This is a genomic window from Streptococcus agalactiae ATCC 13813, assembly GCF_000186445.1.
GTDB classification, from domain to species: domain Bacteria; phylum Bacillota; class Bacilli; order Lactobacillales; family Streptococcaceae; genus Streptococcus; species Streptococcus agalactiae.
The window spans coordinates 2,021,527-2,064,189 of the sequence record NZ_GL636070.1; the positions used below are offsets into that span (position 1 = coordinate 2,021,527).

The window sequence follows — 42,663 nt, forward strand, 5'->3', positions numbered from 1 at the left end:
TTTATTAAGAGAAATTCTTTCATCAAAAGCTTTTAATATATTTACAATTTGTGACTGTACCTCAAAAGAGGGAATATCCAACTCTAAGGCGTTTAAAATTGCGGTTGTAAGGCTAGGTACTGCACTACCTACATTCATACTTGCTAGATTAAACATTTTTAACTTATAAAATAGAAATTCAGGCATTAAAATATTTTCGTCTATCTCAGTATAAAATAAAGTATCTACTGTCCAAAATGGCTTATTGGCAAAGAATAAATTTCCTAACGAACCTTTTCGTGGAATTAAAACAGATTTTTTATCATAAAGTGCGGTATCTACATATCTCATTATGCCACCTGAACCATAGACTGGGATATTCCCATCATCTAATTTTTTGTGGTCTTTACCATATCTTATCTTGGCAACTTCACCTAGCTTATATCTCAAATCCAATCTCCTCCAATCGTTGTTTGATTTCTTCTTCTAGGACATGAGACTGTTTAAACAGTTCAGACAGTTCTGTGGTTAAGCGTTCCATCTTCTCTTCAAAGGGTTCGCTATCTTCTTCCTTGTCTTCAATTCCAATATAACGTCCTGGTGTTAAGATATAGTCCTGCTCAGCAATAGCCTTGGTCTCAACGACAGCACAAAAGCCTTTTTCATTTTCCAATGTTCCTTCTTGGAAGGCTTCAAATGTCTTAGCAATCTTTTGGATGTCATCGTCCGTAAAATCTCTATGTTTACGGTCAACCATGTGACCTAGATTTCTGGCATCGATAAAGACCGTTTTTCCTTTTTGCTTTTTATTCTTAGAAATAAACCAGAGGCAGGCTGGAATAGTCACGCTGTAAAAGAGTTGGGCAGGGAGTGCTACAATACCCTCAACTAAATCATCCTCGATAATTGCTTTTCGGATGTCTCCCTCGCCACTCTGTGTTGATGACAGCGACCCATTTGCCAAAACAAGACCAATTTTCCCATTAGGAGCCAAGTGGTGGATCATGTGTTGTATCCACGCATAGTTGGCATTACTATCCGGAGGTGTACCATATTTCCAGCGAACATCATCTACTAATTTATCCGCTCCCCACTTCTTTAAATTAAAGGGAGGATTTGCCATAATATAGTCTGCCTTAAGTGTTGGGTGTAAATCATCGATAAAGGTATCTGCTTGATGAGGCCCAAAGTTAGGTTCGATACCACGAATAGCCATATTGATTTTAGCCATTTTCCATGTATCAGCATTTGCCTCCTGACCGTAAATGGAAAGATTGTTAATGTTCCCACTATGGTTTTCAACAAAAGTCTCCGACTGCACAAACATACCACCAGAGCCACAGGCTGGATCATACACACGACCATTAAAAGGTTTTAAGATTTCAACAATAGTTTTAACGATACTTGTTGGCGTGTAGAATTCCCCACCATTCTTACCTTCATAGGCAGCAAATTGTTCCAAACAGTATTCATAAGTCCGACCCAATAAATCTTTTTCATTACCATGAGCAAACATGTTGATATTAGTAAAAATATCAACCACTTCCCCTAAAACTCGTTTATCCAAATCAGGAGTAGCATAAACTTTTGGCAGAACTCCCACCAAAGATTTATTTTCCGATTCAATCTCACGCATGGCATCATCAAGAATAATACCAATCTCTGGAGAATGTGCATTTTCTGCAATGTAATCCCAGCGTGATTTTTGAGGAACAAAAAATATATTTTCTGAAACATACTCATCACGATCTTCTTCAAAACCTTCATCTTCTTTGAGGAGATAATTATATTTAATCGTAAATGAATCAGAAACATACTTTAAGAAAATCAAGCCAATGATAACTTTTCGATAATCAGCTGCTGAAATATGTCCTCGTAGCGAATCCGCAGCATCCCACAATTCTTTTTCAAAACCAATATTGGCACTTGTATTTGTCTTTACCATTATCTACTCCTGAACCGTTTTGTTTTCTATATTATACCATTTTCAAACCCTTATCTCGAACTATTTCTCAAGGGGTTTGGGGATTCTCCCCAAAATAAAAAGTAAACATCAGCTCAAAAGTGTCAGTCTGACCTTTGCTGATGTTTGTTTTTTACGATAGTGTGTATACACTATCTGAGCTCGCAAAGTCCTTTTGACATTTTAGGGCTATTGCCGTACTTAATACGGTGCCTCACATTGTCCGTACAAGGATTTTTTAGAATTACATGCTAAAAAACGCTGACCACCATCAGCGTTTTTGTTGTTTTATTTAAAACTATTCTATCAAAATGACTGAACGACTATCACTTCTTAGCTATTCGTTGCTTGTCTTCCTTCACTTGTTTCTCTACAAATTCTACAAGTTCCTCCATCAACTGACCTAATTCCATCAAATCATGTTGGGAAATTTTTCCAAACTGTGTTGCGCTTTTAGCGATGCCATTAATTGTTCTACCAACAGATAGTAACCTGTCAGTCAGCAGCTGATATTCTGGAAAACTAACTAGCCAAGTTTCAAAATCAGGTTTTAATAATTGCTTTCTAGCAAAAAGAGAAAAGTTTGAGAAACCATCTTGCTTCATTCGCTCTAACAGTTTTTGATTTTCTTCTTCAGATAAAAAGACTTGTTTAATAACGTTTCTAATTCTCCTTTTAACCATTAAGCTCCCTTAGATAATAATTTTCTTTTCTTCTGCTTGTAGTAATGAGTTAACTGCTTTTCATAATTTGAAACTAGCCTTCTGCTATAGTCCATAGCTCTGTAGGCTTGACTATCTTGAGACTGCTCTGCAATTTTAGATAATTGCCTTAAATTATTTTGAATACGTCTTAGAGAATAAATCAATTCATCAAACTGAGATTCATCAAATTGAATAAAGAGTGACGTTTCCTTAAAAAGCATCCGACGAGCGTAATTAGAGAATGTTTGTAAGCCTGTATCATTTACTAGTTGATTAAGTACTTCATTCTGCAATTCCGTCACATAAAACTTCTTTAAGATATTTCTGACACGTTCAGACATGGCGGATCATCCTTAAATACTTATCTGCCTGTTTAGTGTCATAGCATTTCAACTGCTCTACTAGTTCAAGATAGTCAGTTAATATTCTTTCTTCTAAATCAGGAAAATCATTCTCTGAGGTCTGACAAATGATTTCAAGCTGATTGGTGATTTCTCTAATCGAAAAACTGTAGTCCTCTGACTCCCCTTCATAGTCCCTCTTGAGAGCCTGATAGCGGTCGTACTCATCTTGTGACTTAAACCCAGCCACTAACATATTTTCTAATTGATAATATACTGTCATCACTAGTTATCCTCCTAATCTTTCCATATATCCATAGCCGCTATGAAATCTTCAGATACTTCCACATTTGAAATTTCTAATGGACGGTAGTCTTTTTCAGACACTATCACTTGGTCAGCAGTTATAAAACCCCTAGCTTCCCAATTCATTAGTATCCCTTTGACATAACTCATATTTTGTTTCTTTGGCTCAAGCTCAGCTGTTTTATGAATAGCTAACTGCAATAAAGAATCATTAACGGTTAGTCCGTCTAGTAATACTTTTTCATGTTGGGTTAATTCTCGATGCCATAGCGTTTCCATTAACCAGATGTCATCAGTCCGTCGTGATGAGATTGGATCACTATCTAATCCTATCTTATCTTGACTTAACTTATCTTTACCTATCCTATCTTTACTTATCTTATCTTTAATTATATTGCGGTTCCCATCTGGATCCAGACTGGTTCCAACTTGGAGCCGAGTATTTTGAAGATAATTAATCAAGCGTGGTCCTAGATTTAGACACTCCAACAACTGATTATCCTTCAGATAATCTATAAGAAGTTGACGATGACTACTCGGTATGTAACGATCTGCTTTGATGGTATTCTGCTCAAAGAAATCCTTGATAAAGTAAACCATTTCATTGTTTAACAATAGTAAATACTGCTTAAGAGTTAATAAATTCAAACTGTCCTCATTAGCGTTGATCATTCGCATAACAGGAAAAGCTTCAACAATACCATCATCATCTGCATTGACTACCAAGTGACAGTAAAGTGCCTGCGCTTCAAGTGGTAGGCGTAAAAATCGTTGTGTCTGCACTACCGTTTTACTCAACATTCGTCTATTACCCATCCTTTACCTCATCTTTCATATTGCTTCAACCAACGTGTAACCGCTCGTTTATCGTACAGAGTCACCCCATCAATGACCATTGTAGGCATTCCTTCTCGTGTCCATTTTTGAAGGGTTGTCGTTGATACATCAAGCCACCTAGAAAGAGCTGCCATCCGAACCATAGGTTTGTATAGTTCTTTATCTTCTAGCGCTCTTTCAATAGCTGTAGAGACCATTTCATCATAATGTGCCCTTAACTGTTTTTCCAAAACTTTGGGAAGTTGAACAACTAAAGTCGCTTCTTCAGACATATTATTACCTCGTTTCCATTTCTCAATTAAATAAACTCCGAATTTGTTTGTTATTCATTTTGAATTATATATTCTTTTAGAATTTTTATCAACTATTTTTATTCAAAAAGAATTAAATGTGTTATAATACTCTCAAGGAGGTATTTATGACCAATCATATTGCAAAACTGATAGAAGAGAGCGGCAAAAAACTGACTGAGATTAGTTCTGCTACAAATATCGCTTATCCAACCTTATCAGGATACAATCAAGGCATTCGTCAACCGAAAAAAGGAAATGCTCAAAAATTAGCTGACTATTTCGGCGTATCCATGGCTTACATCTTAGGACTTGATGATAACAAACAAGCACCATCAACTATGAACATTATTACGGACAGTTTTAAAATTTCCGAGATTAGTTCTGTAACACCTTTTAAAAGCGATATGGAAAAGCTGAAGAAAGGAATTGAACTAGGAGAAATCCATCTGTCTATGCCCTTAAATGACGGCTTCTCAGACGATTTTAGGCGCATTTTAGCTCGCTATTTGGTTAATAATGAAGAAGAATTCATGAAAACCTTCACCAAACACATGAATAGTTTAAAACGAGAATCAGAAATTTGGCAAACCTGGATTCAGACCGAAGAATACCGAATTAGACAAGAAGATCGACATAAAAAATAAACTAACAGTTCTCAAATACATAAGCTCCGAAAACTTAGAAACGGAGAACTGTTATGTCTGTACACAAGTACCAATCTACAAAAGGAATCACCTATTTTGTTAAAGTTTACCTTGGTCTAAACGACTACGGTAAGAAAAAATATTATACTAAACGAGGGTTCAAGACGCGTAAAGCTGCCAAAGCTCATGAAACTGCTGTTAATCATCAGTTGAATAGTGGAACTTTTGTCCATATTACTGCTCAAACAACCTACACTTACCAAGAGCTTTATCAAAGGTGGTATGAAGCTTATAAAGATACTGTTGAAGCAACTACTGCAGTCAAAACTGCCGACCTCTATCGCCTACATATTCTTCCTGTTTTTGGAGAAAAGAAAATTTCAAAAATCAGTCCTTTAGACTGTCAAACCTTCATCACTGACAAAGCCAAGACATTCAAAAACATGAAGCAAATCAAATCTTATACTTCTAAAATATTTGAATTTGCCATTAATATGAATTATATTGAACGAAATCCCATGAGCAAGGTTATTATGCCTAAACTCAAAAAAACTGTCAGTGAGAACTATTGGACAGTTGACGAGTTGCATCATTTTTTGACAATCATTTTAGAAAATGAACCTTATAAACATTATGCACTATTTCGATTACTAGCATACAGCGGGTTACGAAAAGGAGAGCTCTACGCCCTTAAATGGGAAGATTTTGATTCTGAGAATCAACTATTAACAGTTAGCAAAAGTTTAGGAAGAATAGATGGCCATGCCATTGAAAAAGGAACTAAAAATATATTCTCTGTGCGCTCTATCTATCTTGATGATGAAACCTGTTCTATCCTCAACAAATGGAAACAGGAAACTAGCAGAGAAAAGTGGCAATTATCAGTACAGCCTCTTTCTCTCGACAAAGAATTTATGTTTACATACTACAACCGAGATGGTGAGGTAGAACCCTTACACGCTGACTATATCAACAATATTCTAAAACGTATTATACGTAAGCATAATCTTAAAAAGATTAGCCCACATGGGTTTAGACACACTCACGCAACCTTGATGATTGAAATGGGAATTGACCCAGTCAATACTGCTAAACGCTTAGGCCATGCAAGCAGCCAGATGACTTTAGACACTTATAGCCATACTACAAAAGCTGGTGAAAAACAGTCAATTACAAAATTTGCAGAGTATCTTAATAAGGCTAAATGAACTAGATTTATTGCTCAGCCTCATATTGACCAAAAACCAAGTCTCGAAAGATTACCAAAAGGATTACCAAAGCACTTTTTTCATCAAAAAAGCACCTTGCGAAAACTTCGCAAAGTGCTCTGAAACGTTGATATAACTGAATATTAACGTTTTGAGAATTGTGATGCCTTGCGGGCTTTTTTAAGACCTGGTTTTTTACGTTCAACCATACGTGCGTCACGTGTAAGAAGTCCAGCACGTTTCAATGAATCGCGGAAATCTGGGTCAACTTCTAAAAGTGCACGTGAGATACCATGACGGATCGCACCTGATTGACCTGCATATCCACCACCTACAACGTTAACAAAAACATCGTATGAACCTTGAGTTGAAGTAACTGCGAAAGGTTGGTTGATAACAAGACGAAGGTCTGCGTGTGGGATGTACTCTTCTACATCTTTTTTATTGATTGTAATTTTACCAGTACCTGGAACCAAACGAACGCGTGCAACAGCGTTTTTACGGCGACCAGTACCTGCATATTGTGCTTGTGCCATTATATAATGCTCCTTTCCTCTTAGATAAGTCCTGAGATATCAAGTACTTCTGGTTGTTGTGCAGCATGTGTATGCTCACCGCCAACAAATACTTTCAATTTCATACCTTGTGCACGTCCAAGAGTGTTATGTGGAAGCATGCCTTTAACTGATTTTTCAATCAAACGAACAGCATTTTTAGAACGAAGTTCACCTGCTGAGATTTGTTTCAAACCACCTGGATACATTGAGTGAGTGTAGTAGATTTTATCTGATGCTTTTTTACCAGTTAATTTAACTTTTTCAGCATTGATAACAATCACAAAGTCACCTGTATCAGTGTGTGGTGTGAAAGTTGGTTTGTTTTTTCCGCGAAGTACGCTAGCAACTACTGCAGAAAGACGTCCAAGAGGTACATCTGTTGCGTCAACAACGTACCATTTGCGTTCAACTTGGCCTGGTTTAGCCATGAAAGTTGTTTTGTTCATGATTTCTCCTATACGAATTCGTTTTTGTTTACAGGTGTGGATGTTCCGGTCCACGAGAGTATTTGAAAGGTTCCGGGGCCTTACAAATGGGGTAAACAATACCGCTTATAATCATATCAAAATAAGGTAGCATTCGTCAAGTTATTTCTTTTATTTTATCAATTTTCATCCCAAAATAAATCATCTACAGTTTTATTCAAAGCTTGACACAATTTAATCGCTTAATTATAGTCTCCTTTTTCAATGGCGGCTATTGTCTGACATGATACACCGACCTTTTCAGCTAGAGACTGTTGTAATAAATCCATACTAGCTCTAGCTGTCTTTAAGCGTAAATTTTTCATATTACTATCTGTCCTTATACTTATGGTAGTACACTGAAATTCCCATAGCTATCAATGATATTCCTATAACTGCTAAAATTGCATCATCTCCCCTTGAAAAATAAGTAGCAATATCAACCTTCCTAGTAAAAGCATCAATAAAATAGTTATTCCTATGAGGGCAAATGCGCCAGCAACAAAAACATTTTCCAAAAACTTTCATCAACAAACGGAGAGACGCTTTTTAGATTAGAAGTCGTAACAAAATAGAAATACCACTAAATAAAGTTAATATTATTATAAAATCAGGTGACACACTCCCCCTTATTAGCTTTCCAAAAACACTTTCAAGCCATGAGATAAAAACCATCGTCTAAAAACATTTTTGATAACTTTGTAAAACCAATTGTTGTTGTCGTTCATCATATTGAGGATAGTTCTTATTTTATTTTTCATAATAGGTCTCCTACTATTTTATAGTTTCATAGCATCATATAAAATACATTTTATAAAATGTATACTAAAAGAACATAACGTACTGTTATGCCCTTTGATTTGTTATCGGTTTTCTTCCCCTAAAGAGAATAGAGCTAAAGCACCTGAGCCCACATGAGCTGAAATGACTGGCCCTAATGGACGAATAATAACTTCTTCAATACGCTCATCTGCTAATAACTGTTCTTTCATAACTTGAGCTGAATCTTTCTCTCCACTATAGGCAATAATTAAAGTGCTATAAGATAGTGTTTTTGTTGCCTGAGTCACAATCTCTTTAATACCTTTTTTACGGCCCCTTGTCTTGGCAAATGGTACTAATTTACCCTCACTATCTAACTTAAGTAATGGTTTAATCTTAGCAACACTTCCAATGATAGCTGCACCTTTTGATAAGCGACCACTACGCATTAAATGGTTGAGATCGTCAACTAAAAAGTATGTGTTTAATTTAGGGAGAAGTGATTCAATTTTTTGTTTCACTTCTTCTAAAGACTTACCTTCTTGTCGCTCTTTAGTTGCTAACATTGCTAAGACACCCTCACCACATGAAGCTGCCATTGTATCCACAATCTCAATTTGAGCATCAGGATATTTGTCTAAGACCATCTCACGCGCAATAGTTGCACTCTGGTAAGTTCCTGATAAATGTGAAGATAGCGCTAAATATAACAAGGAATGGTCATTTTCTGCATAGGTTGAAAAAACTTCTTCAAACTGACCAACGTTAATTTGGCTTGTTGTAGGCTTTGCTCCCTCTTGCATACGCTCCAACAAGAAGTCACTAGTAATTTTTTCGTCTCCGACTGTCTCATAAGTCTTTCCATCAAGTTCAATGGTTAAACCTATAATATCGACATTGTGCTCTTGAGCCCACTTTTCATCTAAATCCGATGTCGAATCCGTTAGTATTTTAAAAGTCATTGTTACCTCAATCTATTATTTTTATTTGATAATCAAAGTAGTTCCAATATTATATCAAAAAAATTGTTGGCTGGCTAATAAAGTGTTAGGTTTTACATACCATCTAAAAAATCCTTGAGTTTTCCTAGTTGTTCATCATTCCACGGCCTTAACTTTGGCGTACTCAAATCGATTTGACTGGACATCTTATCCAAATCTGATTTTACTGTCGCTACACGCTGTTCCAATTCTCTAGCCGAGACACGTAAAGCACCCTGAGAAAATATAGTCCATTGTTCATTTAAATCACTGGTAGCAACGGAGACTAAATTTAACACAGATTGATTAAGTTCTGCCGCTGCTCGTTCAATATAGCTATCCGCAGTTTCGTCCTCCTCAGTAAAGATAACGGATATTTTGTATTGGTCATAACGTTGACGTACACCAGGAACATACTGGGCATCAAATACACAAATAATATCAATGTGTTCGAAATGTGCGTAATGATTTAGCTTGCTAAGTAATACTTCCCTTGCTTCTTCTAAACGATTGCTTTTAAAAAGCTGTCGAGTATCTTTCCAAAAAGCAATCATATTGTAGCCATCAACGAGTAAGATAGAATGTTTTTTCATAGGCGGTTTCTAAATACTTCATACATCAAAATAGCCGCTGCGACACTGGCATTTAAACTCTGAACATGACCATTCATAGGAATTGTAATCATTTCATCTACTTGCTTTTTGATATTATGAGAAATACCTTTTCCTTCATTACCAATAACTAGGGCTAATTTACCTTTGGTATTCCACTTATGCGATGGTGTCCCATTCATATCAGTACCAAATATCCAGAAGTCCTTATCTTTTAAAGTATCCAAAGTTTGACTGAGATTAGTTACCCTTGCGATAGGAACATGTTCAACAGCTCCTGTAGATGTCTTTGAAACCACTGGGGTCACTCCAACAGAACGATGTTTGGGGATGATAATACCTGTTACATTGGTTGCATCAGCTGTGCGTAGAATAGAACCTAGGTTATGAGGGTCGGTCAGACCATCAAGGATTAAAATTAGAGGATTTTCTTCATTCTCTGCCTTTGTCATTATCTCTGATAAATCCGCATAGGCAAATTCCGAAACTTTTAGAACGAATCCTTGGTGAACTCCACCATTTGTCATGTCTGATAAGGTTTTTTTAGGAGTCCAGGAAATGGATACTTTTTTTTCAGTCGCTAGTGCTTTGACTTTATCAACGTTCTTTCCTCTTAAGTCATCTTGTAAGTATAATTTATTACCAGTATTAGCTCTTAAACTCTCTGTCACAGCATGTAAGCCATAGACAAGGTCACTTGATTCTTCTTTAAATTGTTTATCTTTCATAGTCATATTATATCATGAATGCTATAGCATAAAGCTTTTTATAGCAATATTTTACCAACAAATCCTAATGTCTCTATAAAAAAGAGAGGATATAGCCTCTCTTTTTGTTTATTTTTCAATGGTTTCAATACACCACTGTATTAGAGTTTCCAAGCGCTTTATCTGACCAGTCATATCCAAGTACCCCATAAGAGCCTCAAAACCTGTAGACATGCGATAGGTAATAATATCAGCATTTTTAGCTTTTGTATGACTATTCGCATTACGTCCTCGTTTATAAATTAACTGCTCTTCATCAGTTAAAATATTTTCTTCTAACATGGTATTAATTAACAATGCTTGGGCATTAGCAGAAACATATTGCGTTGCTTTCCGATGTAACTGATTAGGTTTGGTAAAACCCTGCATAATTAAATGGCGTCGGATATACAAAGAATAAACTGCATCTCCTTCAAAAGCTAAAGCAATACCATTAATCAAACGAACATCAATCACGAGTCCACCTCACGCCATCCTTAGTATCTAACAATTTAATTCCTTGTTTTGCTAATTCATCTCTAATACGATCAGCAGTTGCAAAATCACGATTAGCTCGTGCTTCTTGGCGTTGTTCTATTAAAGATTCAATATCAGCATCAAGAACTTCCTCTTGGAATACAATACCAAAAATTTCTAATAATTCAGCAAGGGTTTCCTTAACTTTTGAAGTATAGTGTCCTGAGTTAATCCATTTTGCCATTTCAAAGATAACAGTAATACCGTTTGCTGTATTAAAATCATCATCCATCGCTTCTTGAAATGCTTTCACAAATTGCTCTAATTCTTCATCATTAGCATTCTCTTGGATTGGTAAATTGAAAGTATTTTTTAAATATTTAAGGTTAACTTCCGCATCATGAACGGCCTTTTCAGTGAAATTTACGGGTTTACGATACTGTTGTGTCGCTAAGAAAAAACGTATTACTTGTCCGTCAACGCTCTTCAACATATCGTGAACAGTAATAAAGTTACCAAGAGATTTAGACATTTTCTCGTTATCAACGTTAACAAAACCATTATGCATCCAGTAATTTGCAAAGGTCTTACCTGTTTTAGCTTCAGATTGTGCAATCTCATTCGTGTGATGTGGAAATTCTAAATCAGCTCCTCCACCATGGATATCAATAGTATCACCAAGGATCTCAGTTGCCATAACAGAACATTCAATATGCCACCCTGGGCGCCCTTTCCCCCAAGGACTTTCCCATGAGACTTCCCCAGATTTAGCTGATTTCCAAAGTGCAAAATCTAAAGGATTCTCTTTAATCTCTCCTTCACCATCAACACGACCACTTGCACCAATCTCTAAATCTTCCAAAGTTTTATTGGCTAATTTTGCATAATGATGTGATTTACTTACTCTAAAATAAACATCTCCATTAGCTTCATAGGCAAATTCCTTATCAACTAAAACTTTAACAAAATCAATAATCTCATCCATATAGTCAATAACTCGAGGATTTTTTGTAGCAGGTTTGACACCTAATGCAGCAACATCTTCCATAAATGCTGAAATAAACTTATCTGAAAAGGATTTTGTATCCATACCTGCTTCAGCTGCACCTTTTATAATTTTATCATCAACATCAGTAAAGTTAGAAATATAATTGACTTGGTAACCACAATACTCAAAATAACGACGAATAGTATCAAAAGCTACTACACTGCGGGCATTCCCGATATGTATATAGTTATAAACCGTTGGCCCACAGACGTACATGTTGACTTTACCTTCATTGAGAGGTATAAAATCTTGTAAACTGCGAGTCATAGTGTCGTAAATTTTTATCATGGTTTTTCCTTTTTCTGTTTTTGATAAGCTTTATACAAACGAACAACATACATTAAAACAAAAGCAGCCCAAATAATTCCTAAGAGAGGGTTACCTTGTGCAAACTTTAAATAGCTTAAACAAGCTGCTGCTAGTATACCTAAGATTGATAATATTTGAGTTGTTACATAATCCTTCACAAATACCTCCTAAAGTTTGGACGAATAATAACTTTCTTCTCGATCATGTTCAATACTTCGGATTTGAAGATCATCCTTTTGACCATGGACACGGACAACTTTAGCTGGAACACCAACTACTGTTACGTCTGCTGGCACATCTGCAAGGACAACTGCTGCAGCACCAACTTTAGCATTTTCTCCAACCTCAATTGGACCGATGATTTGAGAATGTGCTGAAATTAGCGCACCTTTACGTATGGTTGGGTGTCGTTTGCCTTTGTCTTTACCTGTGCCACCCAATGTAACCCCATGGTATAGCATAGCACCTTTCTCTACAATAGCAGTTTCTCCAATGACCAATCCTGAACCGTGGTCAATAAAAACCCCTTCCGAAATCGTCGCTCCGGGATGAATTTCAATTTGTGTCCAGAAACGCCAAAATTGACTGTGCATACGTGCTAACAATTTAAAATTATGATTCCATAAAAAATGAGATAGCCTATGAGCTGCAAGAGCTTTTATTCCTGGATAAGTTAAAATAACTTCTAGAGAACTACGAGCAGCTGGATCTTGTTCTTTGACAATAGCTATACTTTCTTTCCACCACCCCATAGTTATCCTCAATCGTTTTCTACATCAGACCAATCAACTAAAACTTGTTGTTCATCAAATGGATTGATGGCTACTCCAAAGGTATCATCAATCTCATTTTCTCCATTACGCGGTTTATAAATATCGTCAATCGTCCAGGCTAAAATTACTCCTTGTGCTTTCCTAAAAGCACCACCAAAATCATTATGGTTATACCATTTTTCAAAACTTAAAAGGTTTGAGAATACTGGAACATAACTTTTTCCTTCGGGGGTAGACATTGTAGGGAAAAGACGGTCAAAACTACCTTCTTCACGTGGATGGACAAAGGCAGGTACCAAGTAGGTTTTATCCATGATATCGGCAACAATGTTATCTTCATTTAACAACTGATTTAAGATTGTGGTGTAATTGTTCATAAATTGCACCATATCTTCACAGTAGAAAATAGTCGAGTTCCCAAAATCGCCTTCTTTTTTTAAATTATAGACCAATCCTGCTAAGCCATGTGAAATAGCTTCATCAAGAACGTCTAAACTACGACGACTCTCCCAAAACATATCTCGAGCACTTTCTTGCTCCTCTTTGAAATGATTAAGATCAGTAATATCCGTAAAAACAGGAACAACTTCTTGACCATCTACTTGAATAGCATAGGGTTCCTTGCTTGCCCAAACCGTAGAGTGGTGCAAGGCATTCACAAGACCTATGCTATCTAAAAAATTATCCGGTGCATTGATAAAAGCACGCAATCTAATGTCTAACTCGTTTGTACTTGTCATATTAAGATTCCTTTTTAGGATTGTCAGCTTTTGGAGGACGTGGTAATAATGCTTTCATAGAGGCATCAACTCGCCCTTTATCATCAATTTTGATGACTTTCACATCAACTTCTTCACCAATTTCAAGAACATCAGCTACATTTGCTGTACGTGTCCATGCAATTTCTGAAATATGTACCAATGCATCTGTTTTATCAAAGAGGTTGACAAAGGCACCGAATTTCTCGATACGAACTACTTTAGCATGGTAAACTTCTCCCACTTTTGCTTCACGTACTAAACTTGCAATAATGTCTTTCGTACGATCAATGGCAGCCTGATCACTAGAGAAGATAGATACATTTCCTTCTTCATCAATATCAATCTTAACACCTGTTTCAGCGATGATTTTATCGATAGTTTCGCCACCTTTACCGATGACAACTTTAATCTTATCAACATCGATTTTTATCATATCAATCTTAGGTGCCGTTGGTGCTAATTGTGGACGTGGCTCTGCGATGGCTCCATGAAGGACATCAAGAATTTCAAAGCGTGCTTTTTTAGCTTGCGCAAGAGCTTCTTCCAAAATCTGAGGGGTAATACCTTCAATTTTAATATCCATTTGAAGTGCCGTAATCCCTTCACGTGTACCCGCAACCTTAAAGTCCATATCGCCAAAATGGTCTTCTAATCCTTGAATATCAGTAAGGACTGTGTAGTTTGTTCCATCTGATATGAGCCCCATGGCAATACCAGCAACCGGAGCTTTTATAGGCACACCACCTGCCATAAGAGCAAGCGTTCCAGCACATATAGAAGCCTGAGATGATGAACCGTTTGATTCCAGAACTTCTGCAACTAGTCGGATAGCATACGGAAACTCCTCCAAGCTTGGAAGGACTTGTTCTAATGCACGCTCTCCTAAAGCACCGTGACCAATTTCACGACGCCCTGCAGCTCCATAACGTCCCGTCTCACCAACTGAATATTGTGGGAAGTTATAGTGGTGCATAAAGCGTTTCTTATACTCTGGTGTTAGCCCATCAATGATTTGTGCTTCACCCATAGGTGCTAACGTTAATACTGATAATGCTTGGGTTTGTCCTCGTGTAAAGAGACCTGATCCATGAACTTGTGGTAAAAAATCAATCTCTGCGTCTAATGGACGAATCTCATCCACACGACGTCCATCAGGACGAACCTTATCTTCTGTAATGAGGCGACGAACTTCTGCATGTTCCATTTGTTCTAAAATTTCAGCAACATCACGCATAATGCGATCATATTCTTCATGTTCAGCGTAACGCGCCTCATATTCACCTATAACTACTTCTTTAACTGCTTCTGTAGCTGCTTCTCTAGCCTTTTTCTCTTCAACTTGTACTGCAGCCTGTAAAGCTATGTTATGAGTAGCAATAATTTCTGCTTGAAGTTCTGGATCAACTTGAAGAAGTTCTACCTCGGCTTTTTCTTTACCAATAGCAGTAACAATCTCTTCTTGGAAGGCGATTAATTCACAGACAGCCTCATGTCCTTTAAGAAGAGCCTCTAGCATGATTTCTTCTGAAAGTTCTTTCGCTCCAGATTCAACCATGTTAATCGCTTCTTTAGTACCTGCAACCGTTAATTCTAACGCAGAAGCCTCTTGTTCTTGTGCTGTCGGATTAATAATAAAATTACCATCAACATAAGCAACTTGAACTCCAGCAATTGGCCCATTGAAAGGAATATCGGAAATCGATAATGCTAATGATGAACCAAACATAGCAGCCATTGGTGCGCTAGCATTTTCATCAAATGAAAGAACAGTATTGATGACCTGTACTTCGTTACGAAATCCCTCAGCAAACATCGGACGGATTGGTCTATCAATAAGACGTGCTGTTAAGGTAGCATCCGTACTTGGACGCCCTTCACGTTTGTTAAAGCCACCCGGAAATTTCCCAGCAGCATACATTTTTTCTTCGTAATTGACTTGAAGTGGGAAAAAATCACCTGTTGACATTTTCTTAGACATAACTGCTGCTGTGAGTACAGTAGAATCTCCATAACGAACGACAACTGATCCATTTGCTTGTTTAGCCACTTGCCCAGTTTCAACAACTAATTTTTTACCAGCAAAAATCATTTCAAAGACTTGTTTTGACATATTATTCTCCATATTTTTTTGTTTACGCGTTTCCTACAAAGTTCAATCTAGCTGTTCTAAACTCAACTTTGCATAAAACCACGTATAAGCTTTATTCTAACATAATTCTATAAAATTGAGTAGCGAAAATCCGTGGAGGAAGCTGTATTATCATTCATTAATGTAAACGTAAAAAGTCTGATTATTAATACTAGCAATCAGACCTTGTTACAATGATTAAAATAAATTTCTAGGGTTAATCTTAGCTTGCTTAATAACTCTCTTCAGAGGTTAAAACACTTTCTTAGTGTTGACCCCCTCAAAGTACTTACGTTCATAGTACGTTTAAAACAAAAACACTAGAAAATTTTCTAGTGTTTTTACTTGACTCTGTTGTCTATTAACGACGAAGTCCAAGTGATTGAATCAATTCACGGTAACGGTTAACATCTGTACGACGTAGGTATGCTAATAAGTTACGACGGTGACCAATTTTTTTCATCAATCCACGGTAAGTAGCGTGGTCTTTTTTGTGTTGTTTGATGTGGTCGTTAAGGTGGTTGATTTCCCAAGTAAGAACTGCTACTTGAACTTCAACTGATCCTGTATCACCTTCGTGACGTGCATATTGAGCAATGATTTCATTTTTTTTCTCTTTTGAGATTGCCATAATATATTCTCCTTTTATTGCTTCATCCGAGTCTTAGGATTGGCACTCCTAAAACCAAGAAAAAGTTGGTTTGTCTTATAGACCCTCTTATTTTATCAAATTAGAATAAACTTTGTCAAAAGTTTTTAATAGAAATATAGATAACCAACTGTCTCTAAAGGAAAATCCTTCATAGACTAAACGAGACTTTGCATCTTTTTGCCGAAAGACCTTAGCATAAGTAGATGTCATACTAGTTGGCCCACACATAAATATTGTTGGTTGTCCTTCAAAAACAGACTGACTAAAATCAAGTCTTCCTTGGAGGCTACTATTATTTAAGTGAAGTTTAAAATTAGGATTGGCTTTAGCATAGGATTCTAACATATCTTGATAAATCAAATTGTCTTGATTTGAAAAGGTATAAAAGAAGTCAACTCTCTTAGTCAAAATACTATTTTCTCTAATAAATGAAATGAAGGGAGTGATGCCGATGCCTCCTGCAATCCAAACCTGTTCTTTCTTGTCTCTATCAAATAACATACGACCATAAGCTCTATCTAAGGCTATTTTTGTCCCAACTTTTAGCTGTTTGTAAATGGATTTCGTATAATCTCCTGAAGCTTTAACAGTTAAAAATATCACTCTATCATGACCACCCGATATCGAGAAAGGATGAGCTGCTGATTCAAAGCCAGCTTGATAAATTTTTAAAAAAGTAAATTATCCATAGTCATATCGATAAGGACGCTTCATTGCTATTTCAATCTCAGTTGTATCATGGTTAAGATGAGTAACCTTTTGAACGTACCCTACACGACGAAAACGCATTCTAGAATATAGGAAAATAATATAAAATCCAGATATAACCCCAATGACAGCATAACCTAATACGATTAAACTGAGTAAAGTATTTCCTAGTATCCTATCTCCTAAAATCATAAAAGTATGTACCAATCCCAAAATATAGGCTAAATAAACAAAGCGATGAATAAAACGCCAAATTTCATACTTTAAAAAATTTCCGAAATAAGCTACAAAAACAATACTTAGAAAAAGATATAATCCCGCACTGCCAATAGTCTTTGCAAACTCACTTCCATGTCCGCCTTGTCCAAGACCAATTTTGTGCAATAGAAGCAAAATCATTGAAAATACAGCCATTACCTTGTGGTAAAAATACATATTTTCAATACCTTGAAAGTAACTTTCAAGTATCCTAAATTTGGTTGATAAGAGGAACGTTAGCGATAAACTTGTCAAAGCTAATCCTGGTACAACAAATTCACTTAATCCGGCATTTTGTCATGCTACTAGTGTCACCGCTATGCTAGATAAAATTAAAACAATACCTTTCCAAGCTCGCATAACGACCACCCCTTTATTTTTAGTAAGGATAAAATACCACAAGATACTTATACAAAACTTAAAAATTTCAGAAAATAACAAAAAGGCAACTTTGAAGTTGCCTTTTTGTTATGATTTATAAATTGATTTGCAATGCTCTACTATATCTTTAACAGCGAGTCCATACTCCTCTAATAAATATTCCATCTGACCTACCTGACCAAATCGCTCATCAATACCCATACGACTAACAGTAGTGTCTTTCTCCATACTAAGCCATTCGCATAATGCACTGCCGATACCGCCAATACGGTTATGATTCTCAATAGTTACAATGGATTGATCTATCAGTAATGGTTTCAGTTCTTCTGGAAGGGGCTTAATTTTAAAAAGGTCGATAACTGAGGCCTCAATCCCCATTTCTTTGAGGTAGTCGGCTGCTTCTATCGCTCTAGAAACCATAATACCACTTGCTACAAGAGTAATATCTTTTCCCTGGCGTAATTGTATAAAACCTTTTGAAAAATCTTCGCGTCCCTCATAAACTGCAGTGGGGGCCTTACGAATAGTTCTAATGTATTTTAGGCCATCAATACTTAATGTTTGTTTTAAAATTGCTTCAAACTGAATATCATCACTAACCTCAAAAATAGTCGCTTTGGGAATTAACCTTAGTAGACCTAACTCTTCAAAAGGCATATGAGTTCCGCCATTCATTTCTGCGCTAACTCCTGCATCTGAGCCAATAATCGTAGCTGATAATTGTGAGTAACCTAACGATAAGAATACTTGATCAAAGACACGCCTTGACGCGAAAGGACCAAAAGTATGAAGGTATGGTTTGTAACCTTTAATGGCTAGCCCTGCTGCAAGGCCTACCATCTCAGCCTCCATAATACCTAGATTAATATAACGTTTTCCAAATTCTGATGCCAGTGCATTTGTTGACATTGAACTCGACAAATCGGCTTCTAAAACGGTAATTTGTTTATTTTCTTGATTAGCTTGAAGGAGGAAATCACGATAGACAAGCCTCATTTCTTTGGTTGAACATCTCATTCTACTACCTCCAAACTTTCTCTCAAGCTTATCACCGCTCGATCTAACATTGTTTTTTGTTGTAAATCTGGTCGTAAATGATGATTAGAAGCTAACTCCTCCAACTCTTTCACACCTTGTCCCTTGATACTATCTAAAACAATGCATTTTGGTCTGACACTATTTGAATCTTGAAAAGTTTTAATAGCTTTGTCAATTGCCTCAATGTCATCTCCTTTTACACGTACTGCATCAAATCCAAAAGCTTCAAATTTAGCAACAAAGTCTCCAGGATTACAAATATCAGCTGTCAAACCATCTAATTGTTTTTTATTATCATCTACAAAAACAATTAAATGGTGCAGTTGATGATGCGCAGCAAATTGTATAGCCTCCCAACATTGTCCTTCATTTAATTCACCATCACCTACAATAGTATAAGTATAATAGCTTGAATTCTCAATCTTTTGAGCATAAGCAATTCCCGTTGCAATACTAATGCCTTGACCTAACGAGCCTGTCGTTACATCTATACCAGGAGTTAAATTGCGGTCAGGATGCGAAGGTAGTTTGGTACCGTTTGTATTGAGCGAATGAAGGAATGTTTTATCAAAAAAACCTTTTAGATAGAGTGTACTATACAAGGCTGGACCAGCATGTCCTTTTGATAAGACCATATAATCCCGATCACTTTCTTTGAATTTTTCAGGGTCTATATCCATAATATCACCGTACAAAACAGCCAAAGTCTCAACAATTGATAAACTACCCCCATAGTGACCGAATCCTAAATGGTTTAGCGTTTCTAGAGTATTTAAACGAATCTCCGTTGCAAATCGTCTTAGAGATGAATATCTTTCTTCTGGTGATGTCATTATTAACCTTCCTTATGGGTTGATTTTCCAACAAATGAAATGCCAAAAAGTCCAATTAAGATAACTACAATACCAATAACAATAGCTATCGCACCGCCGACATGATTAAGAGCGCCAAGAATGATACCGGTCAAACCAAAATCAGCATCTGAGAATGTTGACCCTTTGAAACCAAGTCCACCTAGTACAGGCATTAAGAAAATCGGCAAGAAACTGATGAGGATACCTTGAACAAATGCACCAATAGTCGCTCCTCTCACACCACCAGAAGCATTACCGATAACACCTGCCGTTGCCCCACAGAAGAAATGAGGAACGACCCCTGGTAAAATGACAGTGGTGCCAGTCACAATCATAACTATCATACTAACCAATCCACCAACAAAACTTGAGATAAAACCAATCAATACTGCATTAGGTGCATAAGGGTAAACAATTGGACAATCCAAGGCTGGTTTTGAATTTGGAACCAATTTTTCTGAGATTCCCTTAAAGGCTGGTACAATTTCACCTAGGATAAGGCGTACACCTGCTAAAATAACGAATACACCTGCCGCAAATTGCCCAGCTAGTTGGAGGGCATAAACAAGACCATTGACACCGTTACTTATTTCTTTTGCAATATAAGCCTCACCAGCAAACACTGCAACGATAAGGTAAATAATTGCCATTGAGATAGTAATACTTACGGTACTGTCACGTAAAAATGATAAACTCTTTGGAAATTTAATATCTTCTGTTGATTTTGATTTATCTCCAACAATTCCACCAATAAATCCACTCAACCAATAGCCTAAAGAACCAAAGTGCCCAAGTGCCACCTTATCATTACCTGTCAGTTGAATCATGTATTTTTGCACAAATGCAGGAGATACGCTCATAATAATCCCTAACGCTAGACCTCCAAAAAGGATGAGCGAGAACGAAGTAAAGCCTGCTACGGCAAAAATAACAGCAATCATACAAGCCATATACAATGTATGATGTCCTGTCAGAAAAATGTATTTAAATTTTGTAAAACGAGCAATTAAAATATTAAAAATCATTCCCGCTAACATAATCAAAGCAGTTGCTGAGCCATACTTCGTAAGAGCTACTGCTACAATGGCTTCATTATTAGGAACTACCCCCACCAAATGAAAAGCATGTTCAAACATTTTTCCAAATGGATTCAAGGAATTTTGGACTATCCCTGCACCTCCAGAAACCACTAAGAAGCCAACAAATGTTTTTATTCCACCTTTTACAATATCAGGAACGCCTTTTTTCTGCAGTACTAAACCGATAATGGCTATCAAGGCGACTAAAATAGCTGGCGTGCTGGCAATATTAACTAAAAAATCCAATAGACCTTTCATGGCATCAACCTCCTAGATTAAGCCTTTTTCTTGGCAAATACCTGTCACTAATTCTCTCAATTCATCCATATCAATGATACTGTTTAAAATACGAACATCCCCCAGGTGACCAGCTGAATCCTCCAAATCACGACCAACAATCCAAACATCTGCTGCGCTTGGATCTGCTCCACCTAAATCATAATGTTCAACTTCAACATCAGAAACCCCCAAATCCTTCAAAATAGACTCAATATTCATTTGTACCATAAAACTTGAACCTAGACCTGATCCACATGCTGTTCCAATTCTTAACATCTTTAATCCTCCTGTTTTATAATCATTTCAATATCTTGATACCTACGTGAAGCTAACAAAGCTTTAACATTATTATTATCACGAAGTATTGTTGTCAAATGCGATAGAGCTTTCAAATGCGTTTCATTATCAATAGCTGCTATGCATAATAAGAGATAAATTCCCTGTTTGGGGTCATCCAATAAATAAATAGGCTGTTCCAAAACAAGCATTGACATACCGACAGAGTTTACCCCATCTTCTGGTCTGGCATGTGGAATAGCAATACCTTTACCAAGATTGATAAAAGGACCAAACTCTTCGACCTTTTCAATCATAGCTTCTGGGTAACTTTCCGTAATTTTTCCAGAAGTTAACAAGGGTTTTGCCGCTAAACGAATTGCCTCTTTCCAATTCAGTTGTTCAGAACTTGTCTGATAAGTTTCCTCTGTTATAAGTTGGTGCAACAAGGGCCTCACATCCTTTCTAAATATATCTTGTTTTACCATTGTCCTCAAAGCCAATTTTAATTCCTCTTCACAATGAACATGAGCGTATTTTTTTATAGTTGCTATTAATTGATCAAGTTGGAAATCGTCAAGGCAAGCTTTGGGAAAATCTGAAATAACCAGTTCTTTGAGCTGTTGTACTTGCTCTGCTGTCATCATCAGCGAAACTAGATAATTAGGTTTTTTTGTTTCTACAAATATAGTAGAAAAGACCATATCGTAAGTTTGATTGTCAATCAGTTTCAGCTGCTCAATTTTAGAGACACGATGAAAATGAATTTGAGGAAATAATCCACGCAATTTTTCCTTAATCACTAAGGATGAACTAACGCCGTTTGGACAGAGTATCAAAGCTTTATAAGACATTGATTGTGTATCACCTGATTGTCTAAGATAGCCTCCAAAGTGAATCACGAAATAAGAAATTTCACTATCGGGTATTAATCCTACTTGCTCTTCCAAAGGACGTAGTGCCTTTTTAACCAATAGAAATAAATCACTGTAATGCTCTTTAATATTTTGTGTATAACCACTATCGCCAGTTAAACCATATTTCAATCGGAAATAAGCTGGAATAATATGACGCTTTAGACCTTGTAATAACTCTTCTTTATTGGAAAAATTAAGAAGTGAAACAGTTTCCATCTCATCAACAATTGCTTTTGCCAATACTTCAAAGAAATCATCATCTTTAGTTCCCTCGCCTTCAAAACAGCCAGATAAGATCAAGGTAATATAATCTTTTTCTTTCTGATCTAATGGTTTAGATAAGGAAATATCCTGACTTAAATTAGTCACAATAATAGTCGTTAACTCTTTTAATTGTTCAGAAACAATAGGAGAACCCTGCAAAACACGATCTACTGATCTTTGATAACGACACAGTATTAAAATGATAAAATATAAAGATTTCTCAAGCCTATCTTGTATTGGAGAAAGTTGAAAAGATTCATAGAAATATTCTACCGTCTTTTCTAACTTCTCATATGAGAGAGCGAATTTCCAAGAAGACAAGATATAATTTAAAGACCAAAAACCAATGGGAGATTCTAGTAGTTGAGTTATCATCTGAAAAGCAACTTGATGCTTATCCATCTCATCTCCTACTAGACTATATCCCTTTGCTCTTGTATAAGTGAGTGAGATACCTCTTTTTGCTAATTTAGAACGTAGCATCTTGATATCTGATAAAGTAGTATTCTTACTCACTTTCAAAAAATCTTGATAATGCACATTGGAGACAAACTCTCTTCGGCAAAAGCTATAGAGGTAAATCAGACATACCCTTTCTTCCTGAGTTAGGTAAAATTGCTCAGCTTCTAATAAGGAGACAATTTTATCATGCTCTTTTTCATCTCCTAACAACTGATAACGTCCAGCAGAGTGAGCAATAACTGGTAGGTGATTTTTTGCTAAAAAACTATTGAGATAGTTAATTTGCTCTATGATAACTTTTATTGAAAACTTTGTTTGTACTGTTAACTCATACAAGGAAAGATTTTTCCGAGCTAAAAATACCAACATTATCACAACAGTCTTATTATCAACCATTTGTTTTCCTTTCTATTTTTATTTTATAGTAACCGTTTACATTTTTCTAGGTCGTTTGAGCCCAATCTGACACTACTATCAATTGAATGAATTTGGGCTATTGTTATAGAGTAAAGAAAAAAGAAAGAAATTGCAAAATCTAGAGCAAGATTCCTTTCCACAAGCAGCACTTAAAAAACCTTTACTTAATTGAATAAGTAAAGGTTTTTTAAATGTTATGACACTAAGATAGCTAAAGTTTGATAAGGTTGCAAAGTAACCGTTTCATCAAGAGTAACATCCTTATAATTTGATAGAAGAACTTGTCCTTGGAGATAATTCTCCGGTAATTTTATCTTAACTTTCTCAGCAAAGAAATTATTTAAAACAAGAAGTTTTTCCTTATCAAGATGGCGTTCAAAAGCATATACTTTTTCATTATCTTTGAAAGCTGCTTTATAATTCCCGTCAGCTATTATTGGCAGTTGTTTACGTAGTCTTATCAACTCTTGATAGAAAGTAAATATCGGCCCTGTTTTCTCCTTTGCGACATTGATTTCTTTATATGATTTTCCTACTTTCAACCATGGAGTGCCTTCAGAAAAACCTGCATTCGTACTATCATCCCATTGCATTGGTACTCGAGAATTGTCTCGAGATTTCGCTCGAATAATGCTAAATGCCTCTTCTTGTGACTTGCCTTCATCAAGCATTATTTGGTAGGCATTCAAACTCTCAATATCCACATAATCATCCATAGAACTGTAATCGGGATCAAGCATTCCGATTTCTTCACCCATATATATATAAGGAGTACCACGCGATAAGTGGATAGATGCTGCTAACATGGTTGCTCCTTCATTTCGAAAATGTTTCACGTCTACAAAACGATTTAATGCTCGCGGTTGGTCATGATTATTATAGAATAAAGCATTCCAACCATTTCCTTCGCTCATTCCTTCGCCCCAACTATGGAAAAGATCACGTAATGCAGGAAAATCAAAAGCCATAATGGTCCACTTTTGCCCATCTTTATAATCTACTTTGAGGTGGTGAAAATTAAAAGCCATGGATAACTCTTCACGTTCTGGTGCAGTGTAAAGAATGCAATTTGCAATTGTCGTTGAAGACATTTCACCAACTGTCATGAAGGAATCATCTTGTCCAAAACTAGCATTATTCAACATCTTGAGATAATCATGTGTTATTGGACGATCAGTATAAGCTGGTTTTCCATCATTAATTGGGCAGTTCTCAAGTATCTCATCTTTCCCAATTAAATTAATCACATCAAATCGAAAACCTTTAACCCCTTTATCACGCCAAAAATTGACAACTTTAAAAAGTTCCTTGCGAACATCGGCATTGCGCCAATTAAGGTCAGCTTGAGTGATATCAAAAAGATGAAGATAATACTTCCCTGTATCACCAAATGGTGCCCAAGCATTTCCACCAAATTTAGATACCCAATCTGTTGGATTATCACGTAAGATAAAGAAATCTTGATAGTAGCGATCTCCTGCAAGTGCTTTTTTAAACCACTCATGTTCTATTGAACAATGATTAAGCACCATATCAAGCATAAAATCTATACGGTATTGACGTCCCACCTCAATCATTTCTTCAAAATCGTCCATCGTTCCAAAATCAGGGTTAATAGCTGTATAATCAGAGATATCATATCCATTATCTCGTTGTGGACTTGGATAAAATGGGTTGAGCCAAACCATATCAATACCAAGTTCTGCTAAATAGGGTAATTTTTCGATAATACCACGAAGATCACCAACCCCATTACCAGTTGTGTCTTTGTATGATTTTGGATAAATTTGATAGACAACTTTACGTTTATCAATCGACATATTCTACTCCTTTCCCAAAATGCTGCTGTATTTAGCAGTCTAACTATAACATCAACTATCATCAAAAATATAACATTTTTACAGTGATATCTGTTCCCATGAGTTTTTTCTTATGTTCAAAATAATTCAAGGAGCTAATGTATTAAGCTCCTCAAACAATTCTCAAATTACCTCTTATTTTATAAGAGTGCTCTTTTTTAAAAAGAATACCTAATTACTTTTAAATTTTCTTGGCAACCATTAATGCTTGTCCACGTTTTATCTGTTTGGGTAAATCTATCAATTCTTCTGGTCGGAATTCTTCTTGATTAGTAATCAGAATAGGAGTTTCCACAATGTATCCTTCTTCTTTTATCATTGGAATATTGAAAGTAATGAGTTTATCTCCTACTTTTACATTGTCACCTTGGGCAACATGAGAGGTAAACCCTTTTCCTTCTAAATTAACAGTATCCATACCAATATGAATAAGAAACTCAACCCCCTCTGATGTTAATAATCCAATAGCATGTTTCGTAGGGAAAAGAACTGAAACTGCCGCATCGACCGGTGAAACTAGTTCTCCATCACTTGGATCGATAACCACTCCCTTCCCCATAATTCCTTGTGAAAAGACAGGATCACTAGCTTGATCCAGTGGTTTAGCTAAACCTGATAAAGGGCTTACTACACTAAGCTTTGTACCTGAGACGACAGCTTTTTCTTTTGCTGATTTTGTTTCTGTTGTTGAAGCAATGACAGCATCAGGTACTAATTTTTCCTCTTCAGTTTTTGTCAAAATACCTGATTTTTTAAAGAATAGTGTCAAAAATAAAGGAATAAAGATAGCCACTGCCATACAGATAAAGAAATATCCCATATATTTAACGTTAATTGACAGGAAGCCTGGAAGACCGCCTACACCAATAGAGTTAGCTTGGACATTAAAAGTTGTCGCCAAAAGACCTGCCACACTTGAACCAATCATACCAGCAACAAATGGATAAATGTATTTAACGTTTACACCAAAAAGCGCAGGCTCTGTAACACCAAGGTAGGCTGAGATAGCAGCTGGAAGTGATATTTGAGCCTCTTTTTCATCATGACGATGCATAAAATAATAAGCTAGTACAGCTGAACCCTGAGCAATATTTGAAAGAGCAATCATCGGCCAAAGGCCAGTTGTATGTGTTTTTGTATCTGCTATGAGTTGAGTATCGATAGCATTTGTCATGTGGTGCAAACCAGTAATAACAAATGGGGCATACAGGGCACCAAAAATAGCACCAAAGAGCCATTTTACAGGACCAGTCAATCCAATAAGAACGATAGCAGAAATCCATTTACCTAGTGTCCAACCAATAGGTCCAAGGACAGTATGAGCCAAGATAATAGCTGGAACTAAGGATAAAAATGGCACAAAAATCATTGAAACAACTTCAGGAATATGTTTTCTCCAGAAGATTTCTAAGTAAGACAGGCTCAAACCAGCTAACAGAGCTGGAATAACTTGAGCTTGATAACCAATTTTTTGTACTGTAAAGTAACCAAAATTCCAAGACCAATTTTTAGCAATGTCTGCTGCTGAAGTACTAGCTACAGAATAAGCATTAAGTAATTGTGGCGACACTAGACAGATACCTAGAACAATACCGAGGATTTGAGTAGTCCCCATCTTACGAGTCACAGACCATACAATACCAACTGGTAAGAAATGAAATATAGCTTCACCTGGTAACCATAAAAAAGAGTCTACTCCGCTCCAAAACGTTGAAACATCTACTAGAGTATTCCAAATTGGATGCCCAGAAGAGTCTACTTGCCTGACACCATCAACAACTTTTTGACCTAAAAATTCAAATGGAACGGCATCTAAAATATTACGAAAACCAAGGATCAGACCACCAACAATAATGGCTGGAATAATCGGTGTAAATATTTCAGCCAGCATTGTCAACACACGCTGTAAAGGGTTTTGATTTTTTTGGGCAGCCGATTTTGCCGCCTCTTTAGACACACCCTCAATACCAGAAACGGCTACAAAAGCATTATAAAAAATAGGGACATCATTACCAATAATGACTTGAAATTGCCCAGCATTGGTAAAGGTACCCTTGACTGATGGTAACTCCTCAATTACCTTTACCTTAGCTTTACTACTGTCATTCAAAACAAATCGCATGCGTGTAGCACAATGTGTCACTGCACTAATATTTTCTTTACCCCCAATTGCCTCTAACAAGGCTTTGGCATCATGTTTAAATTGTTCCATCTGTTTATCCTTATCTATTTAACGGAGAGTCTGTGACTCCAAGGCAGAAACTTAAAGAAGACTAGCTTACAATATAATTGTAAACGATTACATATCCCTATGCAAATCCTTAGCTTATCTTTTTAAAAAATCTATAAATTATAAAATAAATTAGTCAATAATACCCAAAACATTAGAATTTCTCACCAACGTTACCAAAATGTTAGAGTCATGAGTAGGTCAGTCACCCCCAATACTCTCTTAATAAAAAACACCTACTAATTGATATAGTAGGTGAGTTTTTTAATCTCCATTGAAAGCTACGATACGATTCTCTTCAATCATATAGCATTGGTTACAAAGTTTCTCTAACATAGCGAAATCATGACTAATAACGATGAGACCTAAATTTCTATCCTTTACAATCTCCAACAGGCTTTTCCATACACTAGCTTGTGTAATACTATCCAACATAGTAGTCATTTCATCTGCAATAAGGTATTTAGTCTCTGGATGTAATGAACGCACAATCGAAAAGCGTTGTAATTCCCCTCCCGAGAGTTCACTAGGGCGACGATTTAGCCATTTTTCTTGAATTCCAAAAGCATCTAGTAAATCTCGACTTGGGTAATAAGCTTCTTCTAAACTTTTTTTCATAGGCCATAAAGGATTCATGGTTTGTTCAGGATGTTGTTGGATAAGTTGCACAGGTCTAAATGCTTTGTTAGGCAAATGACTGCCATCAACTAATACTTCACCAGATTTAGGCTGCAAAAAACCGGCAAGCACTCTGGATAAACTCGTTTTTCCACACCCACTTTGTCCAAATATCCCTAAGATTTGACCAGGTGCTACCTCTAAATCAATCTCCTTAAAAAGCCATTGATCTTTTTTATGATAAAAGCCAAGCTTTTTAGCCTCTAAGGTCATGAGTAACTCCTTTCAAAAAGTCTTGCTGAGGGAGTGTGCGCCATAAACGTCTCGCAAATTCTGTTTGTAATTGCTCCCCACCTCCGCTAAAAAAGCTAGCTGGAGCTGTTTCAATAGCTTTTCCCTCTTTAAAAATAGTAATACGATCCGCAATTTGACTAGCTGCTACAATATCATGAGTGATAAATATAACGCTTATTCCTTTATCTGCAAAGGAGCGTAGTTGGTCTAAAACCATTTGCAGAGCATCTGGATGTAATCCAGGAGTGGGCTCATCCGCAATAATCAAAGAAACCTTATCACTAATACACGTTGTAAACAAAACACGTCGGAGCATTCCGCCAGAAAGTTGGAAAGGATACAAGTCACCATCACTTTCTTTTAAACCAAACTGTTGAAACAATCCTTCTTGAGTAGCCTTAGCATTTTCTGAGATACCTAAGCGCACCTGATGTTTGACTTTCATAGATGGATCTAAATAATTAACGGATTGTGGAATCAACGTCATTTCTTTTCCTCGCAACTGTCTGATGCGTTTAGAAGTTAGTGATTGACCACGATAAATCATATCTCCTGTTACAGCTGCATTTTTAGGAAGAATATCCATAATAGCATGCGCTAATAAACTCTTGCCTGAACCACTAGCACCTATAATAGCTAATAACTCACCTTTTTTAACTTCTAAATTCAGCGCTTGTATCGGTGTGGATTGAAATGGTTTTAAAAATCTTCCGTATTGAGTGAAAGTGATGGAGAGGTCTTTAATGCTTAATAATGTTTCTGTCATATCTCTACCTCCTAAAAATGATCCGTTTGAGGGTAAAAGAGTTTCTTTAAAGATTCTCCGATAGTATCAAAGGCATTGACAACCAAAATAAGATAAAGGCCTGGAAAAATCACCAACCACCAATTGCCAAGAGAGATATGCTTAGCTGCTTCTGACAAAATGATACCAACCGAAGGTTGTTCGGCAGAAAGGCCAAATCCTAAGAAAGTCATGGATGCTTCATGCAAGATGACGTGCGGAAATAAGAGGATAAACCCAATGAAAATTTGAGAAGCAATCAAAGGCAAGATATGATGCCTCACAATATAATAAGGCGTTTTTCCCATGCTTTTAGAGAGCTGGACAAAGGCTTTATTCTTTAGATCATAGACTTCATTGCGGATAAGCCTTGCTAGAGAGGGCCAATGGGTAACAGCTGTTGCAATGATAACCCCTTGAGCCCCTTTACCAACAACAAAAGAAATGAGAATCATAAAAATCAAATGAGGCATACCAATAAACAAATCAACCAACCAGGCTATTATTTTATCAATAAGGCTATTTCCTAGACCTGCAAGCACTCCAAAAACGGTCGCAAGAAAGACTCCCATAAGGGCACCTAATAAGCCGACTTGTAAAGAGAAATAAAGCCCTTTAATCGTTCTGACAAACATATCCCTACCTAAACCATCTGTCCCAAAAAGATGGTTTAATGAAGGAGCAAGGTTGCGTAAAGCTGCATTGGTTTCCAAAGGCGTCCTATAGAAATAAAGGTTTAAGGCTAGAATACTAAGAATGAGAGAAATGGCGATACCCAGTTGCCATAAAACAATAGTTCGACGTCTCAATATCATACTTTTCTCCTTAACTGTGGATTGATGATGCTATTTAAAATATCCGCAATAAGATTGCCCGCAAAAACAAATAATGTCCCTATCATCACAATAGCTAGAAGTAGCGGTGTATCACTTTTAAGTCCTGCTTCAGTTAGGGTAGACCCTAGTCCTGGATATGAGAAAACTTGCTCAGCAAGAACGGATCCTCCAAACAATTCTCCAAAATAGGAAAAATGCAGTGTAATAGCTGGTACGATAGCATTTCTAAGGCAATGATGTTTAAAAATTTGCCACTGTGTTTCCCCACGCGCTCTGGCAAATAAGACATATTCACTAGAAAGCACCGACATCATTTTAGTTCTCGTATGAAGGGTGACATTGGCACTGCCTAGAATACTTAGCGTGAAAACAGGTAACATAAGGTGCTTAACTCGATCAGCTAACGTAATATCTTGACTCAAAGTGCCTATCGGGGAAGAAATACCAATCGGGAACCACCCCAGCTGGACAGAAAAGATTAATAAAAAAATGAGCCCAATCCAAAAAGTTGGTACTGATATCTGAAGGTAAGAAAACCACCTTACAATTCGATCAAGCAATTTCCCTTGATGGAAAGCTGATAAAGTTCCTAAGATAAATCCAATAAGACCCGATAAGACCCAGGAGAGTCCCATAAGTATGAAAGAGGCACCTGCCCGTGATCTAATAATATCAATAACAGGTTGCCGATAAACAAGTGAAGTCCCTAAATGTCCCTGTATAAAATTTTTTAACCAAATAAAATACTGGACCGGAGCTGGCTTATCCAAGCCATAGTGGTGAGCAATCGCTTTGTACTGAACAGGGGTTAGTGACGTGTCATAATTGACACTTGCCATGACTGGATCAACCGGTGATTGTTTTAGTAAAATAAAGGTCAAAATTGATACTCCAAAAACGAGTGACAAACACCTAAGTATCTTCCAGATAACTACAGTGGTAATATGTTTCACAGATAAATCTCCTTAATTGTTAAAAAAGGAGTCGAGGAAACCATTCACACCATAAGGTGTACATTGTTTTCTCTGACTCCAAACTTAAAGTAGCCTACATTAACTAAATTAGTTACTTAGCAGATTCATCCCAAGTCCATTCAGCAATGTTAGTCAATAATGACCAATCATGACCATGACTATGGACACCTTGTTTACCTACATTGATACGTTTATCACCAATATAAGTATGGTTAAGACTCACCAACCATACATTTGGTAAATCTCCAAGAGTGGAAGCACCTGTTTTGCCATCCCACTGAGCTAACTTCCAATATTTGTTAGCTTTATCAAGGTCAGGAGATGTCATTGCTTTGTCAAGGTACTTAGTCACAGTAGGATTGTTATAAAAAGTAATATTGGTCCAACCTTTACCAGCTAAACTTGGGTAATGTGATTCATAAAATTGCTGCGCATGATGACGTCCTCCCGCATAAAGTAAGGCTGAATCATGTGACTTAGTTGCCATTTCATCCCAGTTACTAGCCTTGAGTTTAATAGTAATACCTAAGGCTTTAGCTTGCTCCGCTACTTCAACGGCTAAGTTTGCTCGTAATTGATCATTAGTAGGGTAGTAAAGGTCAAATTCCGCTTTAAGATTTCCTTTTTTGCGGCTACCGTCTGCTTGTTCTTTCCATCCAGCTTTTGTCAAAAGTTGCTTAGCTTTAGCTACTTTATTATCTTTAATTGCTGTTTTTGGATTCCAGAATGGTGTTCTATCAATAATTGAATAAGCTGGTTTACCATAACCATTTAAAACAGTATCCAGAACTTTTTGTCTATTTAAACCAATAGTCAAGGCTTTTCTGATTGCTGGATCACTAGTGACATCATTTCCTACTGGATAACCGTCTGGTGAATTTTTCACAACACCTTTCTTCACATAAGGCAATGACAGTCCGCGAACGTCGTTTGAAGCAATATCTAGAAGACGTGTCCCTTTGACTTTCTTGCTAGCAAGCTCTGGCGTTGCGTAAATCATGTCAACATCACCAGATTCTAAAGCAGCTAGGGCTGTATTTTCATCAAGTAATACCCAAGTCCACTTTTTAAAATAAGGCTTTTTACCGTGCCAATAGGGATTTCGAACGAAGATTGCTTGTTCTCCAGCCTTATATTCTTTCACCATGTAAGGTCCTGAACCGATAGGATTGCTCTTATACTTATCATTGTAATGTTTTTTAGGGACGATTGGGATTTCTGTCAACTGTGCTGTAAATGTCGAATGCGCCTCAGTCAAATGAATATTTACCTGGTTTTTCCCAACTACTTCAACATTCTTAATAAAGGTCAAATCCCAAGCTTTTCCATCTGCTTTCAACATATCATAAGTAAACTTAACATCGTCAGCAGTAACAGGCTCACCATTGGAGAATTTAAAATCATCATTTAAGTCGAACGACCACGTTAAGCCATCCTTAGAGATTTTATATTTTTTAGCAAGCTCTCCTTTTATATCTAGTTCAGGAGAACGTTTCAATAGGGTGCTATGAGTAATATTACCTTCATTATGGATTCCATAACGGTCCTTTGGATCGAATTCATGAGGAAGCTTTGCCCCCATAGAAACAACCAATTCATCTTTGGGTCGTTGTTTTCGTGTTCGCTCCTTTGTTTGTGAATTTTGATTTTGACAAGCTACTAAAAAGATACTCGCCAGAAACAAAGCAACAAAAGAGATGTACTTCAAATATTTAGTCACTATTAAACCTCCTTTTTTAATTGATAAATAATATTTTTGACAACTTTTTCATTATAACAAGAAAAAAGTAGGAGGACAATTACTTAACTAGTTAATTAGAAAATTTGTTATTTTATCATTAATAACTTAAAGTTAGGTAAAACACAATTCTAGACTCTAGCTCATAAACCATGTTAATCCAATGTATTTTAATAGACATTATAAAAAGGCTGAATAAATTCAGCCTTAACCACGCTATTAGTTATAGCAAACCAATCAAATGACTAAAGATAGGAATAACCAAATCAACTACCAAACCGATAACTACCACAGCTATAGCTGCCATCGCACCTTGCAGTTCTCCCAATTCCAATGCAAAGGCTGCTCCGACTGTATGACCAGAGGTCCCTAGACCTAACCCTGCACCAATCTTACTATCATTCAAATGGAAAAATGACACTAATTTTTTACCTAATGCATAAATAATAACTGCATTTAAGATACACGCCATTGCTGTCACAGCTGTGTTCCCTCCAATTGCTGCTGTTATTGGAAGAGCAATTGCTGTTGTTGCTGCTTGTGGCAACATTGAAGCAATTCCGACTTGACTAAGCCCAACCATTTTAGAAATAGCGACGATAAGCATAAGGGAAACAATCATACCGATTACTAAACTGCTGAGAATTTCTACCCAATATTTTTTAACAACGTCATTTTTCTTATAGAGAGGAACTGCAAAAGCAATTGTTGCTGGATTTAAAAACCAAAATATTAAATCACCACCTGGTTTATAAGCTTGTGTATAAAATGTCTTAACATCGGTTCCTAAACCTTTTGACATAAGCCAAAGAATGACAATACCACTAACCATTGCAAAGAAAAGAGGCTGCAAAAGGAAGAAACCTTTACTCTTCTTAAATAAATGTTGTCCTATCGTATAGAGTATTAAAGAAAAGCAAATACCAAAGATGGGTGTTTTTAAGAATTCCATATTATTTTTCCTCTACTTTCTTACTATAGTGGTTAGGTAATATCTTTTTAAATAAATCTGTAACACTGAGTTCTCTAATAGCAAGTATTAATCGTGCAACGTATGCTACCACTACTAACATAACAACAGTTGAGATTGTAATAACAGCAACTAGTTGCAAGCCTTCAGCTTTTAGGATATCAAGATTCGCTGCTACTGATATTCCTGAGGGGACAAACATAAAACCAATCATGCTTATCATCAAAGCCCCAAAAGAGTCAACCCACTCTACCTTGATAATTTTAGCAGTTAGCAATACATACATTAGCACCAAACCAATAACCGTCGTTGGGATTGGTAGTGATTTCGGTAATAACATTGAAATCATTTGTGAAACTAATAAAATAGCTGCATATATTGACATTTGAATAAACATTGGAGCTTCTTTTGTTTTGGTTTCTTTACTGGTGTGTTTCATAGTCACTACCCCTTCCTTTTATTACAATGTTTTAACTTGTTTTATTGATAGCTATATTGTACTTCAAAACAAATAAAACGTTTTCATTTTCAGTCTCAGTTACCAAAAAAAGAAGCCGAATTGCAAATTCAAGCTTCTAAACAACAAAGGGAAGTTCGCAAAAGCACTTTTACATGGTTAAATGCTCATTTAGGTCTTTTAAATACGATCGACCTACTGGAAATTTCTCTCCATTAGACATAATTAGTAACAAAGTATGATTAAACCAAGGTTGAATTTCCTCAATCATCTCTAGATTAATCACTGTGTTTCGATGAATCTGGAGAAAATATGGTGCTACAGCGCGTGACTTAAACCAATTGAGTGTCTTCCGAATAGTGTAAGTTTTCTGAACTGTACTAACAGTTAATTCGCCATCTTCAACACTAGCTGCAACGATATCTTGCATTTTAACAACAACACTGCAATCTGATAATGTCAAGGTTAACAATTCAACACTGGCTTTTTTAGGTATTGCTTGCTCTACATCTAAAGCAGTGGTGAGTTGGCTCAATTTCTTCACTTTTGATAGAGCCATATCAACGCGCTGTTGTTCAAACGGTTTCATGATATAATCAACAGCGTTACTTTCAAAAGCTTTCACAGCGTAGTTATCATAAGCTGTCGCAAAAACAACAAGTGGGGGATGTGCAAGTTGGCTCAACTGATTAGCCAAAGTAAAGCCATTTTCTTCACTAAGCGAAATATCTAAAAAAATTAAATCAATTTGCTGTCTAAATAAGATTTTTTCGGCTTCACTGATATCCTCAGTCTGAAAAATCTCAGGGTTGTCAACCTCCTGGCTATGTTCAACTAAAAACGATAATTCTTGTCTGGCAAACATTTCATCATCAAGAATTAAAATTTTCATGCTCATCCTCCCTTATTCTATTAGGTATTCGATACCAAACTTTTGTACCATTCTTGTCGCTCGAAAAATGAAGGCAACTTACACTACCATATAATAAATTCAGCCTGTTATTTAGATTAACTAGAGCAGTACCTGTACCCTTACTCTCTGCAACTGTTTCTTGACCTAATTTATCAATGATAGTATCTGAGATTCCTTGTCCATTGTCACTAACAGAAACACAATAATAATGACCATCTGGCTTTATTTGAACCAATATATGGTTGTCCGTCTTACGTTCTTTGAAAGCATGTCGAACTGCATTCTCTACCAGTACCTGTAAACCAAAAGGCGGTAACTTCATTTTTTCTGGTGCACTAATATCATAAGATAACTGATATTTATCAGGGAAACGTAATTTTTCAACATTCATATAAGCATCCACATGTGATTTTTCTTGCTCAAGTGTTACCTCACGATCCTGACCACCTTGCAAACTTGTTCTAAAAAAAGTACTTAACTGCATCAGTGCATAACGGGCTTTATCAGAATCAATACGGATTAATGCACTAATTGTGTTAATGGCATTAAAGAAGAAATGAGGGTTGATTTGTGCTTGTAAAGCCTTTATCTCTGCCATACTGGCTAACTTATTTTGTTCCTCTGTTATCCCCATTGCCAGTTGTCCTGAAAATATTTGCGCTAAACCAAGGACTAGGTTTTCCTCCACCTCAGACATTGTCTTATCTCCTGCAAAGTACATTTTTAAGGCACCCACAGTTTTATCATTTATTTTTAGAGGAACTACAATAGCAGAATTTAACTGACAGTTGTGATCTGGACAAGAAATCGCCGCTTTATCTTGCGCAATTCTTGGTTCGCCATCAAAAATAACACTTTTAGATAAGTCTGTTTTGACCGGTTGTCCTGCAATATGGTGATCATGGCCAACACCAATATGAGCTAATACGTTTGACCGATCTGTTAATCCTACAGCATCAAAGTTAGTATGCCTCTTTATAATTTCGCAAACGCTCCTAGCAGATTGTGGTGTCAAACCTTGTCTAAGGTAGGGCAGAGTCTGTCGAGTCAATTCAAGAACATCTCTCGTTTGAACTGCGCGTAACTGACTTTCATTTGACAAATAAGTTTTCAAAATCGCAAGGAAAAGTGTGGAACCTAAACTATTTAAAATCATCATTGGAATGACAATCATTTTGACAAGTTCCCATCCTGTAAAAATGCCAACAAATAGCATCTGGATACTTTCGGCAATAATACTAATTAAAATAACTTGGCTTGTTGAAGGGTAGAGATGGTTTTCCTTAAGCTTATCACCAATCTTTCCGCTAACAATGCCGACTAGAACTGAACTGACAATATAGAAAGAACCTGAAAAGCTTCCTTGAAAAAAGCGATGAACTCCTCCAATAAAACCAACAATTGATCCAACCAGAGGTCCACCAACCAAACTTGCCGTTGTAATAACTAAAGTCCTTGTATTAGCAAGTGAGTCAGAATGGGAAATCGTTGTTAGAAAAGGGCGCTCGACCAAACTTCGATCCCCTTTTATTTCAATTCCTGTTATATTAGATATAATAACAAACAAGCCGAAAATGATGACAAGTACTACCGTTTCACGTTTAGACCGCTCTTCAATTAACTGTCTGAAATAACTATTATTTACCAATAAAAAGGCTAAAATCATAATAATTCCTAGCCTTTGGAATAACAACACCATCAACATATGCTTATCCTCCTCAAGATACCATTTTACTCCGGAAGATAAATATAGATATCTTGATAATCTGAAATAACCTTGTCTGCCATTGATAAATCTTGCGGTGGATAATCAGGATTAGCAAAGCCAAAGCAATACATTCCTGCTGCCTTAGCAGCTAAACTCCCATTTCTTGTATCTTCTATAACTATACAAACTTTAGGGTCTACATCTAAAAGCTCTGCAGCTCTAAGAAAAACATCTGGTGCTGGTTTAGAAGACGATACATCTTCTCCTGTAACCATGTATTCAAAGCATTCTGTCACACCCAACTCTTTTAGATTACGCTTAATATCTACCATTGGAGATGAGGACGCAACTGCTAAGCGATAGCCATGTTGGTGTAACCAATGAATCAGTCGCTGAGCTCCTTTGATGGGCCTAACACCATCACGCGTCACAATCGCTTGTCGACGTCTGTTCATCTCAGCAATATACTCTTTTACTGTTTTCGGTAAGCCAAACTCCTCTTTCATAGCTTGCCACATGAATTCAAAAGTAGTCCCCATGTACTGGTATTGATACGAGACGTCCGTATCAATACCCTCCTCACGTAACATTTCTGTCTTATTATCTAAAAACGTGTACTCGGAATCAACAATAACGCCGTCCATATCAAAAATAATGACTTTTTCCATCTTAAACCTGCTTTCTATCCCCTTTATTGTAATCGTTTGCCTTTCTATTTTCAATAAAAAAAGGTTGCTTTCTGTGGAAAGCAACCAGTATATTTAGAAATGATATTTTGAGAGTGATTTTATTTAAAAGGGGAGCTCCTCTTCTTCCAATACTAAATCTGACAAATCACCAGAAACATTATTTTCACGCATAGCACGTTGGGCACGGCTTTCTAACAACTGAAATGATGATGCTAATACTTCAGTGATATAGTGCGTTTGACCATCCTTTTCGTACTTGCGCGTACGCAATTCACCATCTATTGAAATTAAAGAGCCCTTTGTCCCATAGCTCGCAAGGGTTTCCGCTAGACGACCCCACATAACCACATTAATAAAATCTGCTTCACGCTCACCATTACTTCCTTTAAAGCGTCTATTAACAGCAACAGTTGCACGTGTCACTGACTTGTCAGTTGGTGTTTTTACCATCTCAGGCTTTGCTGTTAGACGCCCAATCATAATAACTTTATTATACATTGATTACCTCCTCACTATTATTATTCGAAAATAAGGAAGAAAAATGCTAAAATATATGAAATTGTTCTGGGAGAATTAAGATGACAAATGTAACTAGTTATAAAGAAATGCTGGCTAAACCTTGGGGAAAAATACAATATGAAATAACTTTTGCTCAATTAAGCCATATCAAAAATCATCACGTTTTAGATTTTGGAGCTGGTTTTTGTCTCACCGCACAACATCTAGCAAAAGAAAACAATGTAACTGCTATTGAACCCAATCCTAAACTGCTTTACGATAATCAAAGTGACAATATTTATAAAATCCTAGGTTCCTACGAAGCATTAAGAGATTTGCCTAATCAAAGTTTTGATACTATTATTTGTCATAATGTTCTTGAATATATAGACAAACATAATCATCCTGCTTATTTTGAAGAATTTTATCGACTTCTAAAACCTAATGGAGAACTATCTCTCATCAAACATAATATAACCGGTAAAATATTACAATCAGTTATTTTTAGCAATGATACCTCCACTGCGATGGAACTCTTAACAGGAGAAGCAAACTTTAAAAGTGCCAGTTTTGACCAGGGAAATATTTATACCTTAGAAGAACTAAAACAAAATACAAATTTATTAGTTGAACGTTATCAGGGTATTCGTACCTTCTATTCATTACAACCAAACCATTTTAAAACTGAAACTGATTGGCTAAACAAAATGCTTGCTATCGAGCTAAGTGTTGCTGACAAAGCTCCTTATAAAGATATTGCTTTTTTGCAACACATCACACTTAAAAAGTAATTGTAACTTCTTAAGTTTACAACTAAAAATCAACTTAGCTGAAGCTAAGTTGATTTTTACTAATTTTTCCAATGTTTATTGGCGTCGAAAGACTCTCCAACAATTACCTGATCAGATAATTCAATGATACCTCTGACTTGAGGAGCATTTGGAAGAGCTAACTCGCGAGCACTACATAACATTCCAAAGCTATCTTCTCCACGAAGTTTTCCTGGGAAAATAAGGCTACCATTTGGCATCATAGCTCCTGGAAGAGCTGCAACTGTTTTAAGACCTACTGAAGCATTAGGTGCCCCACAAACGATTTGGACCGTCTTCCCATCATTGATTTCTACTTGACAGATATGTAAATGGTCACTATCTGGATGATCAATCATTTCTTTAATTTGCGCCACAACAAATGTAGGTTCAATATTATTAACAAGAGAGTCTTCGAATCCTTCTTTCAGTAGTTCTGCATTAAGGATTTTAATATCTTGATCAGATAAAGTTACTTGACCTACTCCCTCAATAGCAATTAAACTTGACACTTCAAAGATATTCCAAGCAACTGTTTCTTTACTATCTTGCAGATAGACGCGTGCTACTTGTCCGCGACGATCAACATCTAGCTTAGCTCCTTGACTATCCTTAACAATAACCATTAAGGTATCACCAACATGCTCTCTATTATAAGTAAAAATCATTTATTCTCCTTTAAATTTTGCTATTTTCTGTCTTATTTATGGTTAATTTCAGCGAGAAATTTAGTAATTTCAGCCTTTGTTTTGCGATTCTTATTAACCAAACGACCCAGTTCCTGACCATTTTCCACAACAACGAAACTCGGAATCCCAAAAACATTCCACTGCTGAGCTAATTCTATATAGTCATCACGATTAACACGTACAAAGACAAAATCTGAGAAATCTTTTTCAATTGATGGCATTACTGGATATATAAATTGACAATCTGGACACCAATCTGCTGTAAAAAAGAAAACAACTTTCTTAGTGCTATCAATATAGGCTGCTATTTCTTCATAAGATTCTGGTAAAATCATTTGCTCACCTCCACATAATCAAGAACACCTTGACGATAAATGAATTCGAAAATTCTGCCATCTTCCAAGACAAGACCACCACTGGTCATTTTAATATCAGATTCAAATTCATTAAAATAAAATACCTGAATATCACCCATCTGACTAAAAAATTCTCTTAAGGTCTGAGTGATTTGCTGACGTTTATAATCTGTTACTTTTTTAGTTAGGGTATAACCAGCAGCTGCTAGTAAACCCACACCAGCAAGGCCAGTCCCAAATAAGATTTTTTTATTTTTCATAACTGTTATTATACCATACCCCCCGGAATTAGACACAGGAATTGATGGAAGAAATCCACATAACAGTTATGAAAAAAACAACTTATTCCTTGTGGTATAATAGGATGACATTGTCTTAAGATACCATTATGGTTAATCATTCAAACAGAAAGAAAAAACATGAAAGAAAAATTATTAGTACCTGCTTTAAATTGTTTGCTAGGTCTACTCTTCCTAGGTGATCACTGGTTTTTATTTCGTCTTCAAAATGGAGAACTTTTTGCTATTGTGACGCTAATACTGCTTTGCACAACTTCATTTTTAATCAATAAGAATCACCCCAAAAATTTGACTTTAATTGCTATGGTTATCACTTTTTTAGCCGTATTATCTTTCCTATCTACCTTTTTATTAGCTTAAGCCGATAAACATTATCTCCGTTGTATTCAACCCAGTTTTCACTATAACAGGCTTTGTCAGTCATAACAGTCTTCTGGTAGTACTTGATATTCTTTTTGAAAGTCTTTATATTGACTGAAACCTGTTCTTTATTTTTAATTAAAAGGTGCTAAAATAGTATTTGTAGAATTGAGGTAATTATGTCAGATTTATTTAACAAAATTAAAACCGTAACTGAGCTTGATGGGATTGCTGGCTATGAACACAATATCCGCAACTTCCTTCGTCAAGAAATAACTCCTTTAGTTGATCAAGTTGAGACAGACGGACTTGGTGGAATTTTTGGAGTTAAAAATACTCATGAGACTAATGCTCCTAAAGTCATGGTTGCTGCCCATATGGATGAAGTCGGCTTTATGGTTAGTCATATTCAGCCAGATGGAACATTTCGTGTACTTGAGGTTGGAGGATGGAATCCCCTAGTAGTCAGTTCACAACGCTTTACCCTCTACACACGTTCTGGTGATGCTATTCCTGTTATATCAGGATCAGTTCCTCCTCACTTTCTTCGTGGACAAAGCGGTGGAACGACATTACCCAAAATCAGTGACATTGTTTTTGATGGAGGATTCACAGATAAAAATGAAGCTGAAAGCTTTGGCATTGCTCCTGGCGATATCATTGTTCCTAAATCTGAAACCATTTTAACTGCAAATCAAAAACATATTATGTCAAAAGCTTGGGATAATCGCTATGGTGTGCTTATGGTGACCGAATTGCTAAAAAGCTTAAAAGATCAAAGTCTTAGCAACACACTTATTGCTGGGGCTAATGTTCAAGAAGAAGTCGGACTTCGTGGCGCACATGTTTCAACAACTAAATTCAACCCAGATATCTTCTTAGCTGTCGATTGTTCCCCAGCTGGAGATATTTATGGGGAACAAGGCAAAATAGGAGAGGGAACCTTAATCCGTTTTTATGATCCCGGACATATCATGCTTAAAGATATGAGAGATTTCTTGCTTACAACAGCTGAAGAAGCAGGTATAAAATACCAATATTATGCTGCAAAAGGTGGTACCGATGCTGGGGCTGCTCACCTAAAAAATAGTGGTATTCCTTCTACAACTATCGGTGTCTGTGCACGCTACATTCATTCTCATCAAACACTCTACGCTATGGATGATTTTCTACAAGCACAAGCTTACCTTCAGGCCATCGTTAACAAATTAGACCGCTCGACGGTGGATATTATTAAAGGTTATTAAGATAGAAAGGATGGGAGTTTCATAAGGTAGACACATTTTAGTATCTCCTTTCATCCCCATATCAACATTATGAAAATTGGAATTATCGGCGTTGGAAAAATGGCCAGTGCAATTATTCAAGGCCTCAAACAAACCCAACATGACATTGTCATATCCGGATCTTGCTTAGAGCGTTCAAAAGAAATTGCAGAAAGACTTGATGTTACTTACGCCGAATCTCATCAGTCATTAATCAATCAAGCTGATATTATCATGTTAGGTATTAAACCTCAACTATTTGAAAAGGTTCTTCTTCCACTTGATATCACAAAACCAATCATCTCAATGGCAGCAGGAATCTCCTTAGCGCGTTTAAGCCAATTAACTCGTTCTGATTTACCATTGATTCGTATTATGCCAAATATTAACGCACAAATACTTCAAAGTTGCACAGCTATTTGTTACAACAATCATGTATCAGATGAGTTACGACAATTAGCCAAAGAAATTACGGATAGTTTTGGAAGTAGCTTTGATATAGCAGAAACCAATTTTGATACCTTCACTGCTCTAGCAGGTTCTAGCCCTGCCTATATCTATCTATTTATAGAAGCCTTAGCTAAAGCAGGTGTAAAATATGGATTTCCAAAAGAACAAGCACTCTCTATTGTAGGACAGACTGTTTTAGCTTCTAGTCAAAACCTATTACAAGGACAAAATAGCACCTCTGACTTAATCGACAACATTTGTAGCCCAGGCGGAACTACTATTGCTGGCCTTTTAGACTTAGAAAAAAATGGTCTGACGCATAGTGTTATTTCTGCCGTTGATGCTACTATTGAGAAAGCAAAAAAACTTTGAGCAAATTGCTCAAAGTTTT

General features: G+C 36.5%; 46 protein-coding genes and 2 pseudogenes. 6 read left to right on the forward strand and 42 right to left on the reverse strand.

Annotated elements, in window-relative coordinates; genetic code table 11:
* The 7 genes from HMPREF9171_RS104000 to HMPREF9171_RS103975 form a co-directional block, all read right to left on the reverse strand.
* The coding region (locus tag HMPREF9171_RS104000) for a restriction endonuclease subunit S (RefSeq protein ID WP_029776396.1) at nucleotides 1-429 on the reverse strand (429 nt) is incomplete at its 3' end.
* The gene (locus HMPREF9171_RS103995; RefSeq protein ID WP_000241218.1) at nucleotides 419-1,924 is read right to left on the reverse strand and encodes a type I restriction-modification system subunit M; all 1,506 of its coding nucleotides are present in this window, start codon (nucleotides 1,922-1,924) and stop codon (nucleotides 419-421) included. The genes HMPREF9171_RS103995 and HMPREF9171_RS104000, both read right to left, overlap by 11 nt.
* A 344-nt stretch (nucleotides 1,925-2,268) precedes the next feature.
* Nucleotides 2,269-2,625, reverse strand: a complete 357-nt coding sequence (locus HMPREF9171_RS103990) for a hypothetical protein (protein WP_000240819.1) — start codon at nucleotides 2,623-2,625, stop codon at nucleotides 2,269-2,271.
* Nucleotides 2,625-2,987 (reverse strand): plasmid mobilization protein, encoded by a 363-nt coding sequence (locus HMPREF9171_RS103985; protein WP_000004187.1) that lies wholly within the window; start codon nucleotides 2,985-2,987, stop codon nucleotides 2,625-2,627. Before HMPREF9171_RS103985 ends, HMPREF9171_RS103990 begins: the two co-directional genes overlap by 1 nt.
* Nucleotides 2,980-3,270 carry a DUF5962 family protein gene (locus tag HMPREF9171_RS103980; RefSeq protein ID WP_000219591.1) on the reverse strand — a complete coding sequence of 97 codons (291 nt, stop codon included), beginning with the start codon at nucleotides 3,268-3,270 and terminating at the stop codon, nucleotides 2,980-2,982. Before HMPREF9171_RS103980 ends, HMPREF9171_RS103985 begins: the two co-directional genes overlap by 8 nt.
* A gap of 14 nt (nucleotides 3,271-3,284) precedes the next feature.
* On the reverse strand, nucleotides 3,285-4,109 hold the full coding sequence (locus HMPREF9171_RS1000000114160; protein ID WP_000528331.1) for a DnaD domain-containing protein: 825 nt from the start codon (nucleotides 4,107-4,109) through the stop codon (nucleotides 3,285-3,287).
* An 8-nt stretch (nucleotides 4,110-4,117) separates the two neighbouring features.
* Nucleotides 4,118-4,402, reverse strand: coding sequence for a hypothetical protein (locus tag HMPREF9171_RS103975; RefSeq protein WP_001287945.1), 285 nt, complete (start codon nucleotides 4,400-4,402; stop codon nucleotides 4,118-4,120).
* Nucleotides 4,403-4,548: 146 nt separating this feature from the next.
* Here HMPREF9171_RS103975 and HMPREF9171_RS103970 point away from each other — a divergent pair, with 146 nt between their 5' ends.
* Together HMPREF9171_RS103970 and HMPREF9171_RS103965 are read left to right on the forward strand one after the other, a co-directional pair.
* Complete coding sequence (locus HMPREF9171_RS103970; RefSeq protein ID WP_000181343.1) at nucleotides 4,549-5,067, forward strand: helix-turn-helix domain-containing protein; 519 nt, start codon at nucleotides 4,549-4,551, stop codon at nucleotides 5,065-5,067.
* Nucleotides 5,068-5,120: 53 nt separating this feature from the next.
* Complete coding sequence (locus HMPREF9171_RS103965; protein WP_000110712.1) at nucleotides 5,121-6,275, forward strand: site-specific integrase; 1,155 nt, start codon at nucleotides 5,121-5,123, stop codon at nucleotides 6,273-6,275.
* A 143-nt stretch (nucleotides 6,276-6,418) separates the two neighbouring features.
* Here HMPREF9171_RS103965 and rpsI read toward each other — a convergent pair whose 3' ends face one another.
* From rpsI to HMPREF9171_RS103800, 32 genes and pseudogenes are all read right to left on the reverse strand, one after another.
* Nucleotides 6,419-6,811 (reverse strand): 30S ribosomal protein S9, encoded by a 393-nt coding sequence (rpsI, locus tag HMPREF9171_RS103960; protein WP_000035940.1) that lies wholly within the window; start codon nucleotides 6,809-6,811, stop codon nucleotides 6,419-6,421.
* A 20-nt stretch (nucleotides 6,812-6,831) separates the two neighbouring features.
* A complete protein-coding gene (gene rplM, locus HMPREF9171_RS103955; RefSeq protein WP_001867156.1) occupies nucleotides 6,832-7,278 on the reverse strand; it encodes a 50S ribosomal protein L13 in 447 nt (148 codons plus the stop codon).
* A gap of 224 nt (nucleotides 7,279-7,502) precedes the next feature.
* Nucleotides 7,503-7,622, reverse strand: a pseudogene (locus HMPREF9171_RS103950) (helix-turn-helix transcriptional regulator); the annotation flags it as partial.
* Nucleotides 7,623-8,159: 537 nt separating this feature from the next.
* Nucleotides 8,160-9,020: a DegV family protein gene (locus HMPREF9171_RS103945; protein WP_000143139.1), complete on the reverse strand. Its 861-nt coding sequence runs from the start codon at nucleotides 9,018-9,020 to the stop codon at nucleotides 8,160-8,162.
* Between the two features lie 92 nt (nucleotides 9,021-9,112).
* Nucleotides 9,113-9,631, reverse strand: a complete 519-nt coding sequence (locus HMPREF9171_RS103940; protein ID WP_000716639.1) for an NYN domain-containing protein — start codon at nucleotides 9,629-9,631, stop codon at nucleotides 9,113-9,115.
* Nucleotides 9,628-10,383: a 23S rRNA (guanosine(2251)-2'-O)-methyltransferase RlmB gene (gene rlmB, locus HMPREF9171_RS103935; RefSeq protein WP_000178025.1), complete on the reverse strand. Its 756-nt coding sequence runs from the start codon at nucleotides 10,381-10,383 to the stop codon at nucleotides 9,628-9,630. The genes HMPREF9171_RS103940 and rlmB overlap by 4 nt, the downstream gene beginning before the upstream one ends.
* A gap of 102 nt (nucleotides 10,384-10,485) precedes the next feature.
* Nucleotides 10,486-10,872 (reverse strand): Mini-ribonuclease 3, encoded by a 387-nt coding sequence (locus HMPREF9171_RS103930; protein WP_000568031.1) that lies wholly within the window; start codon nucleotides 10,870-10,872, stop codon nucleotides 10,486-10,488.
* Nucleotides 10,865-12,208: a cysteine--tRNA ligase gene (cysS, locus tag HMPREF9171_RS103925; RefSeq protein WP_000591129.1), complete on the reverse strand. Its 1,344-nt coding sequence runs from the start codon at nucleotides 12,206-12,208 to the stop codon at nucleotides 10,865-10,867. Before cysS ends, HMPREF9171_RS103930 begins: the two co-directional genes overlap by 8 nt.
* Entirely contained in the window at nucleotides 12,205-12,387 is a 183-nt protein-coding gene (locus tag HMPREF9171_RS103920) for a lipoprotein (protein WP_000656476.1), read from the reverse strand. The genes cysS and HMPREF9171_RS103920 overlap by 4 nt, the downstream gene beginning before the upstream one ends.
* Before the next feature lie 9 nt (nucleotides 12,388-12,396).
* Nucleotides 12,397-12,981 (reverse strand): serine O-acetyltransferase, encoded by a 585-nt coding sequence (gene cysE, locus HMPREF9171_RS103915; protein ID WP_000539954.1) that lies wholly within the window; start codon nucleotides 12,979-12,981, stop codon nucleotides 12,397-12,399.
* A gap of 8 nt (nucleotides 12,982-12,989) precedes the next feature.
* Nucleotides 12,990-13,742 (reverse strand): SseB family protein, encoded by a 753-nt coding sequence (locus HMPREF9171_RS103910; protein WP_000204782.1) that lies wholly within the window; start codon nucleotides 13,740-13,742, stop codon nucleotides 12,990-12,992.
* A gap of 1 nt (nucleotide 13,743) precedes the next feature.
* Nucleotides 13,744-15,873, reverse strand: a complete 2,130-nt coding sequence (gene pnp, locus HMPREF9171_RS103905; RefSeq protein WP_000043851.1) for a polyribonucleotide nucleotidyltransferase — start codon at nucleotides 15,871-15,873, stop codon at nucleotides 13,744-13,746.
* Nucleotides 15,874-16,252: 379 nt separating this feature from the next.
* Nucleotides 16,253-16,522: a 30S ribosomal protein S15 gene (gene rpsO, locus HMPREF9171_RS103900; RefSeq protein WP_001018249.1), complete on the reverse strand. Its 270-nt coding sequence runs from the start codon at nucleotides 16,520-16,522 to the stop codon at nucleotides 16,253-16,255.
* 87 nt (nucleotides 16,523-16,609) lie between these two features.
* A pseudogene (locus HMPREF9171_RS1000000113680) lies at nucleotides 16,610-17,869 on the reverse strand (ferredoxin reductase family protein).
* A 108-nt stretch (nucleotides 17,870-17,977) separates the two neighbouring features.
* The gene (locus HMPREF9171_RS103885) at nucleotides 17,978-18,907 is read right to left on the reverse strand and encodes a transketolase family protein (RefSeq protein WP_001203822.1); all 930 of its coding nucleotides are present in this window, start codon (nucleotides 18,905-18,907) and stop codon (nucleotides 17,978-17,980) included.
* Nucleotides 18,904-19,761 (reverse strand): transketolase, encoded by an 858-nt coding sequence (locus HMPREF9171_RS103880; RefSeq protein ID WP_000203493.1) that lies wholly within the window; start codon nucleotides 19,759-19,761, stop codon nucleotides 18,904-18,906. The genes HMPREF9171_RS103885 and HMPREF9171_RS103880 overlap by 4 nt, the downstream gene beginning before the upstream one ends.
* Before the next feature lie 2 nt (nucleotides 19,762-19,763).
* Complete coding sequence (ulaA, locus tag HMPREF9171_RS103875) at nucleotides 19,764-21,119, reverse strand: PTS ascorbate transporter subunit IIC (RefSeq protein ID WP_000677351.1); 1,356 nt, start codon at nucleotides 21,117-21,119, stop codon at nucleotides 19,764-19,766.
* 12 nt (nucleotides 21,120-21,131) lie between these two features.
* Nucleotides 21,132-21,416: a PTS sugar transporter subunit IIB gene (locus tag HMPREF9171_RS103870; RefSeq protein WP_000944235.1), complete on the reverse strand. Its 285-nt coding sequence runs from the start codon at nucleotides 21,414-21,416 to the stop codon at nucleotides 21,132-21,134.
* Between the two features lie 2 nt (nucleotides 21,417-21,418).
* Complete coding sequence (locus HMPREF9171_RS103865) at nucleotides 21,419-23,455, reverse strand: BglG family transcription antiterminator (RefSeq protein ID WP_000228189.1); 2,037 nt, start codon at nucleotides 23,453-23,455, stop codon at nucleotides 21,419-21,421.
* A gap of 215 nt (nucleotides 23,456-23,670) precedes the next feature.
* Nucleotides 23,671-25,296 (reverse strand): alpha,alpha-phosphotrehalase, encoded by a 1,626-nt coding sequence (gene treC, locus HMPREF9171_RS103860; RefSeq protein WP_000020730.1) that lies wholly within the window; start codon nucleotides 25,294-25,296, stop codon nucleotides 23,671-23,673.
* Between the two features lie 220 nt (nucleotides 25,297-25,516).
* Nucleotides 25,517-27,547, reverse strand: coding sequence for a PTS system trehalose-specific EIIBC component (gene treP, locus HMPREF9171_RS103855; protein WP_000434614.1), 2,031 nt, complete (start codon nucleotides 27,545-27,547; stop codon nucleotides 25,517-25,519).
* Between the two features lie 282 nt (nucleotides 27,548-27,829).
* Nucleotides 27,830-28,456 (reverse strand): ABC transporter ATP-binding protein, encoded by a 627-nt coding sequence (locus HMPREF9171_RS103850; protein ID WP_000171302.1) that lies wholly within the window; start codon nucleotides 28,454-28,456, stop codon nucleotides 27,830-27,832.
* Nucleotides 28,440-29,243 (reverse strand): ATP-binding cassette domain-containing protein, encoded by an 804-nt coding sequence (locus HMPREF9171_RS103845; protein ID WP_000140987.1) that lies wholly within the window; start codon nucleotides 29,241-29,243, stop codon nucleotides 28,440-28,442. Before HMPREF9171_RS103845 ends, HMPREF9171_RS103850 begins: the two co-directional genes overlap by 17 nt.
* A gap of 11 nt (nucleotides 29,244-29,254) precedes the next feature.
* On the reverse strand, nucleotides 29,255-30,076 hold the full coding sequence (locus HMPREF9171_RS103840) for an ABC transporter permease (RefSeq protein WP_000603398.1): 822 nt from the start codon (nucleotides 30,074-30,076) through the stop codon (nucleotides 29,255-29,257).
* Nucleotides 30,073-31,050, reverse strand: a complete 978-nt coding sequence (locus HMPREF9171_RS103835) for an ABC transporter permease (protein ID WP_000680648.1) — start codon at nucleotides 31,048-31,050, stop codon at nucleotides 30,073-30,075. The genes HMPREF9171_RS103840 and HMPREF9171_RS103835 overlap by 4 nt, the downstream gene beginning before the upstream one ends.
* A gap of 112 nt (nucleotides 31,051-31,162) precedes the next feature.
* Nucleotides 31,163-32,791 (reverse strand): ABC transporter substrate-binding protein, encoded by a 1,629-nt coding sequence (locus HMPREF9171_RS103830; RefSeq protein WP_000170504.1) that lies wholly within the window; start codon nucleotides 32,789-32,791, stop codon nucleotides 31,163-31,165.
* Between the two features lie 241 nt (nucleotides 32,792-33,032).
* Complete coding sequence (lrgB, locus tag HMPREF9171_RS103825; protein WP_000394889.1) at nucleotides 33,033-33,761, reverse strand: antiholin-like protein LrgB; 729 nt, start codon at nucleotides 33,759-33,761, stop codon at nucleotides 33,033-33,035.
* Between the two features lies 1 nt (nucleotide 33,762).
* Nucleotides 33,763-34,218: a CidA/LrgA family protein gene (locus HMPREF9171_RS103820; protein WP_000683316.1), complete on the reverse strand. Its 456-nt coding sequence runs from the start codon at nucleotides 34,216-34,218 to the stop codon at nucleotides 33,763-33,765.
* Nucleotides 34,219-34,387: 169 nt separating this feature from the next.
* Nucleotides 34,388-35,128, reverse strand: coding sequence for a LytR/AlgR family response regulator transcription factor (locus tag HMPREF9171_RS103815; protein ID WP_000697632.1), 741 nt, complete (start codon nucleotides 35,126-35,128; stop codon nucleotides 34,388-34,390).
* Entirely contained in the window at nucleotides 35,109-36,854 is a 1,746-nt protein-coding gene (locus tag HMPREF9171_RS103810) for a LytS/YhcK type 5TM receptor domain-containing protein (RefSeq protein ID WP_000930334.1), read from the reverse strand. Before HMPREF9171_RS103810 ends, HMPREF9171_RS103815 begins: the two co-directional genes overlap by 20 nt.
* Before the next feature lie 26 nt (nucleotides 36,855-36,880).
* Nucleotides 36,881-37,525, reverse strand: coding sequence for an HAD family hydrolase (locus HMPREF9171_RS103805; protein WP_000416620.1), 645 nt, complete (start codon nucleotides 37,523-37,525; stop codon nucleotides 36,881-36,883).
* Between the two features lie 123 nt (nucleotides 37,526-37,648).
* On the reverse strand, nucleotides 37,649-38,044 hold the full coding sequence (locus HMPREF9171_RS103800; RefSeq protein WP_000282447.1) for a single-stranded DNA-binding protein: 396 nt from the start codon (nucleotides 38,042-38,044) through the stop codon (nucleotides 37,649-37,651).
* 80 nt (nucleotides 38,045-38,124) lie between these two features.
* Here HMPREF9171_RS103800 and HMPREF9171_RS103795 point away from each other — a divergent pair, with 80 nt between their 5' ends.
* Nucleotides 38,125-38,835 (forward strand): class I SAM-dependent methyltransferase, encoded by a 711-nt coding sequence (locus HMPREF9171_RS103795; RefSeq protein WP_000186174.1) that lies wholly within the window; start codon nucleotides 38,125-38,127, stop codon nucleotides 38,833-38,835.
* A 59-nt stretch (nucleotides 38,836-38,894) separates the two neighbouring features.
* On the opposite strand, the gene ytpR is transcribed toward HMPREF9171_RS103795, so the two are convergent.
* The 3 genes from ytpR to HMPREF9171_RS103780 are packed head-to-tail and all read right to left on the reverse strand — an operon-like array spanning nucleotide 38,895 to nucleotide 40,158.
* Nucleotides 38,895-39,521: a YtpR family tRNA-binding protein gene (gene ytpR, locus HMPREF9171_RS103790; RefSeq protein WP_000578324.1), complete on the reverse strand. Its 627-nt coding sequence runs from the start codon at nucleotides 39,519-39,521 to the stop codon at nucleotides 38,895-38,897.
* A 32-nt stretch (nucleotides 39,522-39,553) separates the two neighbouring features.
* Nucleotides 39,554-39,877 (reverse strand): thioredoxin family protein, encoded by a 324-nt coding sequence (locus HMPREF9171_RS103785; protein ID WP_000602782.1) that lies wholly within the window; start codon nucleotides 39,875-39,877, stop codon nucleotides 39,554-39,556.
* Nucleotides 39,874-40,158 (reverse strand): DUF4651 domain-containing protein, encoded by a 285-nt coding sequence (locus tag HMPREF9171_RS103780; RefSeq protein ID WP_000791272.1) that lies wholly within the window; start codon nucleotides 40,156-40,158, stop codon nucleotides 39,874-39,876. The genes HMPREF9171_RS103785 and HMPREF9171_RS103780 overlap by 4 nt, the downstream gene beginning before the upstream one ends.
* Nucleotides 40,159-40,317: 159 nt before the next feature.
* Here HMPREF9171_RS103780 and HMPREF9171_RS103775 point away from each other — a divergent pair, with 159 nt between their 5' ends.
* The 3 genes from HMPREF9171_RS103775 to proC all read left to right on the forward strand — a co-directional run bounded on the left by HMPREF9171_RS103775 (nucleotide 40,318) and on the right by proC (nucleotide 42,644).
* Nucleotides 40,318-40,557, forward strand: coding sequence for a hypothetical protein (locus HMPREF9171_RS103775; protein ID WP_000660180.1), 240 nt, complete (start codon nucleotides 40,318-40,320; stop codon nucleotides 40,555-40,557).
* Between the two features lie 179 nt (nucleotides 40,558-40,736).
* Complete coding sequence (pepA, locus tag HMPREF9171_RS103770; protein WP_001281321.1) at nucleotides 40,737-41,804, forward strand: glutamyl aminopeptidase; 1,068 nt, start codon at nucleotides 40,737-40,739, stop codon at nucleotides 41,802-41,804.
* 69 nt (nucleotides 41,805-41,873) lie between these two features.
* Entirely contained in the window at nucleotides 41,874-42,644 is a 771-nt protein-coding gene (gene proC, locus HMPREF9171_RS103765; protein ID WP_001872483.1) for a pyrroline-5-carboxylate reductase, read from the forward strand.
* Nucleotides 42,645-42,663 lie beyond the last annotated feature (19 nt).

What these genes read in the sequence shown, in the direction of transcription:
- HMPREF9171_RS103985 (WP_000004187.1), bottom strand. Translation starts at nt 2,987, where the DNA reads ATGTCTGAACGTGTCAGAAATATCTTAAAGAAGTTTTATGTGACGGAA.
- HMPREF9171_RS103800 (WP_000282447.1), bottom strand. Translation starts at nt 38,044, where the DNA reads ATGTATAATAAAGTTATTATGATTGGGCGTCTAACAGCAAAGCCTGAG.
- HMPREF9171_RS103805 (WP_000416620.1), bottom strand. Translation starts at nt 37,525, where the DNA reads ATGGAAAAAGTCATTATTTTTGATATGGACGGCGTTATTGTTGATTCC.
- HMPREF9171_RS103785 (WP_000602782.1), bottom strand. Translation starts at nt 39,877, where the DNA reads ATGATTTTACCAGAATCTTATGAAGAAATAGCAGCCTATATTGATAGC.
- pnp (WP_000043851.1), bottom strand. Translation starts at nt 15,873, where the DNA reads ATGTCAAAACAAGTCTTTGAAATGATTTTTGCTGGTAAAAAATTAGTT.
- proC (WP_001872483.1), top strand. Translation starts at nt 41,874, where the DNA reads ATGAAAATTGGAATTATCGGCGTTGGAAAAATGGCCAGTGCAATTATT.
- ulaA (WP_000677351.1), bottom strand. Translation starts at nt 21,119, where the DNA reads ATGAAAGGTCTATTGGATTTTTTAGTTAATATTGCCAGCACGCCAGCT.
- HMPREF9171_RS103865 (WP_000228189.1), bottom strand. Translation starts at nt 23,455, where the DNA reads ATGGTTGATAATAAGACTGTTGTGATAATGTTGGTATTTTTAGCTCGG.
- ytpR (WP_000578324.1), bottom strand. Translation starts at nt 39,521, where the DNA reads ATGATTTTTACTTATAATAGAGAGCATGTTGGTGATACCTTAATGGTT.
- treP (WP_000434614.1), bottom strand. Translation starts at nt 27,547, where the DNA reads ATGGAACAATTTAAACATGATGCCAAAGCCTTGTTAGAGGCAATTGGG.
- HMPREF9171_RS103820 (WP_000683316.1), bottom strand. Translation starts at nt 34,218, where the DNA reads ATGAAACACACCAGTAAAGAAACCAAAACAAAAGAAGCTCCAATGTTT.
- rplM (WP_001867156.1), bottom strand. Translation starts at nt 7,278, where the DNA reads ATGAACAAAACAACTTTCATGGCTAAACCAGGCCAAGTTGAACGCAAA.
- HMPREF9171_RS103880 (WP_000203493.1), bottom strand. Translation starts at nt 19,761, where the DNA reads ATGACATCACCAGAAGAAAGATATTCATCTCTAAGACGATTTGCAACG.
- HMPREF9171_RS103940 (WP_000716639.1), bottom strand. Translation starts at nt 9,631, where the DNA reads ATGAAAAAACATTCTATCTTACTCGTTGATGGCTACAATATGATTGCT.
- HMPREF9171_RS103995 (WP_000241218.1), bottom strand. Translation starts at nt 1,924, where the DNA reads ATGGTAAAGACAAATACAAGTGCCAATATTGGTTTTGAAAAAGAATTG.
- HMPREF9171_RS103840 (WP_000603398.1), bottom strand. Translation starts at nt 30,076, where the DNA reads ATGATATTGAGACGTCGAACTATTGTTTTATGGCAACTGGGTATCGCC.
- cysE (WP_000539954.1), bottom strand. Translation starts at nt 12,981, where the DNA reads ATGGGGTGGTGGAAAGAAAGTATAGCTATTGTCAAAGAACAAGATCCA.
- rpsI (WP_000035940.1), bottom strand. Translation starts at nt 6,811, where the DNA reads ATGGCACAAGCACAATATGCAGGTACTGGTCGCCGTAAAAACGCTGTT.
- HMPREF9171_RS103965 (WP_000110712.1), top strand. Translation starts at nt 5,121, where the DNA reads ATGTCTGTACACAAGTACCAATCTACAAAAGGAATCACCTATTTTGTT.
- HMPREF9171_RS103845 (WP_000140987.1), bottom strand. Translation starts at nt 29,243, where the DNA reads ATGACAGAAACATTATTAAGCATTAAAGACCTCTCCATCACTTTCACT.
- HMPREF9171_RS103870 (WP_000944235.1), bottom strand. Translation starts at nt 21,416, where the DNA reads ATGTTAAGAATTGGAACAGCATGTGGATCAGGTCTAGGTTCAAGTTTT.
- HMPREF9171_RS103970 (WP_000181343.1), top strand. Translation starts at nt 4,549, where the DNA reads ATGACCAATCATATTGCAAAACTGATAGAAGAGAGCGGCAAAAAACTG.
- HMPREF9171_RS103885 (WP_001203822.1), bottom strand. Translation starts at nt 18,907, where the DNA reads ATGAGATGTTCAACCAAAGAAATGAGGCTTGTCTATCGTGATTTCCTC.
- HMPREF9171_RS103850 (WP_000171302.1), bottom strand. Translation starts at nt 28,456, where the DNA reads ATGACCTTAGAGGCTAAAAAGCTTGGCTTTTATCATAAAAAAGATCAA.
- HMPREF9171_RS103945 (WP_000143139.1), bottom strand. Translation starts at nt 9,020, where the DNA reads ATGACTTTTAAAATACTAACGGATTCGACATCGGATTTAGATGAAAAG.
- HMPREF9171_RS103810 (WP_000930334.1), bottom strand. Translation starts at nt 36,854, where the DNA reads ATGTTGATGGTGTTGTTATTCCAAAGGCTAGGAATTATTATGATTTTA.
- HMPREF9171_RS103975 (WP_001287945.1), bottom strand. Translation starts at nt 4,402, where the DNA reads ATGTCTGAAGAAGCGACTTTAGTTGTTCAACTTCCCAAAGTTTTGGAA.
- treC (WP_000020730.1), bottom strand. Translation starts at nt 25,296, where the DNA reads ATGTCGATTGATAAACGTAAAGTTGTCTATCAAATTTATCCAAAATCA.
- HMPREF9171_RS103910 (WP_000204782.1), bottom strand. Translation starts at nt 13,742, where the DNA reads ATGACAAGTACAAACGAGTTAGACATTAGATTGCGTGCTTTTATCAAT.
- lrgB (WP_000394889.1), bottom strand. Translation starts at nt 33,761, where the DNA reads ATGGAATTCTTAAAAACACCCATCTTTGGTATTTGCTTTTCTTTAATA.
- HMPREF9171_RS103780 (WP_000791272.1), bottom strand. Translation starts at nt 40,158, where the DNA reads ATGAAAAATAAAAAAATCTTATTTGGGACTGGCCTTGCTGGTGTGGGT.
- cysS (WP_000591129.1), bottom strand. Translation starts at nt 12,208, where the DNA reads ATGATAAAAATTTACGACACTATGACTCGCAGTTTACAAGATTTTATA.
- HMPREF9171_RS103775 (WP_000660180.1), top strand. Translation starts at nt 40,318, where the DNA reads ATGAAAGAAAAATTATTAGTACCTGCTTTAAATTGTTTGCTAGGTCTA.
- HMPREF9171_RS103795 (WP_000186174.1), top strand. Translation starts at nt 38,125, where the DNA reads ATGACAAATGTAACTAGTTATAAAGAAATGCTGGCTAAACCTTGGGGA.
- HMPREF9171_RS103815 (WP_000697632.1), bottom strand. Translation starts at nt 35,128, where the DNA reads ATGAAAATTTTAATTCTTGATGATGAAATGTTTGCCAGACAAGAATTA.
- rpsO (WP_001018249.1), bottom strand. Translation starts at nt 16,522, where the DNA reads ATGGCAATCTCAAAAGAGAAAAAAAATGAAATCATTGCTCAATATGCA.
- HMPREF9171_RS1000000114160 (WP_000528331.1), bottom strand. Translation starts at nt 4,109, where the DNA reads ATGGGTAATAGACGAATGTTGAGTAAAACGGTAGTGCAGACACAACGA.
- HMPREF9171_RS103990 (WP_000240819.1), bottom strand. Translation starts at nt 2,625, where the DNA reads ATGGTTAAAAGGAGAATTAGAAACGTTATTAAACAAGTCTTTTTATCT.
- pepA (WP_001281321.1), top strand. Translation starts at nt 40,737, where the DNA reads ATGTCAGATTTATTTAACAAAATTAAAACCGTAACTGAGCTTGATGGG.
- HMPREF9171_RS103980 (WP_000219591.1), bottom strand. Translation starts at nt 3,270, where the DNA reads ATGACAGTATATTATCAATTAGAAAATATGTTAGTGGCTGGGTTTAAG.
- rlmB (WP_000178025.1), bottom strand. Translation starts at nt 10,383, where the DNA reads ATGACTATGAAAGATAAACAATTTAAAGAAGAATCAAGTGACCTTGTC.